The organism is Parasphingorhabdus sp. JC815, from assembly GCF_040717415.1.
Lineage (GTDB): Bacteria > Pseudomonadota > Alphaproteobacteria > Sphingomonadales > Sphingomonadaceae > Parasphingorhabdus.
The window spans coordinates 57,672-114,211 of record NZ_JBFEFM010000001.1 but is presented as its reverse complement, the minus strand read 5'-3'; the positions used below and the strand labels follow the sequence as shown (position 1 = coordinate 114,211).

At 51.3% G+C, this 56,540-nt stretch carries 59 protein-coding genes, 1 tRNA gene and 1 pseudogene (1 of these 61 only partly in view); 39 read left to right on the top strand and 22 right to left on the bottom strand.

Annotated features, from left to right (window positions below; translation table 11 throughout):
* A protein-coding gene (locus tag AB1K62_RS00565) for a type II toxin-antitoxin system HicB family antitoxin (protein WP_367000394.1) crosses the window boundary here: on the bottom strand, positions 1–225 show its 5' portion. Its footprint begins 108 nt before the window's first position; only the first 225 of its 333 coding nucleotides appear in the window; the start codon lies at positions 223–225; its stop codon lies off the left edge, out of view.
* The gene (locus AB1K62_RS00560; protein ID WP_367000392.1) at positions 222–476 is read right to left on the bottom strand and encodes a type II toxin-antitoxin system HicA family toxin; all 255 of its coding nucleotides are present in this window, start codon (positions 474–476) and stop codon (positions 222–224) included. The genes AB1K62_RS00565 and AB1K62_RS00560 overlap by 4 nt, the downstream gene beginning before the upstream one ends.
* A gap of 183 nt (positions 477–659) precedes the next feature.
* On the opposite strand from AB1K62_RS00560, the gene AB1K62_RS00555 reads away from it, so the two are divergent.
* From AB1K62_RS00555 to AB1K62_RS00485, 15 genes are all read left to right on the top strand, one after another.
* A complete protein-coding gene (locus tag AB1K62_RS00555; protein ID WP_367000391.1) occupies positions 660–1,562 on the top strand; it encodes a baseplate J/gp47 family protein in 903 nt (300 codons plus the stop codon).
* Entirely contained in the window at positions 1,562–2,215 is a 654-nt protein-coding gene (locus tag AB1K62_RS00550) for a phage tail protein I (RefSeq protein WP_367000389.1), read from the top strand. Before AB1K62_RS00555 ends, AB1K62_RS00550 begins: the two co-directional genes overlap by 1 nt.
* Positions 2,215–3,264: a hypothetical protein gene (locus AB1K62_RS00545; protein ID WP_367000387.1), complete on the top strand. Its 1,050-nt coding sequence runs from the start codon at positions 2,215–2,217 to the stop codon at positions 3,262–3,264. Before AB1K62_RS00550 ends, AB1K62_RS00545 begins: the two co-directional genes overlap by 1 nt.
* A 2-nt stretch (positions 3,265–3,266) precedes the next feature.
* Positions 3,267–3,749 carry a hypothetical protein gene (locus AB1K62_RS00540; RefSeq protein WP_367000385.1) on the top strand — a complete coding sequence of 161 codons (483 nt, stop codon included), beginning with the start codon at positions 3,267–3,269 and terminating at the stop codon, positions 3,747–3,749.
* Position 3,750: 1 nt separating this feature from the next.
* A complete protein-coding gene (locus AB1K62_RS00535) occupies positions 3,751–5,649 on the top strand; it encodes a hypothetical protein (protein ID WP_367000383.1) in 1,899 nt (632 codons plus the stop codon).
* Between the two features lie 16 nt (positions 5,650–5,665).
* On the top strand, positions 5,666–5,848 hold the full coding sequence (locus AB1K62_RS00530) for a hypothetical protein (RefSeq protein ID WP_367000381.1): 183 nt from the start codon (positions 5,666–5,668) through the stop codon (positions 5,846–5,848).
* A gap of 116 nt (positions 5,849–5,964) precedes the next feature.
* Positions 5,965–6,555 carry a phage baseplate assembly protein V gene (locus AB1K62_RS00525; RefSeq protein ID WP_367000379.1) on the top strand — a complete coding sequence of 197 codons (591 nt, stop codon included), beginning with the start codon at positions 5,965–5,967 and terminating at the stop codon, positions 6,553–6,555.
* Positions 6,552–6,926, top strand: a complete 375-nt coding sequence (locus tag AB1K62_RS00520; RefSeq protein ID WP_367000378.1) for a GPW/gp25 family protein — start codon at positions 6,552–6,554, stop codon at positions 6,924–6,926. The genes AB1K62_RS00525 and AB1K62_RS00520 overlap by 4 nt, the downstream gene beginning before the upstream one ends.
* A 15-nt stretch (positions 6,927–6,941) precedes the next feature.
* Entirely contained in the window at positions 6,942–8,093 is a 1,152-nt protein-coding gene (locus tag AB1K62_RS00515; RefSeq protein ID WP_367000376.1) for a phage tail sheath subtilisin-like domain-containing protein, read from the top strand.
* A 38-nt stretch (positions 8,094–8,131) separates the two neighbouring features.
* Positions 8,132–8,641 (top strand): phage major tail tube protein, encoded by a 510-nt coding sequence (locus tag AB1K62_RS00510; protein ID WP_367000375.1) that lies wholly within the window; start codon positions 8,132–8,134, stop codon positions 8,639–8,641.
* A gap of 118 nt (positions 8,642–8,759) precedes the next feature.
* Positions 8,760–9,086 carry a phage tail assembly protein gene (locus AB1K62_RS00505; protein ID WP_367000373.1) on the top strand — a complete coding sequence of 109 codons (327 nt, stop codon included), beginning with the start codon at positions 8,760–8,762 and terminating at the stop codon, positions 9,084–9,086.
* The gene (locus AB1K62_RS00500) at positions 9,086–9,214 is read left to right on the top strand and encodes a GpE family phage tail protein (RefSeq protein ID WP_367000371.1); all 129 of its coding nucleotides are present in this window, start codon (positions 9,086–9,088) and stop codon (positions 9,212–9,214) included. Before AB1K62_RS00505 ends, AB1K62_RS00500 begins: the two co-directional genes overlap by 1 nt.
* Positions 9,215–9,244: 30 nt before the next feature.
* A complete protein-coding gene (locus AB1K62_RS00495; RefSeq protein ID WP_367000370.1) occupies positions 9,245–11,491 on the top strand; it encodes a phage tail tape measure protein in 2,247 nt (748 codons plus the stop codon).
* On the top strand, positions 11,481–11,864 hold the full coding sequence (locus tag AB1K62_RS00490; RefSeq protein WP_367000368.1) for a phage tail protein: 384 nt from the start codon (positions 11,481–11,483) through the stop codon (positions 11,862–11,864). Before AB1K62_RS00495 ends, AB1K62_RS00490 begins: the two co-directional genes overlap by 11 nt.
* Positions 11,864–12,862 carry a phage late control D family protein gene (locus tag AB1K62_RS00485; protein ID WP_367000366.1) on the top strand — a complete coding sequence of 333 codons (999 nt, stop codon included), beginning with the start codon at positions 11,864–11,866 and terminating at the stop codon, positions 12,860–12,862. Before AB1K62_RS00490 ends, AB1K62_RS00485 begins: the two co-directional genes overlap by 1 nt.
* Here AB1K62_RS00485 and AB1K62_RS00480 read toward each other — a convergent pair.
* Complete coding sequence (locus AB1K62_RS00480; protein WP_367000364.1) at positions 12,859–13,506, bottom strand: hypothetical protein; 648 nt, start codon at positions 13,504–13,506, stop codon at positions 12,859–12,861. The genes AB1K62_RS00485 and AB1K62_RS00480 overlap by 4 nt on opposite strands.
* 109 nt (positions 13,507–13,615) lie before the next feature.
* Positions 13,616–14,428 carry a S24 family peptidase gene (locus AB1K62_RS00475; RefSeq protein ID WP_367000362.1) on the bottom strand — a complete coding sequence of 271 codons (813 nt, stop codon included), beginning with the start codon at positions 14,426–14,428 and terminating at the stop codon, positions 13,616–13,618.
* An 83-nt stretch (positions 14,429–14,511) separates the two neighbouring features.
* Between AB1K62_RS00475 and AB1K62_RS00470 the strand changes: the two genes are divergently transcribed.
* The 12 genes and pseudogenes from AB1K62_RS00470 to AB1K62_RS00415 all read left to right on the top strand — a co-directional run bounded on the left by AB1K62_RS00470 (position 14,512) and on the right by AB1K62_RS00415 (position 22,278).
* Positions 14,512–14,832, top strand: coding sequence for a YdaS family helix-turn-helix protein (locus AB1K62_RS00470; protein ID WP_367000361.1), 321 nt, complete (start codon positions 14,512–14,514; stop codon positions 14,830–14,832).
* 98 nt (positions 14,833–14,930) lie between these two features.
* The gene (locus AB1K62_RS00465) at positions 14,931–15,425 is read left to right on the top strand and encodes a phage regulatory CII family protein (RefSeq protein ID WP_367000359.1); all 495 of its coding nucleotides are present in this window, start codon (positions 14,931–14,933) and stop codon (positions 15,423–15,425) included.
* A pseudogene (locus AB1K62_RS00460) lies at positions 15,422–15,619 on the top strand (ogr/Delta-like zinc finger family protein); the annotation flags it as partial. The gene AB1K62_RS00465 and the pseudogene AB1K62_RS00460, both read left to right, overlap by 4 nt.
* Positions 15,620–15,769: a hypothetical protein gene (locus tag AB1K62_RS00455; protein ID WP_367002077.1), complete on the top strand. Its 150-nt coding sequence runs from the start codon at positions 15,620–15,622 to the stop codon at positions 15,767–15,769.
* A 62-nt stretch (positions 15,770–15,831) separates the two neighbouring features.
* Positions 15,832–16,233 carry a hypothetical protein gene (locus AB1K62_RS00450; RefSeq protein WP_367000358.1) on the top strand — a complete coding sequence of 134 codons (402 nt, stop codon included), beginning with the start codon at positions 15,832–15,834 and terminating at the stop codon, positions 16,231–16,233.
* Positions 16,233–18,923: a toprim domain-containing protein gene (locus tag AB1K62_RS00445; protein WP_367000356.1), complete on the top strand. Its 2,691-nt coding sequence runs from the start codon at positions 16,233–16,235 to the stop codon at positions 18,921–18,923. Before AB1K62_RS00450 ends, AB1K62_RS00445 begins: the two co-directional genes overlap by 1 nt.
* A gap of 1 nt (position 18,924) precedes the next feature.
* Positions 18,925–19,479: a hypothetical protein gene (locus AB1K62_RS00440; RefSeq protein WP_367000355.1), complete on the top strand. Its 555-nt coding sequence runs from the start codon at positions 18,925–18,927 to the stop codon at positions 19,477–19,479.
* A 172-nt stretch (positions 19,480–19,651) separates the two neighbouring features.
* A complete protein-coding gene (locus AB1K62_RS00435) occupies positions 19,652–20,014 on the top strand; it encodes a hypothetical protein (RefSeq protein WP_367000353.1) in 363 nt (120 codons plus the stop codon).
* A complete protein-coding gene (locus AB1K62_RS00430) occupies positions 20,011–20,319 on the top strand; it encodes a hypothetical protein (protein ID WP_367000352.1) in 309 nt (102 codons plus the stop codon). The genes AB1K62_RS00435 and AB1K62_RS00430 overlap by 4 nt, the downstream gene beginning before the upstream one ends.
* Positions 20,316–21,119: a DNA methyltransferase gene (locus AB1K62_RS00425; RefSeq protein ID WP_367000351.1), complete on the top strand. Its 804-nt coding sequence runs from the start codon at positions 20,316–20,318 to the stop codon at positions 21,117–21,119. Before AB1K62_RS00430 ends, AB1K62_RS00425 begins: the two co-directional genes overlap by 4 nt.
* Positions 21,116–21,475: a helix-turn-helix domain-containing protein gene (locus tag AB1K62_RS00420; protein WP_367000350.1), complete on the top strand. Its 360-nt coding sequence runs from the start codon at positions 21,116–21,118 to the stop codon at positions 21,473–21,475. The genes AB1K62_RS00425 and AB1K62_RS00420 overlap by 4 nt, the downstream gene beginning before the upstream one ends.
* Positions 21,476–21,579: 104 nt before the next feature.
* On the top strand, positions 21,580–22,278 hold the full coding sequence (locus tag AB1K62_RS00415) for a site-specific integrase (protein WP_367000349.1): 699 nt from the start codon (positions 21,580–21,582) through the stop codon (positions 22,276–22,278).
* Positions 22,279–22,335: 57 nt separating this feature from the next.
* Here the strand turns inward: AB1K62_RS00415 and AB1K62_RS00410 are convergent.
* Positions 22,336–22,411, bottom strand: a tRNA-Thr gene (locus tag AB1K62_RS00410).
* Between the two features lie 214 nt (positions 22,412–22,625).
* On the opposite strand from AB1K62_RS00410, the gene AB1K62_RS00405 reads away from it, so the two are divergent.
* Both AB1K62_RS00405 and AB1K62_RS00400 read left to right on the top strand, forming a co-directional pair.
* The gene (locus AB1K62_RS00405; protein ID WP_367000347.1) at positions 22,626–23,975 is read left to right on the top strand and encodes a hypothetical protein; all 1,350 of its coding nucleotides are present in this window, start codon (positions 22,626–22,628) and stop codon (positions 23,973–23,975) included.
* A 178-nt stretch (positions 23,976–24,153) separates the two neighbouring features.
* The gene (locus AB1K62_RS00400) at positions 24,154–28,833 is read left to right on the top strand and encodes an NAD-glutamate dehydrogenase domain-containing protein (RefSeq protein ID WP_367000346.1); all 4,680 of its coding nucleotides are present in this window, start codon (positions 24,154–24,156) and stop codon (positions 28,831–28,833) included.
* On the opposite strand, the gene AB1K62_RS00395 is transcribed toward AB1K62_RS00400, so the two are convergent.
* The 6 genes from AB1K62_RS00395 to AB1K62_RS00370 form a co-directional block, all read right to left on the bottom strand.
* Complete coding sequence (locus tag AB1K62_RS00395; protein WP_367001993.1) at positions 28,830–30,038, bottom strand: DUF445 domain-containing protein; 1,209 nt, start codon at positions 30,036–30,038, stop codon at positions 28,830–28,832. The two genes, AB1K62_RS00400 and AB1K62_RS00395, sit on opposite strands and share 4 nt — an antisense overlap.
* A 95-nt stretch (positions 30,039–30,133) precedes the next feature.
* Positions 30,134–33,289, bottom strand: a complete 3,156-nt coding sequence (locus tag AB1K62_RS00390; RefSeq protein WP_367000344.1) for an efflux RND transporter permease subunit — start codon at positions 33,287–33,289, stop codon at positions 30,134–30,136.
* 11 nt (positions 33,290–33,300) lie between these two features.
* A complete protein-coding gene (locus AB1K62_RS00385) occupies positions 33,301–34,506 on the bottom strand; it encodes an efflux RND transporter periplasmic adaptor subunit (protein ID WP_367000342.1) in 1,206 nt (401 codons plus the stop codon).
* A gap of 262 nt (positions 34,507–34,768) precedes the next feature.
* The gene (locus AB1K62_RS00380; RefSeq protein ID WP_367000341.1) at positions 34,769–35,032 is read right to left on the bottom strand and encodes a GlsB/YeaQ/YmgE family stress response membrane protein; all 264 of its coding nucleotides are present in this window, start codon (positions 35,030–35,032) and stop codon (positions 34,769–34,771) included.
* A 144-nt stretch (positions 35,033–35,176) separates the two neighbouring features.
* Entirely contained in the window at positions 35,177–35,476 is a 300-nt protein-coding gene (locus AB1K62_RS00375; protein ID WP_367001992.1) for a DUF1153 domain-containing protein, read from the bottom strand.
* Between the two features lie 110 nt (positions 35,477–35,586).
* The gene (locus AB1K62_RS00370) at positions 35,587–35,967 is read right to left on the bottom strand and encodes a hypothetical protein (RefSeq protein WP_367000339.1); all 381 of its coding nucleotides are present in this window, start codon (positions 35,965–35,967) and stop codon (positions 35,587–35,589) included.
* 193 nt (positions 35,968–36,160) lie between these two features.
* Between AB1K62_RS00370 and mnmA the strand changes: the two genes are divergently transcribed.
* Positions 36,161–37,282, top strand: coding sequence for a tRNA 2-thiouridine(34) synthase MnmA (gene mnmA, locus AB1K62_RS00365; RefSeq protein WP_367001991.1), 1,122 nt, complete (start codon positions 36,161–36,163; stop codon positions 37,280–37,282).
* A gap of 17 nt (positions 37,283–37,299) precedes the next feature.
* On the opposite strand, the gene AB1K62_RS00360 is transcribed toward mnmA, so the two are convergent.
* Positions 37,300–37,677 (bottom strand): hypothetical protein, encoded by a 378-nt coding sequence (locus tag AB1K62_RS00360; protein ID WP_367000338.1) that lies wholly within the window; start codon positions 37,675–37,677, stop codon positions 37,300–37,302.
* 23 nt (positions 37,678–37,700) lie between these two features.
* On the opposite strand from AB1K62_RS00360, the gene AB1K62_RS00355 reads away from it, so the two are divergent.
* Entirely contained in the window at positions 37,701–38,849 is a 1,149-nt protein-coding gene (locus tag AB1K62_RS00355; protein WP_367000337.1) for a serine hydrolase, read from the top strand.
* A gap of 240 nt (positions 38,850–39,089) precedes the next feature.
* Here the strand turns inward: AB1K62_RS00355 and AB1K62_RS00350 are convergent, their stop codons facing one another.
* The 5 genes from AB1K62_RS00350 to AB1K62_RS00330 all read right to left on the bottom strand — a co-directional run bounded on the left by AB1K62_RS00350 (position 39,090) and on the right by AB1K62_RS00330 (position 43,551).
* A complete protein-coding gene (locus tag AB1K62_RS00350; protein ID WP_367001990.1) occupies positions 39,090–39,887 on the bottom strand; it encodes a PhzF family phenazine biosynthesis protein in 798 nt (265 codons plus the stop codon).
* A gap of 209 nt (positions 39,888–40,096) precedes the next feature.
* Positions 40,097–40,675, bottom strand: coding sequence for a pyridoxamine 5'-phosphate oxidase (gene pdxH, locus AB1K62_RS00345; protein ID WP_367000336.1), 579 nt, complete (start codon positions 40,673–40,675; stop codon positions 40,097–40,099).
* Between the two features lie 60 nt (positions 40,676–40,735).
* Positions 40,736–41,455 (bottom strand): hypothetical protein, encoded by a 720-nt coding sequence (locus AB1K62_RS00340; RefSeq protein WP_367000335.1) that lies wholly within the window; start codon positions 41,453–41,455, stop codon positions 40,736–40,738.
* Positions 41,456–41,461: 6 nt separating this feature from the next.
* Positions 41,462–42,679, bottom strand: coding sequence for a toxic anion resistance protein (locus tag AB1K62_RS00335; RefSeq protein ID WP_367000334.1), 1,218 nt, complete (start codon positions 42,677–42,679; stop codon positions 41,462–41,464).
* Between the two features lie 161 nt (positions 42,680–42,840).
* Positions 42,841–43,551 (bottom strand): arylesterase, encoded by a 711-nt coding sequence (locus AB1K62_RS00330; protein ID WP_367000332.1) that lies wholly within the window; start codon positions 43,549–43,551, stop codon positions 42,841–42,843.
* 18 nt (positions 43,552–43,569) lie between these two features.
* Between AB1K62_RS00330 and AB1K62_RS00325 the strand changes: the two genes are divergently transcribed.
* Positions 43,570–44,292, top strand: a complete 723-nt coding sequence (locus AB1K62_RS00325) for an ATP-binding cassette domain-containing protein (RefSeq protein WP_367000331.1) — start codon at positions 43,570–43,572, stop codon at positions 44,290–44,292.
* Between the two features lie 13 nt (positions 44,293–44,305).
* The gene (locus tag AB1K62_RS00320; protein WP_367000330.1) at positions 44,306–46,810 is read left to right on the top strand and encodes an FtsX-like permease family protein; all 2,505 of its coding nucleotides are present in this window, start codon (positions 44,306–44,308) and stop codon (positions 46,808–46,810) included.
* Here the strand turns inward: AB1K62_RS00320 and AB1K62_RS00315 are convergent.
* On the bottom strand, positions 46,805–47,782 hold the full coding sequence (locus AB1K62_RS00315) for a bile acid:sodium symporter (RefSeq protein WP_367000328.1): 978 nt from the start codon (positions 47,780–47,782) through the stop codon (positions 46,805–46,807). The two genes, AB1K62_RS00320 and AB1K62_RS00315, sit on opposite strands and share 6 nt — an antisense overlap.
* Positions 47,783–48,080: 298 nt before the next feature.
* On the opposite strand from AB1K62_RS00315, the gene typA reads away from it, so the two are divergent.
* The 5 genes from typA (at position 48,081) to AB1K62_RS00290 (ending at position 52,645) form a co-directional block, all read left to right on the top strand.
* A complete protein-coding gene (typA, locus tag AB1K62_RS00310; protein ID WP_367000327.1) occupies positions 48,081–49,898 on the top strand; it encodes a translational GTPase TypA in 1,818 nt (605 codons plus the stop codon).
* Positions 49,899–49,986: 88 nt separating this feature from the next.
* Entirely contained in the window at positions 49,987–50,403 is a 417-nt protein-coding gene (locus tag AB1K62_RS00305) for a DUF805 domain-containing protein (protein WP_367000325.1), read from the top strand.
* A 244-nt stretch (positions 50,404–50,647) separates the two neighbouring features.
* On the top strand, positions 50,648–50,986 hold the full coding sequence (locus tag AB1K62_RS00300; protein ID WP_367000323.1) for a DUF3297 family protein: 339 nt from the start codon (positions 50,648–50,650) through the stop codon (positions 50,984–50,986).
* Positions 50,987–51,041: 55 nt separating this feature from the next.
* A complete protein-coding gene (locus tag AB1K62_RS00295) occupies positions 51,042–51,869 on the top strand; it encodes an SDR family NAD(P)-dependent oxidoreductase (protein WP_367000321.1) in 828 nt (275 codons plus the stop codon).
* A complete protein-coding gene (locus AB1K62_RS00290) occupies positions 51,869–52,645 on the top strand; it encodes an enoyl-CoA hydratase (RefSeq protein WP_367000320.1) in 777 nt (258 codons plus the stop codon). The genes AB1K62_RS00295 and AB1K62_RS00290 overlap by 1 nt, the downstream gene beginning before the upstream one ends.
* 14 nt (positions 52,646–52,659) lie before the next feature.
* Here AB1K62_RS00290 and AB1K62_RS00285 read toward each other — a convergent pair whose 3' ends face one another.
* The 3 genes from AB1K62_RS00285 to AB1K62_RS00275 are packed head-to-tail and all read right to left on the bottom strand — an operon-like array spanning position 52,660 to position 55,130.
* Positions 52,660–53,568, bottom strand: a complete 909-nt coding sequence (locus AB1K62_RS00285; protein ID WP_367000318.1) for an alpha/beta hydrolase — start codon at positions 53,566–53,568, stop codon at positions 52,660–52,662.
* A gap of 9 nt (positions 53,569–53,577) precedes the next feature.
* Positions 53,578–53,982 carry a GFA family protein gene (locus AB1K62_RS00280; RefSeq protein WP_367000316.1) on the bottom strand — a complete coding sequence of 135 codons (405 nt, stop codon included), beginning with the start codon at positions 53,980–53,982 and terminating at the stop codon, positions 53,578–53,580.
* A 14-nt stretch (positions 53,983–53,996) separates the two neighbouring features.
* Positions 53,997–55,130 (bottom strand): beta-ketoacyl-ACP synthase III, encoded by a 1,134-nt coding sequence (locus AB1K62_RS00275; protein WP_367000314.1) that lies wholly within the window; start codon positions 55,128–55,130, stop codon positions 53,997–53,999.
* A 131-nt stretch (positions 55,131–55,261) separates the two neighbouring features.
* Here AB1K62_RS00275 and ung point away from each other — a divergent pair, with 131 nt between their 5' ends.
* Positions 55,262–55,981, top strand: a complete 720-nt coding sequence (gene ung / locus AB1K62_RS00270; RefSeq protein ID WP_367001989.1) for a uracil-DNA glycosylase — start codon at positions 55,262–55,264, stop codon at positions 55,979–55,981.
* A 131-nt stretch (positions 55,982–56,112) separates the two neighbouring features.
* Here ung and AB1K62_RS00265 read toward each other — a convergent pair whose 3' ends face one another.
* Complete coding sequence (locus AB1K62_RS00265; RefSeq protein WP_367000313.1) at positions 56,113–56,319, bottom strand: cold-shock protein; 207 nt, start codon at positions 56,317–56,319, stop codon at positions 56,113–56,115.
* Between the last annotated feature and the right edge of the window lie 221 nt (positions 56,320–56,540).

Below are 56,540 nucleotides of genomic sequence, written 5' to 3'. Positions count from 1 at the left end.
CATAACCTTGCCGCTATATTCGCGGTCTGGCTCTTTCCCTGCTTTCGCGCAGGTCTCAAGATAATCGTCCACAGCTTCATGAAAGGCTGTCCGCAGGTCTTCAACAGTATCGGCGTGGAAGCCGATGCCATCGCGCAGGCCCGCAACCTGTCCGAAGAAAATGCCGTCATCATCGTCATATTCGACGCGTGCGCTATAGCCCTTATAGTTCATAACATTGTTCATGGGGTCACTCCTAACCGTATCAGGTAGGCGCGGGCGGCGCGAACCTGATATCGCTTTGCTTCCTTGGCTGGATGCGGGCGATGGAAAGTTTCAATTGCGCCATCCTTTTCAAACCGGACCCGCGAACCGTTTCCTTCGATTACTCTGCAACCAACCGCAACAAGCAGCGCCTCAACCGAACTCCATCCAATTGTACCGGATACCGGATCAGTAAAGATGGCCTTGAGCGTCTTGGCGTGCTTGTTGTTCATGCAAGCATATTATGCTAGCACAATGTATATTGCAAGCAAAAAGTGCTATCACTTATCGTTCAGCGATTTTTCAATGAGTCTGCGGACTGTTTCGGAAAGCAATCTCGGTGCTGCTGTTGTAAAGCGACCTCTTACAACAGCAGCCACTAGTTAGAACGCCATTGCATCGGCCAATGCCGGTCTATGGTTTCATCAATCGCCACCTCACCAGCAATCGATCTTTCGCGTCTTCCCGCGCCGGAACTCATTGTCCAGCCCGATTTTGAAACGCGGCGTCAGACGAAAATTGATCGTCTGATCTCGCTTCTCCCCGAATTTTCCGCACTGGTCGAAAGCGATCCGGCGATTAAGCTGATCGAGGCAGACAGCTATGATGAAATGGTTCTGGCGCAGAATTTTAACGATGCCGCACGGTCATTGCTTTTGGCTTATGCCACCGGTGGGTCGCTTGACCAGCTCGCGGCGCTTTACGGTGTCACGCGGCTTGTCACGACGCCTGCAAATCCGGTCACCGGCGCTCCCGCCGTAATGGAAAGTGATGATGATCTGCGCCGCCGTGTCCTGCTTGCGCCGCATAGCTTTTCGGTTGCAGGGCCGGAACTGGCCTATGTTTATCACGCACAGAGCGCCAGCGGTGACGTACTGGATGCGTCCGCCACATCGCCAAGCCCCGGCGAAGTTGTCGTCTCTATCCTTTCCCGCACGGGAGATGGCACCGCGCCTGCCCAGACATTAAACGCAGTAAGCGCGGTGCTACAAAACAAGGCGGTCAGGCCGCTTACCGACCATGTCACCGTGCAAAGCGCAGAGATCATTGATTTTGATGTGACGGCTAATCTGTGGCTTTATGCCGGTCCCGATGAAACGCTGATCCTCAATACTGCCTTGGCATCACTGAACAATTTTTTAAACAGTGTGAAGCGCCTTGGTCGCGATATTAACCAATCTGCCCTGATTGCCGCGCTCCATGTCGCCGGGGTTCAGCGCGTTGATTTGACCGCGCCCGCCACGGATATCGTTCTAACCATGCTTCAATCGGGGCACGCGGTGAATCTTAACGTCTCCGTCGCTGGCACTGCTGATTAATGACTATTCCCTCCGATACGCTGGCCAAAAGCCTGTTACCGCCCAATAGCGCAGCCTCCGAGCATGCGATTGAAGACGCGCTGCGTATGGACGTGGATCTGTCAGCGGTCGGTACATTGTGGAATCCATGGACCTGCCCTGCGTCTGTATTGCCGTTTCTGGGATGGGGTCTTGCCATATCGCAATGGGATTCCGATTGGACCGAAGCAGAGAAACGGGCGGAGGTGGCTGATGCTATCGCTTTCCACCGTCGCAAAGGCACTCGCGCAATTGTTGAGGAAGTTTTGGAGCGTTTTAACCCGCTGCTACAGGTCGTGGAATGGTGGGAAGCAAATCCGAAACGGCAACCACATACTTTTGAAGTACGCGCACCGGCCAATCTTATACCCGCCAGCTTTTTGAATGCGGAAACCGTCAATGCCATTATTCGCGATATCGTCGCTGTAAAGCCTGTCCGCGCCCATTTCGATTTCGTGCAAATTCTTGAAGCGCAAGCTGGCGCTTATTTAACCGGCGGCGGATTGCCTGCGACTTATGCGCGCACGGACTTTGATGCCCGCCACGATCCGGACCCACGATGGGATAATTATCTGCAAACCGAAAATGGTGAACCGATGCAATCGGAAGCCGGACAATTGTTGGAGGAATCCTGATGGCTGGGTTTTTAATGACTATCACCGATGCCGGGCTGGATGCGCTCGTTGATGCGCAAGGCGGCGGATCGGATGATATTCAAATTGTCTCTCTCGGCCTGTCGAATATGCCCTTTGTTGCATCTCGCACAATCACAGCATTGCCGGGAGAATTCAAATTGGTGACTACGGTAACAGGGTTGCCTGTGGCCGAAAATATTATCCATCTGACCGCTTATGACACCAGCTCCGACACTTACGATGTAACCGGGTTCGGCCTATATCTGGCAGACGGCACATTATTTGCGGTCTATTCCAGCGAAACGGACCCCGTTCTTTCCAAAGCGGCTCTCGCATTCGCGCTATTTTCTCACGATATCAGTTTTGATAATAGCGCCGCAGCCAATATTACATTCGGAAGCGCAGCCTTCACTTATCCCCCCGCGTCTGAAACGGTCAAAGGCATCGCTGAAATCGCAGATAACGGTGAGGCAGATGCCGGGACTGATGATACCCGTATTATGACGCCCAAAAAGGTAGGACGGGTACTGGACGCGCTGGCGCAGGCGATTAACGGTACCATTAATGCGCTCTCGACCAGTTTGAATGCCGCAATAAATGCGCTGCGTAACCGGACAATTACAGGTTCCGGCCTTGTGACAGGTGGCGGCGATTTGACAGCCAATCGCGTGTTGACTGTACCAAAGGCATCGCCCGCAGACGTTGCTACGGGGACCGATGATACAAAGGCTTTGACCGCGCTGGCATTGTCCGGTTTACCGCGAAACCTGACCCAAAATGGCCATGTAACATTGCCCGGTACCGGCGGCTTCATGATCCAGCAAGGCCGTTTTACTGCTTCGGCCAATGGCACTACTCCGGTACTGTTCCCGGTTAGCTTTCAGACTGCCTGTTTTTCAGTCGTCATCAGCGGCGATCCGGCATCAGGGGGAGCACAGCAGGATAACTCGCCCGGAGTGGTCACATCATCAATAACCGCATCCGGATTTTCGGCATATAGCGCGCACGATAGTTCGGTCGGAACAGCCTATATTGCAGTGGGAAGGTAACGATGGCCATATATTATTCGCGCAGCCTGAACGATAATAAAGGCGGTTTCCTCGACACTGCCATTCATGGAAATGCTTTACCGCAGGGTGCTGTTTCCATTTCAACAGCGCTGCATGAAGAATTGATCGCAGATCAATCGCAAGGGGCTAAAATTGTAGCAGATAGCGAAACGGGAAGCCCCAGAGTTAAATGGCCAGACCCGTTATCATTATCTGAGTCCCGCACTCTCATGACCCGACGCACCAAAGAGGAAGCGGAACGACGAATAAATACCATATCTCCAATTTACCGGCAGATGAATGACATTCGTGAAGCGCAATCGGCGGACACAATGAGCGCAGAGGCAACGGCTCGGTTCTCGAAGATTGATGCAATTCGTGCAGCTTCGGATGCAATCGAAGCGGAAATTGCCGCTATGGCCGATGCAGCAGCGATATTGGCCATCGACCTTTCAAATCATCCTTCATGGCCGGAGGTCAATTAAGATGACAAAAATATCATTACTTCCCCCGCTGACTGGCCCTCTCACCGGTAGTGAAAATGTTCCGCTGGTTTCCAGTAACGAAACAATGCGCAGTTCGACCCAGTTATTGGCTGATCTGGTTGCGTCACAACTGCCCTCTTCGCAGATAATCAAAGGTGATACCGGCCCCGCAAACTCGACATTCACCACGCTTGAAGCCTTGAAAGCGGCTCCGATAACGAATAAATCCTACACCATCGTAGGCACAGCGATTGACGGCTCGTTTTCGTGGCGCGCGGGTGATTACAGCGGAACACCTGTGGATGATATAGATGTAAACGTCATCAAGCAGAACGACACTGACTTATCTGTCGGGGCTATTGTGCGTACCGGACATGACCTCGATACACCTGTTTCGGTTGATCCTTCTTTACCTAATCCTGTTGTGCTGCGAAAGATATTACTCGACGCACAAGTTAGCCGGATACTTTCAGCAAGTGGTGTTGGTGATACTTCAGAGCCAGCACGAATAGCTGAAACAGCCAAATTTCAGGCGCTTTGCGATACTGGCCGGTCGTTTTCAGTTCCGGCACCTCAAGACGCGTACGCAGTGAAAACCATACGTTTAGCGGATGGGCAAAAGATTGAGGGAGCTGGAGAGTTTTCGCATCCGATTAGCGTGGCCAATGCGCTGCGCGACACCCATTTCCATTTTATCAGTAGTGACCCTGCTCCCATTTTTCTATTAGGGGACGGGACGGGCCTTGAAAGACGTCAAAGCCTGATAGGTGTGTCTGCTAAAAACGTCGGCGGTCCGTGCGTTGTTATGGATAACGCACCGAATTGGCTCTTAGAGCGGAGCCGATTTTTCTCTTCGGGTGATACACCAGCGGTTAAGGCAAACTTGAGCTATCGCGCAGGAGTAAAGGGTTGTTTTATCGCCGCGGGCGGACCGGGGGCCGGTTCTAACACATGGGCACTCGATCTTAACAACAATATCAACGGTTGCTTGATAGATGGAAACACACTGACCGGCGGTTCCGGTGGTGGAGCAGCGCGTATAGGCCAATCATATGATGTCGCGCTAACCCACAATATTGTTGAAAGCAGTTTGCATGGATTTTGGGTTGCTTCTGATAATAACCTTGGCGCAGGTGTGGTTAACAGCCTTTTTGCTAACGATAATAATTTCGAGCAATGCTCTACACCTTGGAAAGTAGGCACTGTTTTTGCTGCAAATGCACCAGTTATTCTCGGTGGATTTATCAGTAATGCTCAAACTTATAGCGTAACAGCCAGGACAGCTTGTATGCAGCTTGGCCGCATTCGTGGTGGTCTTATTAAGGGGATGAATTTCCACCCTCATCCTACGGAGGACTTATTTTGGCTCTGGCTAAACCTCCCTACGACCGAAACACATGACCTTGAAATGGGTGCGCATTTTGCGCACGCCGCCCCTAATGCTGTATATGCACTAAAAGGAGCTTACGCTGCCAACGCATCAGTGAAAGCCGCTGTCGGCGGTTCGTGTAACTTTCCTTTTATGGGTGGTGGAGATCCACAAGGAACCAACCATATCCGCGAGTTTATCACACCGTTGCTTGATGCTTCTGTTGATAGTGGAACGCAAGCATGGATCCCGTCGGCGATTAAAGCCCTAGGCGGCGAAATATACAGCGCACAAGTGATAGATTATGACGGAGGGACTTTCGGCACTGCTGCAATCAGCGCGGGCCGCAGCGCAGCGTTGAACGAAACATTCAACACTGCATTAAGTGCGCTTTCCTTCACAAACGGGGTCGCGGATATCCCCATAAGCGGACCTGCGCTCTTGCCGGGAAGTGACAGCATTTACCGTAACCTGAAAGACGCTGCTGCAACGGCGCAATATCGCATGAAATTCAGGTATCGGATTAACTAACATAAAGGTGAGTACAATGATTACATATAAATTAAACCGCGATCTCGTGATCCCCGCTGGAACAGTCGTTACCCCCGATCACGTCGAACATGTTGCTATACTCACTGATACCGACAGTGAGGATTTTCACATCAAGATGACTTTTGGTTTCGAAGAAGCTCGCGCAGCGGGTTTAATAGATGAACGAACCATTGGATGAGTGCTTTTGTGCAAAGCGGTATCAGATGAGTTGATAACCAAGCCGCCACTAACTCCCTCTTACTATTGTAAAAACAGCGGTTACAACGACAACGCCTAGCTATTAGCACCCAACCCATGAATGTCAGCGGCATGCTTTCATCCATTCCTTTGTCTGAAGATATTCCGCTTGACCCCGCCGCCTTGATCCGCATCGGGACCGTTCTGGCTGTCGATCTGGTGGCAGCACGATGTTCTGTTCAGATTGGCGACCCTGAAGCTGGGGCGATTGAAACGCCCGATATTAAATGGGGGGCATCGCGTGTCGGCAAAACTCGCATCTGGTCACCGCCAGTTGTTGGCGAACAGGTTCTGGTCGCCTTCCCCGCCGGGGAGGTTGCCGCCGGAATAATCATCACATCCATTGCCTGTAATCTATTTCCGCCAGCCAGCGACCAGCACCCCGACCTGATTGCGTTTGAAGACGGAACCACGGTTTCTTACGATGCCGAACAACATCTCATGACTATTTCTACTGCTAACGGCGGCGTCAGAATCACTGCTAGCGAAGGTATTACAATCACTGGCCCCGTCACAATAACCGGCGATGTGAGCGTCGATGGCCAGATTACTTCCACTGGCGATATGGTCGCTGGGGACATTAGTCTGATCAATCACCTGCACGGAAATGTTGCAGCCGGAACCGCAAAAACAGGTGCGCCGGAATGATCGGTCTTTCCAAAATTACCGGCAAATCATTGGATGGCAACGCACATCTGGCCCAATCCATCGCCGATATCCTATCTACCCCTATCGGAACGCGGGTCATGCGGCGCGATTATGGGTCTTTATTGTTCGACTTGATTGACAGTCCCTTGAACATCGCAACCCGCTCTCTGGTTCATGCAGCAACAGCAATTGCCATTTCGCGCTGGGAACCGCGACTGAAGCTGCGCAAGGTGACGATGGACGGTGAGCCAGCATCCGGTCGTCTATCGATAACCATAGAGGGCGACCGCACTGATCTGCCCGCCGCCAATTCACATGTATCTCTTTCCATCCCTATCCGTGTCGGCGGTGCGCCGACTGTTGCCCCGTAAAACAAAGGAACCATCATGACCCACGGCCTGAAAATTACTGAATCCGCCATTGGCGCTCGTACCGTCCAGGACGCATCTTTGGCCGTCATCGGTCTGGTTGCCACTGCGGATGGTACGACGCCTGAAATCACAGCCGCTTTGGATACGGCTTTCCCGGTCGACACACCGGTTCTCGTAACAAATATCACCAATGCTTTGTCTAATGCCGGTGACAAAGGCACTTTGAAAGCCGCCCTAGATGCAATTGCTGACCAGACCACACCGATCTTGGTTGTTGTCCGTGTATTGCCTGACGATCTGCCAGCGACCGAGGAAGCCAACGTGCTGGGCGATGTGATCGATAATCAATATACCGGCATGCAGGCGTTGCTGGCTGCGGAAGCCAAAGTCGGCGTGCGCCCCCGTATTTTGGGTGCGCCGGGGCTTGATACAGCCGCTATCACTGCAAAGTTGATCGAGATGGCGCAAAAGCTGCGTGCTTTTGCCTATGCCTCCCCGCAAGGCGAGACTGAAGCAGCGGTTATTCTTGATCGTGATAATTATGCTGCGCGGGAGCTTATGCTGATCTGGCCCGAATTTACCGGCGGCTTTGATGGCGATGCGGTTGCACGGGCCATGGGGTTGCGTGCCCGGATTGATGAAGAAATCGGATGGCATAAGACAATTTCCAACGTCGCTATCAACGGAGTGACCGGCATAGATCGTGACATCCATTTTGACCTTCTCGACCCGTCAACACCTGCCGGATTGCTGAACGACAATGAAATTACTACTATCGTCCGCAGCAACGGATTCCGGTACTGGGGCAATCGCACATGTTCAGATAAACCTGAATTTGCGTTCGAAAGTGCAGTGCGAACGAGCCACGCATTGCAGGATGAAATCGCAGAGGTCGTTCGCCCGTTCATGGACCAGCCCATGACCATTGGCTTGATCAAAGATATTATGGAAACCTGCAATGCCCGGTTTCGCAAACTCAAAGCAGATGGCAAGATCATTGGCGCAGATATATTCTTTGACGCCGATGACAACGAGCCATCCGCACTAGCCGCTGGCCGTCCGAAATTCCGGATTGAATATACACCGGCTGCGCCTCTCGAAAATCCCGAAATCGGTCTGATCATTACCGACTTCTATTACACCGGCTTCGCTGACCTTCTGAACTAGTCCGCGCCGAAAAACCGTAACGTAAAGGAATTGCCACCATGTCCCTGCCCCGCAAACTGAAAAACCTGAATGCCTCTGTCGATGGCAAAAGCTATCTGGGTGTGATCCCCGAATATGTAGAGCCGAAGCTGGCAATCAAAATGGAAGAATATCGCGGCGGTGGCATGATCGGAGCGGTCCAGATCGATATGGGGCTGGAGCCTATGGAAGCGGAATTGACCATGGCCGGTCACACAGCCTCACTGTTCCGCAAATTCGGTACAACCGATGTTGAAGGTGTCCGTGTCCGCTTGATCGGGGCATATCAAAGCGACGATGGCGGTAACGCGCAGGCAGTGGAAATCTATTTGGGTGGGCGGTTTCAGGAAATTGACCCCGGCACGGCCAAACCCGGCGACGATACCGAGCATAAATACAAGCTGCCGGTCGCCTATTACAAGCGCGTCGTCGATGGCCGCACCGAACTGGAAATCGATATGCTTGCCGGTGTATTCGCTGTCGATGGCGTCGATCGTTACGCCGAAATCATGGCCATAATCACAAATTAACCTAACGGCCATCGCGGCTCATGCAGGGCGCGATGGCCGGAGAACCGGCGGTGAGAACTTGGCCCTAGCCTAGCACCGCCGGTTCAAATCCCTACCCCGCATATCAAAGGAACCCCGCATGACAGACAAGAAAATTGACGCCGTCACTCTCTCCACCCCGATCATAGTTGGTGATAAAACCATCGAGGAACTGACCCTGCGCAAACCGACCGCAGGCGAGCTGCGCGGACTATCTCTCCAAGATATCATGACAAGCGAAGTCAACGCTATGCTCTCGATCATCCCGCGCATTTGCGAGCCGGTTTTAAATACAGAACAGGTCAACGGACTTGAGGTTGATGATTTCGGTCAGATCGCAGGGACCATTCGCGGTTTTTTTATGACACCGACAGAGCGGAAAATGATCGAGACAATGATGAACGGTCAGGGTCAATCGAGTCCCTGATGGCTGACATAGCCGCCATTTTCCACTGGCCGCTCTCTGATTTGCAGGAAATGTCCCTGAATGAACTGATGATGTGGCGCGAATTGGCGGTCGGAAGATGGAATGAAATGCGCGGCAACGGGACTTGAAACCCATGATATCCGGAAAGGTCAGCCACAATGAGTAACAAGCTGCTGTTGGCCGTTAATTTCGTCGGTACCGACAAACTTTCCGGCGCATTGAAGAACATAATCGGCACCGGCAAAAAGAGCGCGGGCGCGCTCAAAGGCATGAAGGATGAAGCGCGGAAGCTGGAACGGGAACTGGCCGGTGTCCGCCGCGAAATTGCCAGCGGCTCTGGCAACATGACCAAACTCATAAATCAGGAACGCGAGCTTGAACGCGCCACTGCCGGAGCAAATGAAAAGCTGAAAGCCCAGTATAAGAACCTGTCCGTCATCGCCAAGGCTGACCAGATCCGCGCTCGTGGACAGGAATTGAAAGCCAGCGGACGCGAAAATATTGTCGCCGGAGCCTCGCTTGCTGCGCCACTCTTACTTGCGGCCAAGGCAGCAGGTGATTTCTCCAGCGGGATGGTGGACCTTCAGCAAAAGGCTGAGCTAACTGACGCTGAAACCGCAAAACTGAAGAACAACATTATAGCCAGTGCAGCGGCGATAAAGCAACTGCCTGAAGACATGCGCGCCGCCGTTGACGTACTGGCAGGGCGCGGTCTGGATCCACGACAGGCGGCGTTAATGGCACCAGCGATCGGCAGACTGGGCACGGCCTTTAAAGTCGAACTCGCAGACGGTGCAGCTGCTGCCTATGCAAATCTGGACAACCTCAGAATTCCGATTGAACAAACTGGTCTTGCGCTCGATATCATGGCCGCCGGAGCGAACGAGGGTGCCTTTGAAGTCGCGGACATGGCAAAGCACTTCCCAAGCTTGACTGCGCAGCTTGCAGCGCTGGGCGGCACCGGCGTTCCCGCAGTCACCGATTTGACCGCCGCGTTGGAAGTGGCGATGAAAACCGCCGGTAATAGCGACGAAGCCGCGAATAATATCCAGAACCTGCTTGCCAAAATCAACGCGCCTGCGACCATCTCAGCCTTTAAGAAGAATTTCGGCGTTGATCTGCCTGCCGCCATGAAAAAGCTGACTGACAGCGGCATGTCGTCGATGGAAGCCATCGTAACGATCACGAAACAGGCCACGAAAGGCGATATGGGCAAGCTCGGCTTTGCCTTTAACGATCAACAAGCGCGCATGGGTATACTGGCGCTTATCCAGAACTTTGACGAATATCGCCGCATCCGCAAAAATATCGCAGCGGGCGGCGGCACGATTGATAAAGCGTTTGATCAACGGGTTTTGAATGATGCCAGTGTTAGCTGGAATTCTTTCATGGGTACAGCATCGGCACTGGCAATAACTTTGGGAACTACCGTACTGCCAGTGATGACGGAGATGTTCGGGGCGCTAAATTCCGGCATCACGGCAATTTCCATGTGGGCGCAGGCTAACCCTGAAGCAGCTGCAATGGTAATGAAGTCGGTCGGCGCAATCGCTGCTCTGCGTATCGGTCTGGGCGCTCTGCAATTCGCCTTTGGCGGATTGCTCGGACCAGCTGCATCTATATTTAAATTTTTCGGAAAAACAAACGTGGCAGGAGTTTCTCGCTTCGCCCGCGTGCTCACCTTGTTAAAAGGCGGCGCAATGATTGCCGGGCGCGCCATCCTGTTTTTGGGCCGCGCTATGCTGATGAATCCAATCGGGCTACTGGTCACTGCTATCGCCGTGGCAGCATACGGAATTTATTATTATTGGGATGAGATCAAAGCAGCATTCTTCTCTGCTGTTGCGTGGCTCGGACAGGCTTGGGCCAATATACAAACCACCTTCATGGCTGGTGTCAATTTTATCATCGGATTGCATAGCCAGATGCTTGGCATCGGCAAGAATATCATCATGGGTCTGGTCAATGGTATCACCAGCGCACCGGGCGCTGTGTTCAATGCTCTGAAAAATGTCGTTATGAAGGGCATCACAGGCGTCAAAGATCTGCTCGGCATCAAATCCCCTTCCCGGCTTTTTATGGGCTTGGGCGACTATATGGCGCAGGGCATGGAGATAGGCATAACAAAAGGCGGAAAACGTGCCATCAATGCCGCTGGGCGCATGGCTGCGGGCGTCGCGGGCGCCGGTACGCTGGCGCTCTCACCCGCCGGTGCCACCTCTATTCAACGCGCCGCATCTTCGGGGTCCGCAATAGCAGCAAATGAAGGCAGCGCGGCTCCTATCACAATCCACGTTCACGGCGCAGCGGGTCAAGATGTGAATGAGCTCGCCGATATAGTCATGACCAAATTGAAGCGCGCCCAAGGTGTCAATCAACGGAGTGCATATAGCGATGACGCGTGAACTACTTTCTCTTGGTATGTTCGTTTTTGGCATGGACAGCCTTGCCTATTCCGAAATGGAGCGGCGCATAGACTGGCGTCACGCACTGTCCGAACGCTTTGGTGCGCGGCCAGCCAGCCAGTTTGTTGGGCCGGGCGCTGACACCATAACCCTATCTGGCATGTTGGTCCCTGAAATCGCGGGCAGCTATGGCGCAATCGACCGCCTGATTGAAATGGCAGGAACCGGCGATCACTGGCCGCTTGTCGATGGCAGCGGAAAAGTGCTTGGCGAATTCCGTATCATTGCGGTGGACCAGCGACAAAAAGCGATAATGGCTGGCGGCTTTGCCCGCGCCACTGATTTCGCGGTTGATCTGGAACGAGCAGACTAATGGCCGCGAATATAGCCGCTCTGCGCCTGACCCTTGATGATGGCACTGATCTGGCTGACAAGATCGATCCGCGCTTCCTGTCCCTGTCCCTGACCGAAAAACGCGGAGAGGAATCCGATGCGCTGGAAATTACCCTGCACAATCATGACGGCAAGATCGCCGCGCCGAAAAAGGGCGTTTACCTGTCTCTCGCGCTGGGATGGAAAAGCGGCAATGATGTAACGACCGGACTGGTTGAGAAGGGCAAATTCCGCGTCGATGAAGTCGAACGTGAAGGTGCACCCGATATAATCACTATTCGCGCCCGCTCCGCCAACATGACTGGCGTCCACCGCAAACGCCGCGATAGGGCATGGAAAGATACGACTCTGGGCGAAATCATCAATGAAATTGCCAACGCAGACGGGCAAAGTGCATCAGTGCATCCCGACCTGTCCAGCATCGAAATCAAGGCGATTGAGCAAGGCACAAAATCAAACCGTATGTTTGTACGTGATCTTGGTCGACGTTATGATGCCGTGGCGACATGGAAGAACGATACGCTGATCTTCATGCCCATCGGGGCCGACACCACGACCAGCGGCAAAGCACTACCGGAAATCACCTGGACAAAACGTGATGGCTGGAAATGGTCATTCCGCGCTGCCGATCATAACGACCATGACGGGGCCGAAGCGCAATATCACGATCAGGACGAGGCCAAAACCAAAACCATCAAAATTGGCGGCGGCAAACGAAAGCGCCTGAAAAAGACTTATGCCAGTAAAGCGGATGCCGAGGCGGCAGCGAAAGCAGAAGCCGCTCGGTCAAAGCGCAGCGTTTATGCCTTCACCTATGATCTCGCGCTGGGCGATCCGACCGTAATTCCCAATGCGAAAGTGGCACTATCAGGCTGGGATAGCGAGATCGACGGAATTAAGTGGCTCGTCGATGAAGTAAAAACCGACATCGACAGTAATGGCTTGCGAACCAGTGTGACGATGGAAACGGCGGGTTAATCGAGCTTTAACTCGTCACTGGTGACACCGTTTTCCATAGCTACCGACATTACGGTTGCTATGCATGCAAGCGCACCGTTTTGCGCAAACTGGCTGTCTTCTTTATAGCTCTGGACAACGGATGGCCGCATATCGCCATCAATGGCTTTTTGCAGCGTTTCCAAGGATTGTTTGCGAGTAAAATATGCAACACCGCAATCCTTCTTCGCCTTCTCAAGAATATCAGTTTGCGCTTCGCCTAATATCTCTGGCTCTTCTAATTTGTTAAATCCAAGCCATGTATCAGCGCATCTATTTTCGGCAGTCTTCGCAAGATCAAATGCTGCATAAATACCTATGGCTTCTGTGTTTTGAAGGCCTTCAATAGCCGCAGTATTGGCTTCGTCGCACGGCATGATGTTCGCGGCGAACGATTTCCAATATTGTAATATTGCGGCTTTTTTTTCAGCCTCGGCGGAGGTGTTAGTGATTGCTGGTTCATCTTGTTCTATCGCGATTTCCGAACCGCCCCCATCGGTGGATTGTTCAGGTTCTGGGGCGAATGATACCAAGATCATAAGCAAAGCTATGAAACCAAATACAGTACCAATGGCAACCTTGTGCCATGTTTTCCAGTTTTCGAATCCGTTTTTATATTCTGCCATCACATTCATCCTCCCGATTATCGATATCAATCATAAAAGCCGGAAAGAGGTGAAACTGCAATCGGCAATAATATAGCCAGAGACAAGCAACCAAACTCGATCTTCGCCTTCACATCCGTCGCCCTACCCAAATCACGCGGCCTATGACGTGCATTTCGCCGTCATAGGCGGTCATAGGTGTTACCGCCTGATTATCACTGTTAATCTGATAGCCGCCATCAGGAAGCTTCCTGACCCGCTTTATCATGCCCAGATCCCCATAGGACAACGCCCAGATGCGGTCCTGTTGCAATATATCCTTTTGTGCAGTGTCGATCAGCACGATATCGCCATCAAGCATTGTCGGGATCATGCTGTCACCCTCCCCCTTCGCTACGAACAGATCTTCAAAACTGCCCTTCATCATCGGACGCAGCCATTCACGCTTGAACGGCGCAATACCTGTATGTTCGTACATTTCATGAACGCTACCGCCACCCATCGAATAGCCAAGTGCCAATTCAGGGATTAGTGCTAAGCCAAGTTGCTTTGCCTGCGCATCGCTTAAAACTGCAGAGTTTTGCAGCACTTCAGAATTTGAAAGTGATACTTCTGTAACAGCTGGTCGTGGTTCTGGTCGATATATCGGTTGAATATCTGGACAGCGGTCTCCTTCAAGCCACTCTTGCTCTGTTACACCAGAACCATCCTTGCCAATAAGACTGATAAAATTGTCGGTAGTTCCCGCGATCCAAGAATAATTTACAGACAAATGCTCAGCAATGACAGGTAGTAGCGTGGATCGGTTCGTCTTTCCGGTAATGATTTGGCTGATAGCACCTTGGGTCACTCCAACTGCATCAGCTAAATCACCTTGAGTCATCGACAATTCCTTCAATCGAAGACGGATGCGATGCGCAATAATATCACGAGAATCGGACATTTTTATCAAATAGACCAATAACATCGCTAATAATTATTAGTTTGCTATTGACGATTATAAGTTTGCTTATATTAATAGCAACCATGGTTGATACATCTACACCTTATCTTGCTCTAAAAGAGATTGAACGTCGCGCTGGTTCAATGGCTTCCTTGGCGCGTGGACTCGGAATTTCCACTACCGCAGTCTGGAAATGGTTTCAGTCGACGAAGCGCATGCCTCCAGAACATGTTTTGCGCGCCGAGAAACTTTACGGCGTATCTCGTCACGATCTTCGCCCAGATATATACCCACGGAATTATCCCCCAGCACCTGACACTGAACCTGATCTCGAAATCCGTTTCCACGGAACGGATCAAGGGAATGACAGCCGGATGTATCTTGCTGACCGGAGGGTTGCCTGAATGTCGATATCGTCTTCATATCCACTCAATACAGCCGGTGGGCATAATCTGTCTGCGAAACAATCCGACAATCGCTTTCGTGCGGCGGGGAAGCAATCATGAGCGAACGTAGCCAAGTCGAGCTGCCCGTCAATGAACAGGCCCAATCACGCGCTGCGCGCCGTTTGATCGAAACCGTTGGCGGCATTGCACCGGCGGCAGAATTTACCGGCAAGTCCGAAGCGCAATTGTCAAAATATTCACGGCCCAATTACGCGGAGTCTATGCCGATTTCCGTTGTCGAGGAACTGGAATCCCTCACACACGGCAAACAGGGGCATCCTCACGTCACCAGCTATCTGGCTGGCCGCGCCGGATACGTCCTTTTCAAAAAGCCCGAAGTTAAAGCAAACCGCAGCGATATGCTGCACTTGCTGGCTATTCAGTCAAAGGAAGGTGGCGAGATTGCTAATGCCGTTTGCCGCGCACTTGCGAACGATGGCGAGATTAAAGGCAAGGAAATCCTCGATATTCGCAAGGAAATTGCCGATCTGATCCGTGTGGCTGTGAGCATGGATGCCGAACTGGAACTAATGGAGCAAGACGGATTATGAGCGCATCAAAAGCCTCGACCGCCACACAACACCCGCCCCCTATCAGTGAGCGCGGCAAAAGCACCCTGCGAGAAATATGCCCTATATGTCATGACCGCGCCCGTGTGCGCAGCAGCACGATGGTAACACCTACGGTGCGGGATTTGCATATTCAATGCATGAACACAGATTGCGGCGCGACTTGGAAATCGCAGATGCAAGTCGTTTATCTGCTTTCACCCAGCGCCATCGACAATCCTGATATCGATATTCCGATGGCTCCTGCCGGTGTGCCGCGAAAAACATATCTACCACCGGGCGAAGAGGCACCGGACCCACGCCAAATACCCATGTTCGAAACCTAATCCACCCGAAAATCTGAAACCAGAATTGAACGGAAAGCCGCGCTTTTCCGCAAAGGATAACTATGTCTACATTACCCCTGAAATCAACATCGCCGCGCCCGACATTACAGCAACGTAATGCAGCGATAATCGCCATGTTCGACGGCGGTAAGAACCCAATGGAAATTGGTCAAATCTACGGTCTGCAAAGCAAAACCGTTGCATTGATCCTGCGCCAGCACAATCGCCAAACGCGATCAATGACTATAGCGCCCAAAATATTGGACCGCCCCTATGAAGTGAAGAACAATCTCCAGCAGCGGTCGGAAAACATTGATGCGAACAGGGATTATCTGCGCGCTGTTTTCAGCTTCCACGCCCGTCGCGGCACGATGCCACCCGGTATGCACATCACTGACTTTTACAAACGCCTCGACCAGTATCAAATCCAAATCCCCGCCGATCTGCATGAGATCGCACTCTAATGGATTTCAAGGGGCAAATAATCAAGGCGCTGCAACAGCGGTACCGCTTCAAAAAGACCGGCGGCAACTGGATGCAAGCGGGCGAATGCCCGGAATGCGGAAAGTGGGAACTATTTTGCGCTGCTGACGATCCAAAAATTATCCGATGCAGCCGGTCGGACAAATGCGGGTTTGAAGATAGTGTTCGCAATATTCTCCCTGATCTGTTCGAGGATTGGTCAAAACGCTTTGAAGCAACCGAAAGCGACCCTAACGCCGCTGCCGACGCATATCTTAGTCATGAGCGCGGCCTCGACCTGCAGGGATTGCGCGGCGCTTATACGCAGGAAGTCTATAAGGACTTCCAAAGCGGTGCCACTGGCGCAACGATCCGTTTCAAATTGCCGAACGACACTTATTGGGAACGGATTATCGACAAGCCCGGTCGCTTTGGCAAAAAAGCGCATTTCCAAAAGGGCGGTAGCTGGCGCGGCCATTGCTGGATGCACCCGCAAGATGATTTCGCTGCACTGGCTGCAATGGATGAAATCTGGATTGCAGAGGGAATATTTGATTCCCTCGCATTGCGTACTGCTTTTGCCGGACGCGAAACCAATCGCGCTACGGTTTCGGCCATGTCGGTCAATGTCTATCCCGAAAAATTCTTTGCCGAGCTGCAAAAGGCGATCTTCGATGGGCCGACACCAAAGAAACGACCTGAAATTATATTTGCGTTTGATGTTGGTTCCGCAGGCGTCCGCTACACCAAGAAATTTGTCCAGCAGCTAAGCGATGAAGGCTGGGAAACCAAAGCGGCACAGGTGCGCCCAGATGGCGAAGGAACCAAACTCGACTGGAACGACCTGTGGCTGCGCCATCGCGATTGGTCGGGCGAGGAAGAAAAATCACCGTTGGGCGAAGTCGCGATCAGTGAGTTTCTGTATAATGGCGCAATAACGGTAGCGACCACTGCACGGGATAAAGCCAAACTGATAATGGCGCACAAGCTTGAAAATGGCCGGGCTTCCTACCGCAGCTTTGAATTTCGTCATAACAATCAGCTATACTGCGCCAAGATGTCCAGCGAGACAGAAGATCAGGCCGGAACACTGATTGTCACCGAAATTGCTAACTGCGCCTTCAATATCCTTTATCGTGAACGTGACGAAATACTGGACGAAACCAGCTACTTCATTCGCATTGACTTCCCCACCAAGCAAAAAACAGAAAAGGCACGGTTCAGCGCTGCCGCCTGCGCGACTAGTGCCGAATTCAAAAAGCGCCTCATGGCATTTGCCGGGATGTGGTCTGGTACTGCCGAGCAGCTCGACCGCATCATGCGTGTTCAAACACGGGATCTGAAAACCGTCGAGCCGATAAACTTCACCGGCTACAGCGCACCCCATAAAGCATGGGTACTGGGCGACATCGCCGTACGCGATGGCAAGGTTATCACGCAAAACCGCGAGAATTATTTCGATTTGGGCAGAGATGCTGTCAAACGCCGGTCAAGCCAGAACCTGCTCGATATCACCTATGATCCTGACAAGCTGCAATTCGACTGGATAGAGGACATCTGGACGGCATGGGGACCAAAGGGGCTGATCGCCTTTGCTTTTTTCTGCATGAGCGCCTTCGCAGTCCAGATACGCGAAAAGCATAAATCACTCGGTTTCCTTGAAATCACTGGCGAAGCGGGATCCGGAAAATCTACTTTGATCGAAGCCATCTGGCGGTCATTCGGTAGATTTGGTTATGAAGGATTAGACCCGAATAAAGGTACAGTCGCCTTCCTCGCCCGTTCCATGATGGGCGTTTCCAATTTACCAGTCGGCCTGATCGAGGGAAACCGGGAACAAGGCCGCACCAGCCACGGTAAACAGTTTGATTGGAATGAACTGCTGACCCTCTTCAATGGTCGCTCACCTCGTGGCACGGGCATGAAATCCAGCGGCAATGAAACCAGTGAACAACCGTTCCTCGGCTCGGTATATCTCATGCAGAATGACCCGATTGACGCAATGCCAGCGGTGTTGGAACGCATCATGTCCATGCGGATCGACAAAGCCAACTGGTCGGAGGAAACCAGTGCTGCCGCAATTCGGATTGAACGGATGCCAATGGAAACCATGTCTGGAACATTGGTCCATATAATTCGGCAAGAAGCCGATTTTCTGCCATTTTTCTTCAAACAATTTGAACATCATAATAAAACCATGCGTGGCCGCGTCTCTGGACTGACCAACACCCGCTGTATCAAGTGCCACAGCCAATTAGCCGCGGCACTCGAAGCCCTACCGAACATGTTCCCGGTCATTAAGCCCCAATGGGTGAGCGCGACACTTGCCGAAGTCGATAATATGGCTCTTGCGCGGCAGCTTTCTTCAGGTGGCGATCATCCAACGGTCGCGGACTTCTGGGAAAAGGTCGATTATATTTTGCGCGGCGAGGATGACGATCGGCACGAAAAAGGCACCAGCCTCAACAAGCATCGCAAACCCGATCAATATATCGCGATCAATCTTCCCCATTTTGAAGCAGCTACGCAAAAAGCCATGCTTCGCACACCCGACATGGAGCAGCTCAAACGCCTACTCCGCAATTCACAATCCCGCAAATATATCGAAACCAAACCCGTCAATGCGCCTGACGGTAAAGTTTATCGATGCTGGGTATTTGAGCAACCTGACCACGTCGAAAGGATTATCTGAAATGATAGACCTGGCTGGACCAAACGAGCGTGACTGGATGGGTATCATATCGCCCGAACCGCCAACCCTGCGCGGCGATCATCACGCCATATTGGATCAAGCCAGACAGATGCTGGCGACCCGCAAACGAAAATTGCCTTACCTCGTTCATCAGCGAAAAATGAAAAAGCAAGATGCGGACCATCAAATCGCGATCTTCACCTTCATTGTCGAAGATTGGGAATGGATCGTCACCGGCAAAGGCCAGCGCGCATGTTCCACCAACTATCAGGATCGCAAGGATCAACTTGATCAAAGCCTGTCGACAATTGCGGAAATTGCCAAAGAAAATGGATTTGATGAAAAGCTGGAGCGGCAAGCCCAGCTTGTGATCGCGATGCGCTGGCATCTGGAAAAGAAGCATTTTCGCAAAGACGTTTACTGGCTTGCCGCCACCACTCACGAACTACGCAATCAAGCCAAATTCCGCATTCATAACGGAACCAACGCGCTCGATCCGATCACCGATAACAACAGAAGGGGAGGACATCATGCCGTTCAAAAATACGCCGCTTAGCGTCAATCAGAGGATGCACAGCAACTGGTGCAAATGCCGGGACTGTCACCCGCGAATGCCGGGCGAACATTCTTTTTGGAATCCAAGCCCGCCAATCGCTCTGATCGGCTTCATCATCGCAGTAACCGCAATTGCCATCAATTATTTCAGCTTCGCATAAAGGAAAATGAATATGACCAATCAATCAAAAATAGCCTGCTTAGCATGGGTATGCAAATGTGGTGAAACCGAACATCGACCAGAGGGCATGGGCAAACCATCTGACTGGCATGTCATCGAAACCGATGGCGAACAAGAATTACTGTGCGGTGGCTGCACCCTTCTGGCGTCCTACTATGGCAATACCGATGAAACAGCAGGTGACGAAAAAGCATACGAACCTGCAACCGGCACAGTCATCTGCGAAGTGAAACCCGGCGTAAATACAAACCTGTTCCTGCGCCTTGGGATCTATGTCGATATATCCGATCCGGACTGCAGCCGTATTTCTATCAATGATGTTGCTTTCCTTGGCAGCGAAAGGATAGCAGCATGAGCACCAGTCATTCCCGCATCACAAGCACGGACATTCTCTATTCTGCATGGCTTGTATTTGATGACAAAGGCGGCTTGCGCCTCACTCGTGGCATACCGCAAATTGATCGTTACGAACGGCGTATTAAACTTGATGCCACCCTGCCCAAATCACTGTTCCGCGAACCGGAACTGAAAGCGACAATCAAAGTCCCACCAAATGATCAAAGCACTATGGCCATAGATATCGAAGCCGCAACTACCGCTCTGCAAGGCGCTCTAGGCTGCGACATCGATCTGAAAATCCACGATTCAGAAGAAAAATGATGTGGGAACTCCCCCTCGCCGATATGCGGCCATTCAACCCAAAGCCGACCGTAATCGGCGTTGACACGGCCAGCTCACCCGATGTTAGTCTAGCCCAAATCGGCCCGCACAGGCTCTATTGCGGCGATGCTTACCAAATCCGGCCAACATTGGGCTGGATGGACTGTGACTGCATGGACCCGCCATATTTGTTCGATAATTCTGGCGGCGGTCAATGGCGGAAAAATCGAGGGAATAGCGACCAAATGATAGCCGAAGGACTGACCAGCGGCTTTGATCACACCATCATAAATCCAAATCGCTGTGGTCAAGCCGTGGTTTTCTTCCATGCTGACCAGCGTCACGATCTGGAAGGCTATCTGAAGCAGCAATTTCACCGTAACATACTGATGCACTGGCAAAAGGAAAACCCGGCACCGCATCACAATAAGAACCTGATCGCAGATATAGAAGAATTCTTCATGTGTTGGACCGAAGATGGCGCTCGCGACTATTTCCTTGCGTGGCATCGCGGCCACCATCCCGCCGGTCAGGAACATCACGACTTCCACCGCTACGTCACCGCGCCGGTGGCCCCAAGCAAAACGCACGATCACCCCACTGTGAAGCCTGAAAAGGTCATGGACAAAATCATGTGCAACATAGCGGGTCAAACCGTCTGTGATCCGTTCATGGGAACCGGCAGCACGGGCGTTGCCGCTATCAAAACCGGAAAGACCTTTACCGGCATCGAGCATAACCCGAAGCATTTCCAAACAGCCATCCGCCGCATAAGCGAGGCATTTGAAGAAAACATATGATCGATCCGCCGTTTTCTCCCCAAACTCTTGCAAAACGATGGAACTGCACTCCGCAGTTCATCCGTGATCTGGTCGAGGCCGGAGAATTGGACTATTTTAAGCTGGGAAAGAAACTGATTCGCATTCCGGCGGCAGCAGTGGTGAGGTTTGAATGCGAAAATCTGATCAGAGAACACTCGAGCTCGAACGGAAATGGCGGCTCCGCGAGCATAGAGGAAAATTCGTTGTCGTCTGGGACCGAGCTGCCGGACAATCACCAGCTCGAATATCGACTGGGACGAATGACCGTGGGCTCGCCGAAGCTATCGCTGGTCGTATCTGGAACGCCCACCATAAACCCAAAAGTGGCCGATTAGATGATCTCTGGCCGATTTATGAATCGGCCCGATCGATCGACATTGCTCTTCCAGACAATTTGAATTTCATGTGGCGGGTATTACAGCCGCATTTCGGCCATCGCTTGGGTACAGCCATAACCAAGGATGACTGTCGCGCTTATTATATGGCGCGCAATGCGCTTGGAAAATCAAATTCTACGATCAGAACCGAATTGGCTTACCTGCGCGCATGTCTCAATTTTCACTATCCAAACAATGTGCCTGATATTTGGCTACCTCCGCCTTCTAAACCGCGCAGCCATTGGCTGAAAAGGGAAGAACTGTCGCAAATATTGGAGGTGACCGACACACCGCATATACGGCTATTCATCATTCTGGCTGTTACAACAGCAGCCCGAATGTCCGCTATACTGGATCTGACGTGGGATCGCGTAAATTTTGAAGAGCGAACAATCGACTATCTTCCTCCTGGGCGGCACAAGTCGAACAAGGGCAGAACCATTGTTCCTATTAACGACCGGGCGCTCAATGCCCTCAATGAAGCATATCGCGGGCGGCTAACCGATCACGTAATAGAACATAACGGTAAACCCATAGCTAATGTCAAAAAGGCACTACAAAATGCCACCAAACGCTCAGGCATACATTGCAGCGCCCACGTCTTTCGCCACACAGCCGGAGTCTGGATGGCACAAGCCAATGTCCCGATGGAAAAAATTTCTCAATATATGGCGCACACTACGGTGCAGGTAACAGAACGCCATTATGCGCGCTTTTCACCCAGCTACATGCGCGACGCCAGCGAGGCTCTGAACTTCTAACCGGTACATATGTACCGGTTAGAAGTTCGTGATTTTCCGCTAAGTCCTTGAAAATACTGGTGCCGCTTAGAGGACTCGAACCTCTGACCCCATCATTACGAATGATGTGCTCTACCACCTGAGCTAAAGCGGCGTATAATCGGATGGGCAGATTCCATACGGCCAACCGGTTACCGGACGCGCCTTTAACAGCCACTCTGCCCGGTGACAAGCCTGACAATGCTATTGGCTGCGTATTTACTGACATTATTATCCACAGACAGAAGAATTGTTCTTAGGTTTTACCGGAAATTAACCATGGCCGGGTCAAAATGGGGGCGGAACGAGTAAAATTTGTAGGATATAGCATGGACAATCTTCGAAACTCTAATGAGAACAGTGGTTTAGGCGGGGGTTTTGACCCTGACTATATCGCTTATGAAGATGATGATGTGACGACTGAGACCCCTCCGACTATAGGTCAGGACGAGCGTCGTATGCATGTACGAGCATATAATTACTGGGCCAGTCTGCTTGGTGAACGACAGTTTCCCAGCGTCGAAGACCTCACACCAGAATCAGATGATGATTTTGGCCCCAACAGCGTTCTGCTTGATTTTACAAATGGTATAGAAAAGCCGGCAATCCAGTTCCTAGGCAAATCTTTGCGTCAGGAATGTGGGCTGGATGCAAATATCACGACGATAGACCAGATTCCGGCACGCTCGCTCCTGTCACGGATCACAGACCATTATTTGCAAATTATCGCTAATCAGGCCCCAATCGGCTTTGAGGCCGAGTTTGTGAACCAACGGGGCCAGACGATCATGTATCGCGGTATTCTTTTGCCATTCTCAACCGATGATGACACGATTGATTTCATCTACGGTGTGATTAACTGGAAAGAAGTTGTTGCGGATGACTATGCTCAGGAACTTGAAGATCAAGTGGCAGAGGCCATGCGCTCGGCCCCGGAAAGATCTAATGCCGGGCCGGTATGGGCCGATGGACCAATATCCAATCAACTGGAATTGACCGCGCAAGACGCTGCAGCAGCAACAGCTCTACTTGGCAGTAATCTTGTTAATCATGATAAAATTTGTGAACAGCCCGATGAACAGGCAAATCTGGTTGACTGGCTTGTCGCCGCACGCAGTAGCGCAGATAATGCGGCGCATAACGAACAACGCAGCCGGATCGCGCTTTATACTGCTATAGGGCAGGCTTATGATTTCTATCTAATGACTGAAAAGCATCCGGCAGATTATGCAGAGCTTCTCAAAGAATCCGGATTGAAGATGCAAACGCGCGCACCAATGACTCCCATCGTCAAATTGGTGTTTGGCGCGCAATATGACAAAACCAGACTGACCGAATATGCAGCCGCTCTGCGCTATGCGAAGCAGGCCGAAATCACTCGAGGTACATTTTCCACCTATCTCAACGATCATGAAGGTGGTTTGAAAGCCATTGTCCAAGCCGAACGAAAAGCGCGTAAATCCAAACAGAAGTCAACCAAGACTATCGTTCAGAAAAATGAGGTGCTGGAGCGGTTACGCACAGCCCCAGTCCGCCAGCTTAGTGAAATTGATACCGGAGATGAGGAATTTGTGGTACTTGTCGCGCGGCGGGATGACAGTGGAAAGCTATCTATTGTCGGGCCTGTTCTCGGTGATGAAAAACTGACCACCAAGGCACTTAAACAAACCAGCGTTTAACCTACCGAATTTTCTCAGGCATAGTTACCCGTGTAACTAATATATCACATTGAACAGCTATTTAACCTGTGTGCTGTAATTGCTGGTCAATCACTCTTGAGGAAGGCAGATATCAGGCCCATAAGAATCTTAATACAGCAGGAAGATCAATCCTCGCTGGATCAATTTGGGGGAAGCCATGACCGGTCGCCGTAACGCAGAAGCAGAAAAAGCCACAAATTCAGCTGCCGGCAAAAAACTTGTCCAGAAATTAGTTAATGCTTTTCAGGAAAGCGCCCTACCCGGCGAAAGCACCGGTCTTAATGACAAGGCGTATATAGAAGCCGTTAATTTTGTGCTGGAATGCGGTTTGCACCGGGAAGATTCTCAAACGAAATTGCTTCTTGAAAGCGTTATTAGCGCCAAAGGTCGGCGGCATCTGCGCCTAGCTATAATCAATGACGATATGCCGTTTCTAGTCGACTCGGTTTGCGCGACGATAGCCGGATTTGGTTTGAATATCGAAAGGCTGATCCACCCTGTCGTCGGTGTAAAAAGAAATGATAAGGACAAGCTGACCGCCATTCACAATAATCCTGATAGTGGAGAAAAGCGTGAATCCATTATCTACATCGAGCTCGAACGCACCGACGCCAAAACACGTCGTACATTAGAAAAAACACTTCGCAGCAACCTGAAAGACGTGGCTGCTGCGGTTACTGACTGGCAAAAATTGCAATTTGCTTTGTCCGAAGATGCAAAAACTATACCCGAAGGCGAAGGAACCGCCCTAATACATTGGTTTCTGGACCGGAATTTTACATTGTTAGCCCACGAAACGGTCGACAAACAAGGAGACCGCACAAACCTACTAGGCGTTTCCCGTATGCAGGAATCTCCTGTACTCTCGGCTGAAAGCCAGAAACGTGCCTTTGACTGGTTCAAGTCGGGCGGCCATGCCCCTCTGATTATCAAATCTAATCAGATTTCTACAGTGCACCGTCACGTGTTGATGGACATCATCATCACACCAGTGAGAGAAAAAGATGCTTTGATCGGCCTTTCGATAACTGCTGGCCTGTGGACCAGTGCTGCTCTGGCCGCGCCACCGGAAGAAGTGCCGGTGTTGCGAACACAAATGAGCAATCTGTTCAATAAATTTGAATTTTCAGCCGCCGGGCATGCAGGCAAGTCCTTGACCCACGCGTTGACTGCCCTGCCCCACGATCTTCTGATAACATTTCAACAGGAAGATTTGGAAAAGCTTGCGCTGATATCCATGTCTCTCATTGATCGTCCGAGACCCAAATTATACACGGTCATGTCTCCGCTCAATCGACATTTGTTTGCATTTATCTGGTTGCCACGTGAACGGTTATCGACCGCGCAGCGAGAGAATATTCAAGCGCTATTGACGAACGCGACGGGCGCCCGGATTTTAAGCTGGGCCAACACATTGGATGAAGGCGGCCTATCTTCTCTACGCTATATATTAGATATGAGCGTGGACAGCAATAAACCCGATCCGGAAGCGCTTGACCGACAATTGGAAAACATGATCCGCGGGTGGAAGCCCAAAGTGGAAAGCTATCTTAGCGAATTTGTACCGGAGAACCGGGCCGCAGTATTAGCCCATCGCTATGCTGACTGTTTTCCAGCAATCTACCAGTCCACCTATGATGAAAAAGAGGCATCTCGCGATATTATGCGTCTTTTTGAACGGGAGCGAGACGGTAAAAAATCTACGCGCTTATACCAACTAGAGGGCGATGCTGACCATTTACTGCGCCTGAAAATTTATCATCTGGGCGGAGCATTGCCATTGTCGGATGCTGTTCCGACACTTGAAAACTTTGGGTTTTCGGTTTTGGAAGAAATGCCGACGCCGCTTGATAATGGGCGCCTGGGTTATATCCATGATTTCCAGCTGACCTTGCATCCGGATGCCCGAGATGATCTGATCGCACGAGCATCTGAAATCGAAGACGCCATCACCAATGTTTTGGAAGGCGGCGCGGAAAATGACAGCTTTAACCAATTGATTACAACAACGGGTATCAGCGCCGAATCGACGATCTGGATACGGGCATGGTTTCGCTATTTGCGCCAAACCGGGATGAGCTATGGCATTGCCACTGTTGTCGAAGTGCTGGCTGAGGCTGGTAATGTTACTCGAGCAATGATCCGATTGTTTACATCCTTGCACGATCCGGATTTTGATGGTGATCGGGATAAAAGTGCGGCTGAAGCTATCAACACGGTCGAAAACGGCTTAATCAAAGTGACTAGCATTGATGATGACCGCATATTGCGGTTGTTTCGTGCAGTAATCGAATCGACACTGCGAACCAATGCTTTTGCACCTTCAGGACGCGAAGCACTCGCTTTCAAAATTGAAGGCGCAAAAATTCCTGACCTCCCTGCTCCAGTGCCTTGGCGTGAGATATTTGTTTATAGCCCGCGGATAGAAGGTATCCATTTGCGGGCAGGACCTGTCGCTCGCGGTGGTTTGCGATGGTCAGACAGACGCGATGACTTCCGCACCGAAATTCTGGGACTAATGAAAGCCCAGAGGGTCAAAAATGCTGTGATTGTCCCTGCCGGTGCCAAAGGCGGTTTTTATGCCAAGCAATTACCATCTGCCGATGATCGTGAAGCCTTTATTGAAGAAGGAAAAGCGTCGTACAAAATATTTATTCGGGCACTTTTATCAATAACTGACAACATCAAGGACGACACAATCATTCCACCCAAGCAAGTGATGCGTTTGGATTATGATGACCCTTATTTTGTAGTCGCAGCTGACAAAGGCACAGCCAGCTTTTCTGATATTGCCAATAGTATCGCAATCGAGAATGAATTTTGGTTAGGTGATGCTTTTGCTAGTGGTGGCAGCAATGGCTATGATCACAAAGCGATGGGGATTACCGCTCGTGGGGCATGGATCTCGGTACAGCGCCATTTTGCGGAGATGGGGGTCGATGTTCAAAAAGATCCGATCTCGGTCATCGGGGTGGGTGATATGTCGGGTGATGTATTTGGTAACGGCATGCTATTGTCAAAATCGCTCCGCATCGTAGCAGCCTTTGACCATCGCCATATCTTTATTGATCCCGATCCCGATCCCGCTACAAGCTGGAAAGAGCGCAAGCGGTTGTTCGCTCTCCCAGGTTCCAGTTGGGATGATTATGATAAAAGTTTGATCTCCAAAGGGGGCGCGGTTTTCTCCCGCAAATCAAAGGCGCTGAAAATAAACCGGAAGATTGCCGAACTATTCGGCTTTACTGATGAGAAAGAAGTTTCTCCGACTCAGCTTATCTCGGCTATTCTGACCAGCAAAGTCGATTTGCTGTGGTTTGGTGGTATCGGAACCTATATCAAGGCGTCGAGCGAAAATCATGTTGAAGTTGGCGATCCATCCAATGATAAAATCCGCGTTGATGCCGATAAATTACAGGTCAAAGTTATCGGTGAAGGGGCTAATTTGGGTGTTACCCAAGCGGGACGCATTTCATTCGCTTCCCGCGGCGGACGTATCAATGCCGATTTCATAGATAATAGCGCAGGCGTCGATTGCTCTGATAATGAAGTAAATATCAAGATTGCGCTCAACGACGAAATGGTAAATGGTAAGCTGACTTCTGTCGCACGCAACAATTTACTCAGCAAGATGACAGACGATGTCAGTGTACTGGTCCTTGAAGATAACCGGCTTCAGGCTCTTGGCCTTTCGATTGCCGAGAGAGGAGGAAAGAAGACACTACCCTCGTACATTCGATTAATCGAGTTTCTTGAAGAAAAAGAAGCGCTCGATCGCACTGTTGAAGGGCTAGCATCTAACAAAGAACTGTTCCGCCGTGAACAGGAAGATCGCGGATTGTATCGGCCTGAGCTTGCAGTGCTGGTTTCCACGGCAAAACTTGTGTTGCAGGAAGCGATTGAAAACAGCAACCTCGGCGATGATCCCGCTTTAGATAACGAACTGCTCAATGCTTTTCCGGAAATCATGCAGAAAAAGCATAAAGATGCCATCCTCAATCATCAGTTACGTAAGCAACTTATCGCCACAAAATTAGCAAACCGTATGATTAACCGGCTCGGTCTCATTGATCCATTTGAACTGGCCGAGGAGGAAGGAGCTCCGCTTGGCGAAGTCGCGGCTGCCTTTGTGATGGCTGAGCGGTTATTTAACGCCGACAAGATATGGACTTCATTTGAAAATGCAAAAATAGGTGAAGATGTTCGCCTGTTGGCTTTTGACCGTTTCGCCTATGTACTGCGTTCTCATATGGCTGACCTTATGCGTATAGGCCTTTCTCAGGGCTCTATTGATGAAGCTGTAGAAATGCTGGCTCCTGGCGTGAAAAAGCTGAACGATAATGTTGACGATCTGATAACTGCCCATGGTAAAGTGGAGGCAACCCAGCAAACCCGGCAGTTGATTGAAGCCGGTGCAACAAATGACCTTGCCCAGACAATCGTGAATATCTACAAAAATGATGGTGCAGCCGGAATTGCATTTCTCGGGAAATTTCGTGAAATTGATGCAATTGACGTCGCCGCTGCATTTACCAAATTGGGTAGCCTGTTGAGACTGGACTGGGCACAGTTAACGGCAACGCGGAGTAATCCGTCCGATCCTTGGGATCGCTTGCTGGTTGCTGGTCTTGCCCGCGATTTCCAGCAAATGCGGCTGGATTTTTTCAGACGGGCGCGAAGCAAAGATCTGGATCAGTTTATGGATAGCTGGGCTGAAAAAAATGCTGAACGTGTAGATCAATTCCAAAAAATTATTGATCGCGCGAAATTATCCAGCAAGCCATCAATTGCCATGCTGGCGCAAATTGCCGGGCAAGCACGAATATTATTGTCCCGCTAATAAATCCAATAGCTGAGACTATGGAGTATAACGCCGACTAGACCGCCAACCAAAGTTCCATTCACGCGGATATATTGTAAGTCACGGCCTACTGCATTTTCAACGCGATCGGTAATCGTTTGCGCGTCCCACCCGCGAATGGTGTCAGAGACCAGCTTCACGATATTGTCACCATAGCTTGCGACGACCCCAGCGACAGCTCGCCGGGCAAAACGGTTAAGCTGCCGGTTGAGTAGCGGGTCCTGTTGCAAGCTTTGCCCCAATTGCATCAAAGCATCCCCGAAATGACCAGCCATCGCTGCTTCTGGATCACGCGACGCTTTTAAAAGCGCTTCACGGCCACTTTCCCACATACCATCAATCCAATTCGCAATGGCGGGGTTTTCTATCATTTCGAGCTTCCAGTCATTCACGCGCTGCCGCAGTTCGGCATCTGTCTTTAACTCTTGCGCTAGCTGCTCCATGGCTTCTTCAGTCTTGGTCCGCACCGGATGCTCCGGATCAGAAGCCATATCGGCGAGTAGTTTATAAAGTCCGTCAACCACCTCATTGGCTAAACGGTCATCCAACCCCGTCCAGCGCAGCACGACATTTGCACGGTCATGGACGATAGCACGGATGACATGTTCATTCGCATCAAGTGTCCTGTAAGCCCATTTAATCGTCGAATCTATGAGAGGACCGTGTCGGTTTTCGGCCATCACAGATTCTAGAATCTGTCCCATCGGTGTCGCCAGGTCCAACTTTTTGGCCTGTGTTTTGACAGCCCCTTTGAACATACTGCCCAGCCGGTCCTGATCAAGCGAGCCGATAATATCACCTATCAGCCGAGAAGCTCCCATTCTTAGTCGCCCCTGCCCTCCGCTCGGTGCTTTTAAAAACCGGCCGACACCGCCAGCCAGATCCATAGCTTGCATCCGTTGTGCGACGATTTTTGAGACCAGAAAATTATTCTTCAGGAAGTTTGCAAGCGTATCTCCGATGCGGTCCTTATTACGTGGAATAATAGCCGTATGGGGAATAGGCAGACCCATTGGGTGGCGGAACAAGGCCGTGACTGCAAACCAGTCTGCTAAACCACCGACCATCGCGGCTTCAGCGAAAGCACGGACAAACCCAAGCACCGGATGCACGGTTTCATAAGATTTGGCAGTGAAATATATTACCGCCATCATCACCAGTAGACCAGTGGCAATGATTTTCATATCGCGACCAGCATTATTTGTACCTAAACGAATAGATGACGAACCAGATGCCCGATCGCTATTGGACGTAGACGCTATTTTAGAGGAAAGTGATTTCACTCGGCTGGCTGGACCCTTGCTTTATCTTCTGCGTCATCGCCGGGTTTATATGTTAGCAAGCTATTGCGTAACCAAGGACCAAGGCGCCGCTCCAAACCATCAGCGAGACTGAAAGCTGCCGGAACTATCACGAGCGTAAGCAGGGTCGATACTATCAGCCCCCCGATCACCACGATACCCATCGGAGCGCGCCAAGCACCATCACCGGATAATGACAGAGCTGTCGGCACCATACCCGCCGTCATCGCGACAGTGGTCATCACAATAGGCTGTGCTCGTTTATGGCCCGCGTCCATGATTGCCTCAAACTTAGGAACACCTTTCTGCATTTCGACAATCGCGAAATCGATCAACAGAATAGAGTTTTTACTGACAATGCCCAGTAGCATAAGAACCCCGATCAGCACCGGCATCGATAGTGATTGACCAGCAATCCAGATTAGGAATATGCCGCCCAGCGGAGCTAATGCCAGAGAACCCATATTCACCAACGGAGACATAAGGCGTTTATACAGTAGAACCAACGTAGCAAATACAAGCAATATGCCGGAAATAAGCGCAATAATGAAATTGACAAATAATTCCTGTTGCCACTCATCTTCTCCGAATGGTGCATTGGATACACCAGTGGGCAGATTTTTCATGATTGGTAACTTGTTGATAGCGGTCATTGCTTCGCCTTTGATAACATCAGGCGCAAGATCGGCTCCAATAAAAACCCGGCGATTCTGGTTATATCGCTGGATCGTCGTCGGTCCGGAACCAAAACTAACTTTAGCAACCCGGCTTAAAGGGACGGTGCCGCCACTAGATGTGGGAATGGGCAGGTTTTCAATAGTCGTTAAATTCGTACGCGATTGCTCCGGAAGCATAACGCGAATTGGGATCTGACGATCTGATAGCGAGAATTTCGCGGCATTCTGATCAATCTCACCGAGCGTTGCAATTCGAATAGTTTGACTGAGCGCCGCCGTAGTCACACCCAATTTAGATGCCAGGCTGGTATATGGTTCGATCAGGACTTCAGGCCTGCTGAGATCGGATTCGACGCGCGGTGATCTAATCAGGTTAATATCATTCATTTGCTCAACCAACTGCAGTGCCGCCTTATCCAGCAATTCAGGGTCTGAGCCGGTTAGCATGATCGATATATCCCGTCCGGTTCCACCACCGCCACCCTGCGACTGAAATGAAATGCGGGCGTCCGGTATCTTCTGAAGCAGCGGGGCCATGCTACGCTCAAATTCAATCGAGGTTTTGTCCCGCTCTTTTTTGTAGTTAACAAATACAGTTGCATTTGTTTCCCGCACGCGGGTCAATGCACGATCAACTTCCGGCTGTTGATACATCAGTTCGGAGACCTGATCGGCAATTTTTTCGGTCTGTTCCAATGGAGTACCGGGGACAACTTCAATCTGAACCCGGCTGGAGTCTTCATTGATAGTAGGCTGGAACTGGGCAGGTGTGATTGCGAACAAGATCACGGTCAACACGAACGCAAAAAAACCGATTCCCATCAACCATATTCTGTGGTCCAGAAATTTGGCAACAAAGCGACGACGCAGCCCGCCGCCTTCGGCATATTTACGTGCGGCTGTCTGGTCCAAACACCAGTTCAATAGCCACATATAGCGGTCCATCCAAACGCCTTCGCCATGTTCGGCATGCCCTTTGGATTGCAGAAAATAAGCCGCGATCATCGGCGTAATCATCCGTGCAACCGCTAAACTCATCAAAACGGAAATGACCACAGTGATGCCAAAGTTCTTAAAAAATTGACCAGAGATACCGGGCATCAAACCGACAGGAAGAAAAACGGCGACGATACAAAAAGACGTTGCGACAACAGGCAAACCGATTTCGTCCGCTGCATCAATTGATGCCTGATAAGCTGTTTTCCCCATTCGCATGTGACGCACGATATTTTCAATTTCCACAATGGCGTCGTCTACTAACACGCCTGCAACAAGGCCGAGCGCGAGAAGGGAAAGAAAGTTAAGGTTGAACCCCATCAAATCCATAAACCAGAAAGTCGGTATTGCGGATAGTGGAATGGCAATCGCAGAAATCAGTGTAGCTCGCCAGTCGCGTAAAAAGAGAAAAACCACTACCACAGCCAAGAGAGCACCTTCGACCATGGCTGCCATCGAACTTTTATACTGCATTTTAGTATAATCGACGCTGCTACCAAGGCGGATAAACTCGACTCCGGGGTTTTCTTCAGCAATCTGGTCCATAACCTCGATTGCGCCTTCATAAACAGTCACATCCGATGCACCGCGTGCACGGTTCATGGAAAAATTCACGACCTCTACGCCTTTGACTTTGCTGATCGAACTGCGTTCGCCAAAAGCATCCTTCACGTCTGCTACATCAGCAAGTTTTATCGTCTTGTCACCGCCAAGAGAAATTCGTGTTTGGGAAAGAGCATAGGCATCTTCAGCATTTCCCAGAACCCGGACAGATTGCCGCGCACCGCCAACCTCTGTGCGGCCACCTGCCGCGTTAACATTCACCTGACGCAAAACCGAGTTAATCTGATTGGCAGTAACTCCAAGCGCCTGCATCCTGGCCGGTTTCAAAATCACGCGAATTTCACGGTCCACACCGCCAAATCGATTTACTTCTGCCATGCCTTCCACGGTGAGAAGCTTTTTGACCACGGTATCATCAACAAACCAGCTCAGCTGTTCTACAGTCATATCATCGGCTTTGACCGCGAAATACGCTATAGCATCGCCAGCGACATCCACTTTGGAAATCTGCGGCTCCAATATACCATCGGGCAAAGAGCCGCGCACCTGATCGACTGCATTTTTTATTTCATTGACGGCCTCGTTTACATCAAAGCCTATTTCAAATTCGACAAAGGTCCGGCTACTGCCCTCGCTGGCCGTGGAACTAATATTTTTAACACCGCTAATGCTGCGAACCGCAGACTCGACTAGTTGCGTTATCTGGTTTTCAATTTCGGTCGGAGCAGCACCCGGCTGGGAAATATTGATACTGACAGCAGGGAATTCAACATCCGGATTATTGACCACGTCCATCCGGTTGAAGCTCAACAGACCTGCTAACAGCAACGCAGTAAAAATAACGAGTGGAATGACCGGATTGCGGGTAGACCATGCAGAAATATTGCGGAGGTTCATGAATTAATCTTTCACGCAGCCTGATCATCTGGGGCGGCGGTATCTTTCTGGGCCACCGGATTCACCGTCTGACCGGGGTTCAAGAATCCGGCAGCTCTCAATACAACACGCTCGGTCCCGCTCAGTCCGGAAGTAATCGACAGTCCTGCAGACGTCACATCACCTACAACCACATCCCGACGTATGACTTTATTATCTTCGCCAACGATATATACATAGCTGCCTTTACTATCATTTTGCACGGCAGACTCAGGCAAAACCGAGGCTTGCGACGAGCCGCTCTTAATCTCGGCATTGGCAAAGCCACCGGGTCGAAGTGCGCGATCATAGCTTAATGCGATTTTCGCTACCCCTTGTCGTGTATCAGTATCAATCATAGGAGAAATCTGCCAGATCTGTCCTTCCAATATCTTGTCAGTGCCAACAGGGGTGACTTCGGCACTCACGCCCACCGACACATTTGCAAGGTCACTCTCGCTTAACAGCGCCTGCAATTCCATTTCACCGCTTTGTGCCAGACGGAATAATATACCGCTCCCGGGAGTAACAGTTTGACCGACTTCAATATTACGTTCCAGAACCAACCCGCCTTTAGGCGCAATAATATTCAGAAAATTGTTGCGGGCCCTTGTTTCAGCGAGCTGTGCCTGAGCGACCTTGAGCTGTGCCGCACTGGAATCGCGGGTAGCAGTTAAACGGTCAATATCGGCTTTGGATATAAATCCTCGTTCAATCAGCTTTGCTGCCCGATCAAGATTTGCTTGCGCTATATCGCGCTCTGCTCTGGCAGACGCGACTAATGCTTCTAAGCGTGCCACTTGCTGGTTTTGTACCGAGCGGTCAATACTTGCCATGACCTGCCCGGCTTTTACCCAATCACCAGCATCGACATAGACGCGCGTTACGCGTCCGCCCTCACCAACCACGCCGACCGGAAGCTCCCGCCGCGCAGCCAACGTGCCAGTCGCATTAATGGTATGAACGACGTCCTGCTTACCAGGAACAACAACGGTAACAGACGAAGCCTGATTTACAGCGCCAGCCTCTACGCCCTTACCGCTGCCGGAAAAAATTTTATATACAGCAAAGGCCAAAACCAGAGCCGCGACCACCGCAGCGACAATTATCAATCGCTTTTTATTCTGCGCCTGATTTTCGCCGTTTTTTACCGTCGAGACATCAATGTCTTCGCCGGCAATCTTCGATTCATAGTTCATGTTCAATACTCATCAGCCCGGCATAAATCTTAATTCTGCGCTGCAATATATAAAAAGAATCATCAATAAAAGGCAGGAATCTGCAATTTTGATTTTCGGTGTATTATATCAATAAATCAGTTACTACAACCCCGAACGATAACCGATTGCACGAGATTGTTTCCAAAGTATCACAGAAAGGCGCCTCCCCTATGCTTTTAACAGAAAAAGGCCAGCCCCGCAGGGCTAGCCTTATGATTTTCAAATTGAATTGTTAACGGGTTTACCGTGCCCGACCACGTTGGATCAGGTTGAGGATCAACAATAACACAACCGCACCGACAAATGCCGTTATCAGCCCCATTATCGAAAACGATTGTATGCTACCGCCAAATCCAAGATATTGACCGATAAAGTTACCGATCACGGATCCGATGATACCGACAATGATGTTCCAGAAAATACCCATGGACGCATCCCGACCCATGACTAGGCTCGCAAGCCAACCAGCAATACCGCCAATGATTAATGCTATAATGATACCCATGTCTATCTCCTTATTTGACGACGAAACAGTTTTTCTGTTCTCAATCAACACGGTATGATCCAAAAGGTTGCAATAGACCAATAAAAAGGCCCCAGAGAATTTATCCGGGGCCTTTGATTATACCGTTAATGTTGCAGAACTGGTCTAATATCTCTGCTGACGTTCATACAGATCCCGGTAATGCTGAATACGGGTGACGCGTAGTCCCGGCATACCGGAACGGTCCACCGCGCGCTGCCACGACGCAAATTCTTCCAGCGATAAACTATAGCGATCACAAACCTCATCTATCGATAAAAGACCACCATTTACTGCGGCCACAACCTCCGCTTTACGACGGACTACCCAGCGGGTCGTTCCCGGGGCTGGCAAGTCGGCTAAAGTCAAAGGCTCACCCAACGGGCCGATGACTTGCGCTGGTTTAATTGTCTGGTTCTCGATCATACTACCCTCAAAATACGCCTTGCGGCATTTCATTCTACGTCCAATTGCGATTCCTAAGACATAGAGCTTTTCAAACTACTAAATTACCAAGGTAAATAACACGTTCATATTTAGTCCTGAGCTCTTCGGCCTGATGGATTTTCGCGCAGTAAATCCGGCCTAAAACTACCCTTTTCTGTTCCGTGCTCGCCATTCCCAGATAGCCCTTCCTGCGAAGAGGCATCTGCAAATAACTTGATACGATTTTCCATCATTCCTCGACTGGCGTGAATAGGCGACGCGACCAATCCACGTTGCCGTGCGATATAGGCACGGGCTGAAGGCGAAAGAGATTGACGCGCGATCGCATGTGCAATCAGCACTTCATAAGCGCTTCTTGCTGAAACATCCGTATCAGCACTGGTCTGTGTCAAACTCTTATGAGGGAAGCTCATTTCCATAAGTGCTGTCATAACAAGCAAGAGATAAACATCCGTAAAGGCGGTGTTCACGCGCTCTTAAGACAAGTTAATAAAAGCTTATTGTTAATGAAGCTTTTGATCCCAATATGGATGGAAGCTGGCCAGTACATGATTTTTTCTGAAGCCATTCTGGGACTTTAACCAGGTAGATTGTCAGTAATTTCCGCAAAACTGGTACTTTCCACGGATCATCGCTATGGAGCTTGTGATTATGACAGATCGAATCAATCCAGAATTCCAGCTTGGCGATGATATGGCAGGCAAGCGCATAGTTGTAGCTATGTCCGGCGGCGTCGATTCAAGCGTGGTGGCGGCACTTGCTGCTCGCACAGGCGCCGAGACAATTGGCATCACCCTGCAACTTTATGACCATGGCGAAGCTGTGGGCCGAACGGGCAGTTGTTGTGCTGGTCAGGATATTCGTGATGCCCGCGCGGTGGCTGAAAAACTGGGTATTGCCCATTATGTATTCGACCATGCCAGCCGGTTTCAGGAATCGGTCATGGATGTATTCGCCGATGAATATATGGCCGGACGCACCCCGATACCCTGTGTTCAGTGTAATATGGGCGTGAAGTTTACTGATCTGTTGAATCTGTCTCGTGAACTTGGCGCTGATTGTCTAGCCACCGGCCATTATGTTCGCCGTGTGATGGGCGTAAATGGCTCTGAACTGCACCGCGCCATAGACCCGGCACGCGACCAAAGCTATTTTCTATTTGCAACAACGCAGGATCAGCTTGATTATCTGCGTTTCCCGCTAGGTGATATGCCCAAAACCCAGGTCCGCGCCATAGCCGAGGAGATGGGCCTGGCGGTCGCTTTTAAGCCGGATAGTCAGGATATCTGCTTCGTTCCCGATGGCGATTATGCCAAAGTCGTTCGCAAACTGCGCCCTGATGCCGATGATGATGGCGAGATCGTTCATATTGATGGCACCGTCATGGGCAGACATAAAGGTTTGATCCATTACACAGTGGGACAGCGCAAGGGATTGGAAATTGGCGGACAAGCCGAACCGCTTTATGTCATTCGCCTCGAACCGGATACCAAACGCGTCGTCGTCGGCCCCAAGCAGGCGTTGGCCGTGGCATCTGCAACCTTGCGTGATGTTAACTGGATCGGCGGGAATTATGAAGGACCGATACAGGTAAAGGTCCGTTCTATGGCAAAACCAACCCATGCCCGGCTTGATGGTGATACGCTATATTTCCACAATCCGGAATATGGGGTATCCCCTGGCCAAGCAGCGGTTTTCTATCATGGTGACCGGGTGCTTGGCGGTGGTTGGATCAATGAAACCGGCGCAGTGTCACAGGAATGGCTTACCGCCGCGACGGCTTAGCCCCTGTTTCGGCCGGACTATTGTCCGCCGTCCGCCTCCGTCAATAACACACAGCCCCAGCCTTCCCGAAATTCAGCAGTCGCGGAAGCCAATAAGGGCACAGAAGCTGTCACGCGCCGCTTTTCATCATCTTGCGACAAGCCGATAAATTCCATGCCGGGTTCAAAATCCTTTTCGCAATCGGTCAAATCGCGGCCACCGATATAGTGACAGGAGCAGGCAACGCGAGCGCCATAAGCTGTACCAATGCCAAGCTGCCCTTTGATAAAACTGTAATTATACGCAAAGATTGCCACCAGTATCAGCATGAAAAGTCCCGATATATATAAGACCATCCGGCCTTTTCCGATACGTTGTTTCGATGCGGTTTCATTATTACGGTTTATGGTTGCCATGGCAGCATCTATTGGTGCAACGCATGGCTATGCACAAGATTAAAATCTCCGTTTTATCTGCGCTTGCCCTCCTGTTTTCCGGATGCGGGGCCAGTGAAGGACCAGCCACACCAACGCCAAAGACAGCGGAGGAGCTGGCCTATATATCTGACAACAGCCCGATCACGAAAGCCCGTCTCGACGCCGCGATCTCGCCACTTTTTGATAATCCGGAAATGGCGGAAACCCGTGCGCTGCTCATCATGCATCGCGGAGAGATTATCGCTGAGCGTTATGGCAAAGGCTATAACGAGAATACACGGTTCATAAGCTGGTCTATGGCAAAATCCTTTACCGGGGCGCTGATCGGATTTCTGGTCTCCGATGGCAGATTGGTGCTGGATGATCCCGCCCCTGTGCCCGATTGGCAGCGGCCCGGCGACCCGCGCGGACATATTACTTTGCGTCATTTACTTCATATGTCATCCGGTTTGGATCATACTGAAGTGGCGGAAGAGAACGGCGCGACCCTTTATGAAGCTGATACCAACCAGATGCTCTTCCTGAGCGGCGCAAATGATATGGCCGGCTATGCCGAGGCCCGTCCTTTAGAGGCAGTCCCCGGCGAGAAATTTGAATATAGCACCGCAACCAGTATGATTCTGGCAGATATCATAACCCGCACTTTGACCAACAGCACCGACCCGAAAATGCGCCGTGATGCCGCCATGCGGTTCATTCGTGGCCGTCTGCTGGAACCATTGGATATGGACGGCACCTATTTTGAATTTGATGCTAACGGAACATTCCTAGGCGGTAGTATTATACAGGCAACGGCGCGCGATTATGCCAAATTCGGAGAATTTCTTCGCAATAATGGCGCTCGCAAAGGCGCCCAGCATTTGCCGGTCAACTGGGTCAAGTTTATGCGCTCATCATCGCCCAATGATCCCGCTTATGGCGGCCATATCTGGTTGAACAAGCACCGTCCGGAGGGTCGTAAACAAGTGCTATTTCCCGACATGGCTCCCGATACGGTTTTCGCCGCCCTTGGTCATTTGGGTCAGCAAATCGTAGTGTCTCCGGAACAGAAGCTGACTGTGGTCCGGCTGGGCAAAACGCAGGATGACGTGCTGCAACCGCTGTATGACCAGATAGGCCGGATCGTGTCGCTTTTCCCGGTGAACAGATGAGCATATCGAAAACTTTCTGAAAACATGTCCGGGTTATCTTCACTAAGTTCACTAAGTTCACACCAAGGAACGCTTTAATTACGTCGATTCACGAAAAAATAGGTCGCTTGCTTGACATTTTCGGCCAAGCGCCGTGAATAATTTATAAATATGAGAAAGAGCCGGTCCGTCACTATCACAGCGCTCCTTTTGTAGGAAAGCGTGGTTCGACCAAATGACTATCATCATGATAGCCTGCCCCTATAAGTGAAACCGCCCCTCGACCACTGTCACGCATTTCCCGCCAAGCCATGCTTTGGAGCTGTCCGCTTCAAGGCGGCAATTCACATAACCGCCGCGCGCACTGGCCTGATAGGCGGTAAAATTGTCCCGCCCCAATTGCTTCACCCAATAAGGCGTTAGCACCGCATGGGCCGATCCGGTAACGCTGTCTTCATCAACCCCGCCGCCGGGCACAAAAACGCGGCTCAGCACGTCGCTATCTTTGCCCGGTGCCGTGCAAATATATTGCGAGTCCCCCATAGCGGCCAAGGCTTTCAGGTCCGGCTCAAGTGCCAGAACCTCATCGGCTGTCTCATAACGAATGACATGATAGCCCCCCTTATGGAACAGGGTTTCAAGCGGCTTGCCGCCGATCAGGGCAAGAATATCCGGCTGCTTTTCCGGTGATGGAGAATAAGCTGGCAGGCCCAGTGTATAGCCATCTCCCTCGCGGCTAACGGTCAACACACCGGCTTTTCGGGTGCAAAACGTCACGCGGTCCTTTTCCGGATTTTGCGACAGGATAATATGACCGCTCGCCAATGTTGCATGGCCGCACAGGGCAATTTCCATAGCCGGGGTGAACCAGCGCAATTCATAATCTGCTGCGCCGGTTTCATCGGGCAGGTAAAAAGCGGTCTCAGCAAAGTTATTTTCTTCGCCGATCGCCTGAAGCACCGCATCATCAAGCCAGCTTTCCAGCGGCATGACCGCCGCCTGATTTCCGGTAAAAGGGCGGTCTGCAAACGCATCGACATGATAATAGGGCAGGATCATTTGCTGGTTTTTGGTTTTGCCTGGCATTTTTGCCCTTTCTGGCAGTTATCTGGCTAAATTTATAGTCATTACGTCATGATTAAGTCCCGTCATTCCCGCGAAGGCGGGAATCCAGCTATCTAAACCTTGCAGAAGTAAAGCTGGATTCCCGCCTGCGGGGGAAAGACCAGTGTAGTTTGTGAGTGTATTCGGTCGTCCAGAACCGGCCATCACGGATAAAGCATCCCTTCGGCCCATCCCTCACCATCACGGACAAATATCCGCCGTTCGTGCAGGCGGTGCTCACGGTCTTGCCAGAATTCAAACCGCTGCGGTGTCAGGCGATAGCCCGACCAATAGGGTGGACGCGGCACGTCTTGCCCATCAAAGCGCATTTGCATTTCTTTATATCGCTGTTCAAATGTCGCGCGACTATCCAGCGGGCGCGACTGGTCCGATGCCCATGCCCCAAGCTGCGAATCCCGGCCACGCGTGGCGAAATAGGCGTCGGCAATATCATCGGCAACGGCAGACAGACTGCCTTCAATCCGGATTTGCCGGCGCAGGCTTTTCCAGTGGAATAAGATTGCGGCCTTTGGATTGGCGGCAATATCTTCTGCCTTGCGGCTTTCCTTGTTGGTATAAAATATGAAACCGTCCGGCCCATGTCCTTTTAACAATACCATTCGGGCAGAAGGTTGCCCATCGTCATTGACGGTCGCGATCGTCATGGCATTGCTATCATTGGGTTCGCTCTCACGGGCCATGGTGAACCAGCTATCGAACAGCGTAAAGGGATTGGATGTCATAAACGGGCCTGTATCAGGATGGTGAAAGGTAGGAAAGTCAGCTGCACAAAGTCCACAAGGTTACGGCTCTTGCGCCTCCCCCGTTTTATCATATTTCATTTCCAGATAGCGGCCACGAATTGACAGATTGTCAATATCCCCTTTGGCAATCTGGCGGGTTACTTCAGAAATTTCTTTCTCGATCAATGAAAGCCCGCTGACAAGCTGTTCATCGGGAGACTTGCCGCCATCACTGGCCTTTGTCCGCATAGATGCCGGAATAGCGCGATAGCCGGAGATTAGTTCAGGCAGATGTTCCCCCATCAACTTACGCACTTCATAAGCCGCCGGTTCTGCTTCATCCAGCTTTTGCAATTGCGGGGACAGCATATCAAGCTGTGTGCCGATGGTGTTGATAATATTTGCGGCCGGAGCAGGAAGCGCAGGGCGCTGCGTTTCCAGCCAGATTTCTGTTTTTCCGGCCAGCGTCTTAAGGTCCGACTGGATCAATGTTTCCGGTGTCGGTATTTTCATTTTCGGGAATTTCATCGCTGCCCAGATACCGCCAGCGATCAAGCCCGCGGAAATCATCACGCCCCAGAACCCGATACCATTTAATATGCCGCCAACCACACTGGCCCCGACCAGAACCGCTATCGTAGCAATAGCAGCGCGGCCCAGTTTTTTCATGAAATGGCCACGTTTCAGGCTTTCCGAACGCTGCCCGATTGACCGGTTGTAGCGCGCATCTTTTAACGCCCGGCCCGCATTTGTCATGATCTGGTCAGAAGTTTCTGTCATCAGTTTCTATTCTTCAAGCGCAGTCAATGGATTTTCGGACGGAGCTTCGAGAGCGGCCTTATCCTGCCCCTCGGCGCGGGCGATATAGCCTTTGGATTTCTCGATCTCACCGGACAGGGAATTGACCGTAGTTTTCATATTTTCCAGCGCCTTGACCTTGAATGTGTCAATATTATCCATCGTGTCATAGACATTCTGGAACGCCCGTTGCAGCGTTTCGAGCGGAATTGTCGCGGATGCGGCTTGCTCATGAATTTGTGCAGTCTGGTTTTTCAGCATCTCTCCGGTACTGTCGATAATTCCGGCGGTGGTGGTGTTGAGCGCCGTAATCTGGTCCAGCACCAGTTTCTGATTGGTCAGCGCCTGTGCCACTGTCACGCCGGTACGCAGCGCATTAACCGTGGTGGTGCTGGCCCGGTCCACGCCCTTTACCAGTTCGACGTTATTTTTTTTCACCAGATCCAGCGCCAGATAGCCTTGCACCGTCACCGCCATCTGGGTGAGTAAATCCTGTGTCCGCTGGCGCACATAGAAAAGCGCGTTTTCTCGAATGGCCTTTGCCTTGGCAGGGTCGGTAGCGTCGAGTTCTGCCGCTTTGTCTTCCAGCCGCTGGTCCATCACCTTTGACACATGGATCATCTGTTCCAGACGGCCCATCGCGGCCCAGAGGTTTTTGCGCTCCACATCAATGGCGGCATTGTCCATCAGCAATTCATCTTTGCCGCTCTGCAAGCGCGACAGGATGGACGAAATATGACCCTGAGCACTTTGATAGCCGTCAAAATAATTTCGCAGCTTTGAACCGAAAGGAATAATCCCGAACAGCTTGCGCTTGGCGAGCAGGTCGCCGCGCTTGCCGGGATCAAGATCTTCCACTGTCCGTCGCAGTTCGGAAAGATCCGCGCCGATGCCTGATTCTTCATCCATCGTGCGGACAGGGCGATCCAGAAAACGATTGGACTGGCCAGCCGCATCGGCAATTTCTTTGCGGCCCATATTGGTAATCTGGTCCACCCGTTTACCGAATTCCGGGCTATTTTCATCCTGAGCAACCAGATCGTCGATAAAGCTATCGACTTTTTCTTCCAGCTTTGACTTGATCTCGTCACCGACCGGCACAAGTCCTGCCGCTTTTGTGGGTGCTACCGGCGCTACCGGATCCGGCGGCGTCAAAGACAGTTCTTCGGTCGCGGTAATTGTTTCGCTGGTGTTCTCTGGCGCCATTGGTTCAGTCTCCATCTCGTCGCATGTTATCATCTATGCCCATCACAAATGAATGTATATGCCGCACTTTTCAAGCGTTTCCGCACTGTATTATAAAAATAATACAGCTAATGCAACCACGCGGTTTATCCTCTTCGGACTTTCGGTCAGTCATCCCGCGACTATCCTTGCAACGCGGCTTTCACATCCGGCGCTATTTTCCCGACAATCACGTCCACGCCCTTAGCATTGGGATGAATACCGTCCGGCAATATCAGGTCGGGCCGTCCCACCACGCCATCCATGAAAAACGGATAGAGCGCGGTGTCATATTTTTTGGCCAGCGCAGGATAGATGACGTTAAACTCGTCGCTAAACTCCTTGCCCAGATTGGGCGGGGCCAACATACCCGTTATCATGACCGGCACGCCCCGACCGGTCAGTTTCTTGACCATGGCGTCCATGTTAAAACGGGTTTCGGAAGGCTTTAACCCGCGTAGCAAATCATTACCGCCCAGCCCCAGCAAAACCAGATCAGGCTTCTTCGGCAAACTATCGAGCACAAAATCCATCCGCCGCAGTCCCGCCGCTGTGGTATCGCCGGACACTCCGGCATTGTGAATCCTTACATCCTGTCCGGCATCATTCAGCGCTTTTTGCAGTTCCGGCACAAAGCCTTCACCCGGGTCCAGTCCATATCCGGCATAAAGACTGTCGCCAAAGGCCAATATCAGCGTTTTGGCTTCGGGGGCTTTATCGACGCTATTGTCCGTATCATTAACCGTCTGTTGAGCCTCTTGGGCGGGGGCTTGCGTGTCATTGGCTGGCCCGCATGCAATCAGAAGTTGCAGAATTGCAAAGCCAAACCCATATGTAATCAACCTGCTCAACATCGGATAACCCTTCCCGCTATGTTACAAAAGACCGCCGCAACCAGCGACGCAACGCCCAACTCCCATATTGCTATTGATGCACAAAATGTCACCCTGTCTTTGGGACAAGGCGATGCACGTGTTAATATTCTGGGCGGTATCAACTTGTCGATCAAAAGCGGCTCGACCGTGGCTTTGCTTGGCCCGTCGGGTTCGGGAAAGTCATCACTCATGGCGATATTGTCCGGGTTAGAGCGCGCGAGCGGCGGAACGGTGAACATTGCCGGAGCCGATTTCGGCACGATGAACGAGGATGAACTTGCGATTGCGCGGCGCGGACGGGTTGGCATAGTTTTGCAGGCCTTTCACTTGCTGCCCACCATGACCGCACTGGAAAATGTCGCCGTGCCGCTGGAACTCGATGGTCAGGCGGAGCCGTTTGAGATCGCAGCGAAGGAACTGGAGGCCGTTGGCCTAAGCGACCGGCTTGGCCACTATCCCGCGCAATTATCTGGCGGCGAGCAACAGCGCGTTGCCATCGCCCGCGCTATGGCGTCGCGCCCGTCGATTATCTTTGCCGATGAACCAACCGGCAATCTTGACGGGGTTACCGGCGAAAAAATCATCCAATTGTTGTTCGAGCGCCAGAGAGCGAGCAAGGCCACTTTGCTGATTATTACCCATGATCCGGAACTGGCCAAACGCTGTGACCGGATTATCGAACTGCGCGACGGCCTGATCGACAAAGACAGCTTGGCATGAGCACATACGGCCTATGACAGATTTTTCCAAAGCATGGACCATCGCCCGGCGCGATTTGAGCGGGCGGTTTGTCGGCCTACGGCTGTTGATCGTCTGTCTGTTTCTGGGCGTTGCAACGCTGGCCGCTATCGGTAGCCTGACCAGTGCGATAACAGATGAACTGGCCAATCGCGGGCAAATCATATTGGGCGGCGATCTGGAAGTTGCCGTATCCCAGCGAGAGGTGACACCACAAGAGCGCGAAAGTCTGAACGCTGCCGGTGAACTATCCGAAACCTTGCGTATGCAAGCGATGGCTCGCTTACCCGATGGCAGCGACACCCAATTGGTCGAATTAAAAGGCATTGATGCGCGCTACCCGCTCTATGGTGACTTCACCTTGCAAGACGGCGCGACTGCGCCCCCACTTGATGCAGACCAGATTTATATCACGCCAGCCTTGGTCAACCGATTGTCCTTGAACATCGGTGACACGATAGAATTTGGCGAAACGGCCTTTACAATTACCGGCATAATAGAGGACGAACCGGACCGGCTGAGCGAAGGGCTGTCGCTTGGGCCAGTAGCGATTACGTCACTGGAGGGGCTGCGCTCCACGGGGTTGATACAACCCGGCAGCATGTTTCAGAGCAAATACCGTCTGAAACTGCCCGCAGCTATAGACCCATCCGAATTGGGCAAGCAGCTGGAAGCACAATATAAAAATGCCGCATGGGAAGTAAAAACCCGTGACAATGGCGCGCCAAGCACACGCCGTTTCATTGAACGGATGGGGCAGTTTCTCACCCTCGTCGGGCTAGCGTCGCTGGTGATTGCGGGAATCGGTGTCGGCAACGGGGTCGCGTCTTATTTGCGCGGCAAGCAAAGCGCGATTGCGACGCTCAAAATATTGGGCGCGGACAGCGCGATGATCTTTCGCATCTATATGTTTCAAATATTGGCTGTTGCCCTGATCGCCATTACAGCAGGATTGATTGTCGGAGCCTTTGCGCCGCTTATCATCATCGCGGTGGCGGGTGATGCCCTTCCGATCAAGCCGGAATTTGCGCTTTATCCCCTTCCGCTCGTCGTCAGCGCCGCTTATGGATTGCTCATAACGGTTATTTTTGCCCTGCCGCCGCTCTCGCGGGCGAAACTTGTCCCTGCTGCCGGACTGTTTCGCGGTGACATCCGGTCATGGAAAGAGATGGACAGACCGACATGGCTTGCCGTCATATTGGCCATCGCGGCCATCGTTGCGATTGCCATTGGCAGCAGCCGGGAACCTTTATTTTCGCTCGCGTTCATCGGCGCAGCTCTGGGCATATTAACATTGCTTAGCCTGCTTGGCGCGGGAATAGGCTGGCTTGCCAGCAAGCTACCACGTCCCAAACAACCACTGCTGCGGCTCGCCCTCACCAATCTTCACAGGCCGGGCGCGCAAACTGGCCAACTGGTTGTCGCGCTGGGTCTTGGCCTGACCTTATTTGCCACGCTGGCCGCTATCCAGACCAGCCTGACCAATGAAATCCGGCTAAGTGTTCCGCGTGAAGCGCCCAATTTCTTTGTTCTCGACATTCCGGTCGAGCGCGCCAATGAGTTTACGGAACGGGTTAACGCCGCCGATCCGGATGCAAATATCAACATCGTTCCCACCCTGCGCGGCACGATTACCGAATATGGCGGACAACGTGTGTCGGAACTGGACGAAATCCCCGAAGGCGCGTGGGTTTTGCGCGGCGACCGCGGCTTGACCTATAGCGCCAATCTGCCCGAAGGCAGCGAGATTGCCGCCGGAACATGGTGGCCGGAAAATTATGACGGGCCGCCGCTGGTTTCTGTAGATGCAGAACAGGCAGCGGCATTGGGACTGGACGTCGGAGACAGCCTGAGCATAAGCTTGCTCGGCGTAGAGATACAGGCAAAAGTGGCTTCGCTGCGTACGATTAACTGGCGCAATTTCGGTTTTAACTATGTGCTGGTTTTTCCGCCCAATGTGCTGGCCAGCACACCGCATAATGTCGCGGCGACTATCCAGTTGGATGAGGCAAAAGAAGACGGTTTGCTTGGGAGTTTACCAAGTGAATTTCCGTCCATATCCATGGTGAAAGTCAAAGAGATTGCATCACAGATTGGCGATATATTGGACCAGATGGCAACGGCCATTGCCTCTGCTGCATCCATTGCAATTTTTTCCGGTATTGCGGTTCTGATCGGTGCGATTGCGGCATCACGCCAGTCGCGCATTTATGACAGTGTGATCCTGAAACTGCTTGGGGCTACACGCGCACAGATATTATCGGCTCAGGCGATTGAATATGCCGTGCTGGCACTGATCCTCTCTGCTGTTGCATTGGGTCTTGGTCTGCTTGCCGGGTGGTTTGTCATTACGCAGATTTTCGAATTTACATGGCAACCGGACTGGATGACCGTGATGGTAACGCTAGCTATCGGTGCGGTGTTGACACTGGGCATCGGATTGTTGGGATCTGTGCCCGTGCTATCGGCCAAACCGGCGCGCGCTTTGCGGGAGTTATGATGATTTCTTTGCCAGATGCAGGGCCACCGGCGCAGATATTACCAACTGGGTCAGATGATAAAGGAGCAGCGGTAGCAAGATCATGCCCGCCCTGTCGGGCGGAAAAATAATCGCAGCCATAGGTGCGCCGATAGCAATGCTTTTCTGCGCTCCGGAAAACAGCAAGGTTTTTCGATCATTGCGTACCAGTCCCAGCCATCCGCCAAGCGTCCATGCTCCGCCAAAACCAAAAGCGAGAAATACGGCCAACCCACTCGCCATTAAAGCCAGTTGCCCGGCGCTGACCTGAAACCATGTGCCTGCCAGAACCGCGCCGGAAAACGCAATATAGATAACAATCGCAATCACAATCTTGTCTGCCCAAGCAATCGGCCCCTTATGCGTCATAATCCATGGCCGCGTCCATCGCTGGACCAACTGGCCAATCACGAACGGCAATAATAGAATCGCAAATATCCGCACAAAGCCCTCGGTCGTAATCGAACCGCCTGCCGCGCTGGCGAGCAGCGCGAACATCAACGGCGAAATGACCACTCCGCACAGGTTGGTAAAAGCTGAGGCCACAATCGAGGCTGCTACATTTCCCTGTGCAATCGCGCAGTAAGAGGTTGCCGACTGAACCGTCGAAGGAAGCACGCCAATAAACAGAAATCCCAGCGCCAGATCATGCGGCAAAAAATTATCGGTCAGCTTTGACAGCGTGAATCCGGCGACCAGCATCAGGCCAAAGACAAAACCGAAAATCGCGCCTTGCAAGCGGATATTGCGGAAACCGGCGACAACCTCTGCACGTTCCAGCCGGATGCCATGGAGCAGGAAAATCAGAAATACGCCCGCCGAAGATATGACACTGCCAAGTGTAGAAAATTCTTCTCCAAGCGGAGCCAGCACCGCCAGCGCCACCGCGCAAAGTAACAACCAGATAAATCGGTCCGAGGAAATTTGCCGTAATACAGGGAAAAAAGAAGACATTTTGGTGCCCTAGAGGATTTACAGAAAATTGCCAGAGGGTCAGGCCGCATGACCCCTATTTATATATCCGGTGTTTTATATTGATGGTTTTTACCGCAATCCGACGGGTAACTTGCTTCTAGTCGGCTTGATAAGCTATGATGCAAGAGATTGCCGCAGCAGTATAACAGAATAAATGGCTGACGATAATAAAGTCAATTTCATATGTTGCGGCGCAACAAAAAACAGTTTAAGGGCCCACCCTCTTTAAGGTGCGGCACAATAGCCTCCTTTCCTCATCATTATGGCAGAATATATTATGTCTCTTCGCAACATCGCCATTATCGCGCACGTTGATCACGGTAAAACCACCCTTGTGGACCAGCTTTTCCGCCAGTCCGGCACATTCCGAGACAATGAACGGGTGGCAGAGCGCGTGATGGACAGCAACGATCTGGAAAGAGAGCGCGGCATTACGATTCTGGCTAAATGCACCAGCGTCGACTGGAAGGGCACACGCATCAATATTGTCGATACACCGGGCCACGCCGACTTTGGCGGCGAAGTGGAACGGATTTTGTCGATGGTTGACGGCGTTATCCTGCTTGTCGACAGCGCGGAAGGTGCAATGCCACAAACTAAATTTGTAACCGGCAAAGCACTTGCGCTTGGCCTGAAGCCGATTGTTGTCGTCAACAAGATTGACCGCCCCGATGGCCGCGCCGAAGCGGTATTGGACGAAGTGTTTGATCTGTTCGTCAATCTTGATGCCAGTGACGAACAGCTTGATTTCCCGACTCTGTTTGCCAGTGGCCGTAATGGTTATGCGGGTGAATCGCCGGATGTGCGCGAGGGCGATCTTTCCCCGTTGTTCAACAAGATTGTCGAACATGTTCCGGAACCGGATGTTGACCCCGATGCGGATTTCAAGTTTCTTGTGACCCTGCTTGACCGCGACAATTTTGTTGGCCGCATATTAACCGGCAAAGTCGAAAGCGGCAAAATCAACCTTAATGCGCCGATCCACGCACTCGACATGGACGGCAAAGTTGTCGAAACCGGCCGCGCGACAAAGATCATGGCTTTCCGTGGGTTGGAGCGGGTTCCGGTAGAAAGTGCTTCTGCGGGAGATATTATTTCACTGGCCGGCCTCACTGACGCGACCGTTGCCAACACGATTTGCGATCCTTCCGTCAGCGAACCTATCGCCGCACAGCCGATTGACCCGCCAACCCTGTCGATGAACTTTGCGGTGAATGACAGCCCGATGGCCGGACGTGAAGGCGACAAAGTCACCAGTCGCGTCATTCGTGACCGCTTGTTCCGCGAAGCCGAATCCAATGTTGCGATTAAAATTACCGAAAGCAGCGACAAAGACAGCTTTGAAGTTGCCGGTCGCGGCGAATTGCAGCTTGGCGTATTGATTGAAACCATGCGCCGCGAGGGTTTTGAACTGTCTATTTCCCGTCCGCGCGTTCTGTATCGCGAGGTGGATGGCCAGCGTCAGGAGCCTTATGAAACCGTGGTCATTGATGTTGATGATGAACATAGCAGCACGGTTGTGTCGAAAATGCAGCGCCGCAAAGCGGAACTGACAGAACAGCGTCCATCGGGCGGCGGCAAAACGCGCCTGACCTTCTCTGCTCCCTCACGCGGTTTGATCGGCTATCATGGGGAATTTCTTTCCGATACGCGCGGAACCGGCTTGATGAACCGCCTGTTTGAAAAATATGATGACTATAAAGGTGTCATCGAAGGGCGTCCTGTTGGCGTACTGGTTTCGAACGGAACCGGAACAGCCGCCGCTTATGCGCTTAATGCACTGGAAGACCGCGGCATCATGTTCATTGGTGCCCAGACGCCGGTGTATGAAGGCATGATTATCGGTGAAAATGCCAAACCAGGGGACCTTGATGTCAACCCGATGAAGGCGAAACAGCTCACCAACTTCCGTGTCTCTGGCAAGGAGGATTCAATCCGCCTTACCCCGCCAACAATCATGACGCTGGAACAGGCCATTGCCTATATCGACAATGACGAGCTGGTCGAGGTGACACCAAAGAATATCCGTCTACGCAAACGCCATCTTGATCCTAACGAGCGTAAAAAGGCATCCCGTCGGGCTGATGCGGCCTGAACGGCATAATAAGCTCTAAAAGATTATCGTTGATTTCCAATGTGGCTAGCTTAGGCTAACCGCTCCTATAACAAGGAGGGGAAAAACAATGGAATGGATGGTAATGCCGCTGAAACGCTATGCGGATTTTAGCGGGCGTTCACGGCGCAAAGAATATTGGATGTTCGTGCTGCTCCAGATCATCATCGTCGTTGGAATCACCATTATCGGCGGCGTTTTGGGCGGTTTCTCATCTGATGTTTCCGGTGGCATGCCTTTTGGTGGCGGCCTGATGATGGGATTATTCGGACTATATTTTCTGGCGATCATCATTCCGTCAATAGCCGTGCAGGTGCGCCGTTTCCATGATCAGGATAAATCCGGCTGGTTCGTCCTGCTCAATTTCGTACCCTATATCGGCGGATTGATCGTATTTATCTTCATGTGTCTTGATGGCACCAGAGGCAAAAACCGCTTTGGAGAAGACCCCAAGGCAAGCGAGACTATCGGTGATGTTTTTGAATAGTCGCTTGATAGCGGTCAAACATAAAGCGTAAATTTTTCAGCCTGTCCTGCACGGTAAAGCGCCGCTATGTTGTGGCCGATGCTTTATTGCCTGAAACCATGCAATTTTTGGTAGAATGAGAAAGCGGAGGAATATACAGCCAGCCTTATGCTTTTTCTGCTTCCTGACCTGTTGCAGAAAATTTCCGTGCTATTCATGAAAAGCAGACCATCTAACATAACGACAGAACAGGAAATTTATCCCCATGAACGAAACAAATACATCCGAAACCAAAGACACTGACACTCAAAACGCGGACACTCAAAACACTGGCCCCAATACGCCGCCGGACCGGCTCGCTATCAATCCGCGCAGCAAATATTATGGCGGTGAAATGCTGGAGCGCGGCATCGGCATTAATTTTCGCGGAGAACGCAAACATAATATTGAAGAATATTGCGTGTCTGAAAGCTGGGTCAAAGTGCAGGCTGGTAAGACCCTTGATCGCAAGGGCAATCCCTTGCTCATAAAGCTGAACGGTGAAGTCGAAGCATGGTTTGAAGACCTGGGCGACGATGCGCCAAAGATCAGCAAAGACGCTTAGACCAGATCAAGTACCAAAAAAACCGACCGGATAAAAATAAAAGGCAGAGGATATAATGTTGGGTTTCACGGATAAAATATTCTGGATCACGGGCGCATCATCTGGAATAGGTGCGGCTCTTGCACGAGCTTTTTCCGATGAAGGCGCGCATATCATCCTGTCCGGTCGGCGGGTAGAGGCTTTGGAAAAGGTAGCAGCGGATATCACAACAGATACGCTGCTGCTGCCCTTTGAAAGCACAGACTATGATGCCCTGCCCGCCAAGGTTGCCGAAGCGCAACAATGGAAAGGCCGGGTTGATATATTGATAAACAATGCCGGGGTTAGCCAAAGAAGTCTGGCGATTGATACCGATCCCAATGTCCATCACCAGATTGTAAACATAGATCTTTTGGCCCCGATATGGCTGACGCAACTATTGTTGCCCCATATGATTAACGCAGGCGGTGGTCATATTGTCGGAATCAGTTCTGTTGCGGGGCGCGTCGGAGTGCCGCTACGCACGGCTTATTGCGCCGCCAAACACGGCCTGATCGGTTATATGGACGCATTGCGCGCGGAAACCCAGACGCGTCATAATATCCATGTCACCAATATTTTGCCCGGCTCCATCCGCACCGATATTTCCCGCAACGCGCTCACCAAAGATGGCAGCAGACGCGACAAATCCGACGCGATGATCGACAATGGTATGGAACCTTCCGAATGTGCCCGCCAGATTGTCGAGGCGATTGCCAATAAGCTACCGGAGCTGATTATCGCTGATGGTCCGGAGTTAAGTCTGGCGCAATTGCGGCAAAGCGATCCGGTAAAGCTATTTGAAATGACTGCCGCCATGGGCGCGCAGATTGCCGAAAAATATGAATCGGGGGACGATGATTAATGACATTGATTTTACTTGAAAAATCCGACGGCGTTGCAACCATAACCCTCAACCGTCCCGAAGCCATGAATGCCCTGTCCCATGATTTGCGGAGCGCACTTTTTGATGCATGTGAAGACATTGCTGGAGACAGCAATATCCGGGCGGCTATTATAACCGGCGCTGGCGAGCGAGCGTTTACTGCCGGACTTGATTTGAAGGAACTGGGGTCGTCCGGTCTTGGTCCGGCAACCGATCAGGCACCGGGTAGCAATCCGTGCAAAGCACTTGAAAAGCTGGAAATTCCTGTGATCGGAGCGATAAACGGCGTGGCTATCACTGGCGGCTTTGAACTTGCCCTCGCTTGTGATGTGCGGATTGCATCGACCAATGCCCGTTTTGCCGACACCCATGCGCGTGTCGGTATAATTCCGGGATGGGGATTATCGCAAAAACTGTCACGTTATATCGGCCTGTCCCGCGCGTGTGAGATGAGCTTTACCGGTCAGTTTCTGGATGCGGATACAGCCCGAAGCTGGGGTCTGGTCAACCACGTCTATGCACCTGATGAGTTGATGCCCGCCGCGAAGGTGCTGGCCGCCGATATGGCAACAATTGATCCGATATTTCTCAAAACCTATAAAAAACTTATCCGCGACGGTTATGACCGCAATTTCAAAGACGCGATGGCTTTGGAAACAGAGGTTACAAACGCTTATAATAGCAATGTCAGTGCCGAAGAAGTCGAACAGCGGCGATTAGAAGTGATTGAGCGCGGCAGAACCCAGAAAGGCTGATTATAACCTGCATCTCAGCGCGTTATAAACTCCGCTATCTGCGTCTGCGCCAGTTTTGCTTCACGGATTGGTAATAGCATCCATACATGCTGCATCTGATCACCGACATGTAGCGCGACATTTATGCCCTGATCATCCGCTTTTTGTTTCAGTCGCAGCGCATCGGCGTAAAGCACATCATTATTTCCTGCAAAAATGGCGATAGGCGGCAGCTGGTCGATGGCAGTATAAAGCGGACTGACAGGGAAAGCCGCTGGATCATTCCCTTCGCCAGCCCAAAATTGTCCTGCGGTTTGCGCGCCCTGAACCGACAAAAGGACATCATGCTTTTCAAGCTCTTTTTGGGAAGGGTCACTAGCTGTAGCATCCAGCCACGGCGACAAAAGGATGAGCTTTCCCGGTAGCGGTCCGGCCTGATCGCGCAGCATCTGGGCAAGCCCCAGACTATATCCGCCGCCAGCGCTATCACCCATGACAGTGATATTTTCCGCGCCATATTTGGCAACCGCCTGTTTATAAGCCTCCATCACCACAGGGTAGCTTCGGGACCAGTCGTGTTCGGGCGCGAGGGGGTAAAGCGGAACAGTCGCGCTGGCTCCGGTCGCTTTGATTAGCTTCCCGATCAACGCCCAATGGAAAGTCATAATATTAAACGCATAAGCGCCGCCATGCAGATAAAATATGTGATGCCTGCTAGGCTGGATTCCTCCATCCTGCTTTGGTCCAATCTCGTAGACCAAATGCCCATCAATCCGATGCTCACTAATCTGGGAGTGTTTCTTTAACCATCGACCGGGCTGCGCTGGACCGCGTTGCCTGTCTTTCGCCAGAAACTTCATGCTAGTCTCATAATCGGCCAGACGCTTCTGCACCTTCAACAAGCGCAAAAGCAAATTGATGAAACGTGCGCGAACGCTAATCACCTTGGCATATTATCCCGGATTTCCTTCCATTTGCGGAACATCGGGATCAATCACCACCCATTTTTGAGCGCTTTTCGTCCAAAAGTGTAGTTGCGGATCAAGATTGCTGGTATCATCCAGCGTGCCGGCTTTGACAAAGGTCATTCCCGGCTGCGTTGGTAATGTGGTCAATAGCGGTGAACCACATTTGCCGCAAAAATGCCGTCCGACAAGATTTCCGGTTTCGCTGCTATCTTCATAAGTCGTAACATCGCCCTGAACATCTATCTGATCATTTGTAACGCCAAAGAGGACCGAATAAGCACTGCCCGATTGACGCTGGCAATTTTTGCAATGACAAACAGCGGTCATTTGCGGCTCTCCACTGACGCTATAGCTTATAGCTCCGCAAAGGCATTGTCCTGTCATGGTCATTATTATCTCTCCCTTTAGGTGGTTTTTCTTACAAAAACCGTCCCTGCCGAATATCCTGCACCAAAGGAACAAATGAGTCCAATGTCGCCATCAAGCAGATCATCGCTATGTTTGTGAAAAGCAATGATTGAACCAGCCGATGAGGTGTTGGCGTAAGTATCTAGTACAGTCGGACTTTCGTCGTCACTTGCCTCATGTCCCAATACCCGCTGGGCTATCAACCTGTTCATCCCGGCATTTGCCTGATGAAGCCAGAGCCGTCTGAGATCACCAGTCTGTATTTTCAGCCGCTCCGCCTGTTCGACAATCATCTTTGCGACCATCGGCACCACTTCTTTGAACACCTTGCGTCCTTCCTGCACAAATAATTTGTCGGCATTGTCCCGCGTCTCCGGACTAGTGCGGTTGAGGAAGCCGAAATTATTGCGGATATTATTGGAGAATTGGGTTTTCAGTTTCGTGCCAATAATTTCCCAGTGCTGCGGCGGAGCAATATCTTTTGCTTCCACTAATATTGCCGTTGCGACATCTCCAAAAATGAAATGGCTATCACGGTCGCGCCAGTTCAAATGGCCCGAACAAATTTCCGGATTGATAACCAGCACAGATTTTGCGCTGCCAGAGCGGATATAATCGGCAGCAGTCTGAATTCCGAATGTGGCCGAAGAACAAGCGACATTCATATCAAAACCGAAGCCCTCGTCCATGCCAAGCGCGTCCTGTATTTCGACCGCAATCGCAGGATAGGCCCGCTGCATATTCGAGCACGCACAAAGCACGGCATCGACATCTTCCGCTTTCCGCCCTGCTCGCTCCAGGGCTTGCTTAGCAGCTTTTACACCGATTTCAGCTAGAATGGATATTTCATCATCCGGTCTCTCAGGCATCCGCGGGCACATTGTTTCCGGGTCCAATATAGGGTCTTTGGACAACACATAGCGCGATTTTATCCCGGATGCTTTTTCGATAAACTCAACCGAGCTATGTTGTAATTCCTGCACATCACCCGCCGCTATTGCCTCGGCATTTTCGCGATTGTGCAAATCAACATAAGCGTTGAAACTTGTTACCAGTTCTTCATTGCTGATGCTGTCATCTGGCGTAAACAGGCCGGTCGCCGAAATTACTGGAGTGTTGGTGTTTGTCATGATCGTCTATTCTCAAAAACCGCGCGACAGCAAATTACTGCGCTGTTCAATATCGTAAGGTTCCATTTCACGGCTGGCAAGCTGTCTTGCTGCTTGATTGCCAATCACAGGCAAGTTGCTATTTGTCGGATATGAAAGAAACAGATCAGATCACATTGCATGACAGTTGGAAGACACCGCTTATGCCAGAGTTTTCCAGCAACTATATGACGGATTTGTGCAGCTTTTTGGTTGAGCAGAAACAGGCAGGGAAAACCATATTTCCCAAAGGCAGTGAATATTTCCGCGCACTTGACCTTACGCCGCTGGAAATGGTCCGGGTCGTTATATTGGGACAGGACCCCTATCACGGACCGGGGCAGGCACATGGACTGTGTTTTAGCGTGCAGCCCGGCGTTCGCCCCCCGCCCTCGCTGGTCAATATCTACAAGGAACTGGAAAGCGATATCGCTATGCCGCGCCCCTCGCACGGCTTTCTGGAATCCTGGGCCAAACAGGGTGTGTTGCTCCTCAACAGCGTGTTGACCGTCGAGCAAGGCCAGGCTGCGTCCCATCGCGGCAAAGGGTGGGAACAGTTCACCGATGCGGTCATCCGCCTGATTGCGGCAAGGGAACAGCCCGTCGTATTCCTGCTGTGGGGCAATTATGCACAAAAAAAAGCAGGCTTTGTGCAAAGCGTGGAGCAAGGCGGCAGGCATCTGGTGCTAAAAGCGCCCCACCCCTCTCCATTGTCGGCCTATAATGGCTTTTTCGGGTGCAAGCATTTCAGCAAAGCCAATGCGTTTCTGCAAGCCAATGGCTTGCCAGCGATAAACTGGTCTTTGCCACCTGTTCAGAATATAATTACCTGAATCTGCGGCACTGCACAGAGCCAAGATATTGCACAACAGTGCATCTGTAGGAAAGACAAAAAAGGGCAGGAGCACCATCGCACTCCCGCCCTTTCACAATTACTAACCGGCCAAATCAATGACCAATAGCATTAAGCCTGCTCAAGATTTACAGCTGCTTTCTTGCCATTGTTTCCGGTTTCGATTTCATAAGACAAACGCTGCTCTTTTTCGAGAGTCTGCATGCCAGCAGCCTGGACCGCTGTGATATGCACGAAGCTGTCATCGCCGCCATCTTCAGGAGCGATAAAGCCATAGCCTTTGTCGGTGTTGAAAAATTTTACTGTGCCTATAGGCATATTCTTATTCCTATTCATAACTTAATTATGTCTGACTCTGCCTCAGCAAAATCAGACGGATTCGCCAACGTCGAGAAGAAGGAAAAAAGAGTATGCAGACCGTTTTACCGGCCCTTAGACAAGAATTTCGTCGTACGCGATTATTAGCTATCTTTGCCTATAGCAGTCTATCGGATACATAGCAAACGGCTTGGCACCAGTATGAGGCGATGCGAGCCTTT

Bases quoted from the DNA above. Each gene is read 5' to 3' on its own strand.
- AB1K62_RS00560 (WP_367000392.1), bottom strand. From the start codon at position 476: ATGAACAACAAGCACGCCAAGACGCTCAAGGCCATCTTTACTGATCCG.
- AB1K62_RS00555 (WP_367000391.1), top strand. From the start codon at position 660: ATGGTTTCATCAATCGCCACCTCACCAGCAATCGATCTTTCGCGTCTT.
- AB1K62_RS00550 (WP_367000389.1), top strand. From the start codon at position 1,562: ATGACTATTCCCTCCGATACGCTGGCCAAAAGCCTGTTACCGCCCAAT.
- AB1K62_RS00545 (WP_367000387.1), top strand. From the start codon at position 2,215: ATGGCTGGGTTTTTAATGACTATCACCGATGCCGGGCTGGATGCGCTC.
- AB1K62_RS00540 (WP_367000385.1), top strand. From the start codon at position 3,267: ATGGCCATATATTATTCGCGCAGCCTGAACGATAATAAAGGCGGTTTC.
- AB1K62_RS00535 (WP_367000383.1), top strand. From the start codon at position 3,751: ATGACAAAAATATCATTACTTCCCCCGCTGACTGGCCCTCTCACCGGT.
- AB1K62_RS00530 (WP_367000381.1), top strand. From the start codon at position 5,666: ATGATTACATATAAATTAAACCGCGATCTCGTGATCCCCGCTGGAACA.
- AB1K62_RS00525 (WP_367000379.1), top strand. From the start codon at position 5,965: ATGAATGTCAGCGGCATGCTTTCATCCATTCCTTTGTCTGAAGATATT.
- AB1K62_RS00520 (WP_367000378.1), top strand. From the start codon at position 6,552: ATGATCGGTCTTTCCAAAATTACCGGCAAATCATTGGATGGCAACGCA.
- AB1K62_RS00515 (WP_367000376.1), top strand. From the start codon at position 6,942: ATGACCCACGGCCTGAAAATTACTGAATCCGCCATTGGCGCTCGTACC.
- AB1K62_RS00510 (WP_367000375.1), top strand. From the start codon at position 8,132: ATGTCCCTGCCCCGCAAACTGAAAAACCTGAATGCCTCTGTCGATGGC.
- AB1K62_RS00505 (WP_367000373.1), top strand. From the start codon at position 8,760: ATGACAGACAAGAAAATTGACGCCGTCACTCTCTCCACCCCGATCATA.
- AB1K62_RS00500 (WP_367000371.1), top strand. From the start codon at position 9,086: ATGGCTGACATAGCCGCCATTTTCCACTGGCCGCTCTCTGATTTGCAG.
- AB1K62_RS00495 (WP_367000370.1), top strand. From the start codon at position 9,245: ATGAGTAACAAGCTGCTGTTGGCCGTTAATTTCGTCGGTACCGACAAA.
- AB1K62_RS00490 (WP_367000368.1), top strand. From the start codon at position 11,481: ATGACGCGTGAACTACTTTCTCTTGGTATGTTCGTTTTTGGCATGGAC.
- AB1K62_RS00485 (WP_367000366.1), top strand. From the start codon at position 11,864: ATGGCCGCGAATATAGCCGCTCTGCGCCTGACCCTTGATGATGGCACT.
- AB1K62_RS00480 (WP_367000364.1), bottom strand. From the start codon at position 13,506: ATGGCAGAATATAAAAACGGATTCGAAAACTGGAAAACATGGCACAAG.
- AB1K62_RS00475 (WP_367000362.1), bottom strand. From the start codon at position 14,428: ATGTCCGATTCTCGTGATATTATTGCGCATCGCATCCGTCTTCGATTG.
- AB1K62_RS00470 (WP_367000361.1), top strand. From the start codon at position 14,512: ATGGTTGATACATCTACACCTTATCTTGCTCTAAAAGAGATTGAACGT.
- AB1K62_RS00465 (WP_367000359.1), top strand. From the start codon at position 14,931: ATGAGCGAACGTAGCCAAGTCGAGCTGCCCGTCAATGAACAGGCCCAA.
- AB1K62_RS00455 (WP_367002077.1), top strand. From the start codon at position 15,620: ATGCAAGTCGTTTATCTGCTTTCACCCAGCGCCATCGACAATCCTGAT.
- AB1K62_RS00450 (WP_367000358.1), top strand. From the start codon at position 15,832: ATGTCTACATTACCCCTGAAATCAACATCGCCGCGCCCGACATTACAG.
- AB1K62_RS00445 (WP_367000356.1), top strand. From the start codon at position 16,233: ATGGATTTCAAGGGGCAAATAATCAAGGCGCTGCAACAGCGGTACCGC.
- AB1K62_RS00440 (WP_367000355.1), top strand. From the start codon at position 18,925: ATGATAGACCTGGCTGGACCAAACGAGCGTGACTGGATGGGTATCATA.
- AB1K62_RS00435 (WP_367000353.1), top strand. From the start codon at position 19,652: ATGACCAATCAATCAAAAATAGCCTGCTTAGCATGGGTATGCAAATGT.
- AB1K62_RS00430 (WP_367000352.1), top strand. From the start codon at position 20,011: ATGAGCACCAGTCATTCCCGCATCACAAGCACGGACATTCTCTATTCT.
- AB1K62_RS00425 (WP_367000351.1), top strand. From the start codon at position 20,316: ATGATGTGGGAACTCCCCCTCGCCGATATGCGGCCATTCAACCCAAAG.
- AB1K62_RS00420 (WP_367000350.1), top strand. From the start codon at position 21,116: ATGATCGATCCGCCGTTTTCTCCCCAAACTCTTGCAAAACGATGGAAC.
- AB1K62_RS00405 (WP_367000347.1), top strand. From the start codon at position 22,626: ATGGACAATCTTCGAAACTCTAATGAGAACAGTGGTTTAGGCGGGGGT.
- AB1K62_RS00400 (WP_367000346.1), top strand. From the start codon at position 24,154: ATGACCGGTCGCCGTAACGCAGAAGCAGAAAAAGCCACAAATTCAGCT.
- AB1K62_RS00395 (WP_367001993.1), bottom strand. From the start codon at position 30,038: ATGAAAATCATTGCCACTGGTCTACTGGTGATGATGGCGGTAATATAT.
- AB1K62_RS00390 (WP_367000344.1), bottom strand. From the start codon at position 33,289: ATGAACCTCCGCAATATTTCTGCATGGTCTACCCGCAATCCGGTCATT.
- AB1K62_RS00385 (WP_367000342.1), bottom strand. From the start codon at position 34,506: ATGAACTATGAATCGAAGATTGCCGGCGAAGACATTGATGTCTCGACG.
- AB1K62_RS00380 (WP_367000341.1), bottom strand. From the start codon at position 35,032: ATGGGTATCATTATAGCATTAATCATTGGCGGTATTGCTGGTTGGCTT.
- AB1K62_RS00375 (WP_367001992.1), bottom strand. From the start codon at position 35,476: ATGATCGAGAACCAGACAATTAAACCAGCGCAAGTCATCGGCCCGTTG.
- AB1K62_RS00360 (WP_367000338.1), bottom strand. From the start codon at position 37,677: ATGGCAACCATAAACCGTAATAATGAAACCGCATCGAAACAACGTATC.
- AB1K62_RS00355 (WP_367000337.1), top strand. From the start codon at position 37,701: ATGGCTATGCACAAGATTAAAATCTCCGTTTTATCTGCGCTTGCCCTC.
- AB1K62_RS00350 (WP_367001990.1), bottom strand. From the start codon at position 39,887: ATGATCCTGCCCTATTATCATGTCGATGCGTTTGCAGACCGCCCTTTT.
- pdxH (WP_367000336.1), bottom strand. From the start codon at position 40,675: ATGACATCCAATCCCTTTACGCTGTTCGATAGCTGGTTCACCATGGCC.
- AB1K62_RS00340 (WP_367000335.1), bottom strand. From the start codon at position 41,455: ATGACAGAAACTTCTGACCAGATCATGACAAATGCGGGCCGGGCGTTA.
- AB1K62_RS00335 (WP_367000334.1), bottom strand. From the start codon at position 42,679: ATGGCGCCAGAGAACACCAGCGAAACAATTACCGCGACCGAAGAACTG.
- AB1K62_RS00330 (WP_367000332.1), bottom strand. From the start codon at position 43,551: ATGTTGAGCAGGTTGATTACATATGGGTTTGGCTTTGCAATTCTGCAA.
- AB1K62_RS00325 (WP_367000331.1), top strand. From the start codon at position 43,570: ATGTTACAAAAGACCGCCGCAACCAGCGACGCAACGCCCAACTCCCAT.
- AB1K62_RS00320 (WP_367000330.1), top strand. From the start codon at position 44,306: ATGACAGATTTTTCCAAAGCATGGACCATCGCCCGGCGCGATTTGAGC.
- AB1K62_RS00315 (WP_367000328.1), bottom strand. From the start codon at position 47,782: ATGTCTTCTTTTTTCCCTGTATTACGGCAAATTTCCTCGGACCGATTT.
- typA (WP_367000327.1), top strand. From the start codon at position 48,081: ATGTCTCTTCGCAACATCGCCATTATCGCGCACGTTGATCACGGTAAA.
- AB1K62_RS00305 (WP_367000325.1), top strand. From the start codon at position 49,987: ATGGAATGGATGGTAATGCCGCTGAAACGCTATGCGGATTTTAGCGGG.
- AB1K62_RS00300 (WP_367000323.1), top strand. From the start codon at position 50,648: ATGAACGAAACAAATACATCCGAAACCAAAGACACTGACACTCAAAAC.
- AB1K62_RS00295 (WP_367000321.1), top strand. From the start codon at position 51,042: ATGTTGGGTTTCACGGATAAAATATTCTGGATCACGGGCGCATCATCT.
- AB1K62_RS00290 (WP_367000320.1), top strand. From the start codon at position 51,869: ATGACATTGATTTTACTTGAAAAATCCGACGGCGTTGCAACCATAACC.
- AB1K62_RS00280 (WP_367000316.1), bottom strand. From the start codon at position 53,982: ATGACCATGACAGGACAATGCCTTTGCGGAGCTATAAGCTATAGCGTC.
- AB1K62_RS00275 (WP_367000314.1), bottom strand. From the start codon at position 55,130: ATGACAAACACCAACACTCCAGTAATTTCGGCGACCGGCCTGTTTACG.
- ung (WP_367001989.1), top strand. From the start codon at position 55,262: ATGAAAGAAACAGATCAGATCACATTGCATGACAGTTGGAAGACACCG.
- AB1K62_RS00265 (WP_367000313.1), bottom strand. From the start codon at position 56,319: ATGCCTATAGGCACAGTAAAATTTTTCAACACCGACAAAGGCTATGGC.